Annotated in this window: 43 protein-coding genes and 1 riboswitch (1 of these 44 running past the window's edge); of the genes, 35 read left to right on the top strand and 8 right to left on the bottom strand. The window is 64.8% G+C overall.

The window, feature by feature from the left end:
* The first annotated feature begins 501 nt into the window (after positions 1–501).
* The 4 genes from pepT to ABCN07_RS04560 all read left to right on the top strand — a co-directional run bounded on the left by pepT (position 502) and on the right by ABCN07_RS04560 (position 6684).
* Positions 502–1764 (top strand): peptidase T, encoded by a 1263-nt coding sequence (pepT, locus tag ABCN07_RS04575; RefSeq protein WP_343005579.1) that lies wholly within the window; start codon positions 502–504, stop codon positions 1762–1764.
* A 164-nt stretch (positions 1765–1928) separates the two neighbouring features.
* Complete coding sequence (locus ABCN07_RS04570; protein WP_343005577.1) at positions 1929–2735, top strand: HAD family hydrolase; 807 nt, start codon at positions 1929–1931, stop codon at positions 2733–2735.
* Between the two features lie 26 nt (positions 2736–2761).
* Positions 2762–3286, top strand: a complete 525-nt coding sequence (locus ABCN07_RS04565; protein WP_343005576.1) for an aminoacyl-tRNA hydrolase — start codon at positions 2762–2764, stop codon at positions 3284–3286.
* A gap of 152 nt (positions 3287–3438) precedes the next feature.
* Positions 3439–6684 carry an ABC transporter ATP-binding protein/permease gene (locus ABCN07_RS04560; protein WP_343005575.1) on the top strand — a complete coding sequence of 1082 codons (3246 nt, stop codon included), beginning with the start codon at positions 3439–3441 and terminating at the stop codon, positions 6682–6684.
* Positions 6685–6821: 137 nt separating this feature from the next.
* Here ABCN07_RS04560 and ABCN07_RS04555 read toward each other — a convergent pair whose 3' ends face one another.
* A complete protein-coding gene (locus ABCN07_RS04555; protein ID WP_343005573.1) occupies positions 6822–7847 on the bottom strand; it encodes an endonuclease/exonuclease/phosphatase family protein in 1026 nt (341 codons plus the stop codon).
* Between the two features lie 150 nt (positions 7848–7997).
* Between ABCN07_RS04555 and ABCN07_RS04550 the strand changes: the two genes are divergently transcribed.
* Complete coding sequence (locus tag ABCN07_RS04550; RefSeq protein WP_343005572.1) at positions 7998–8417, top strand: hypothetical protein; 420 nt, start codon at positions 7998–8000, stop codon at positions 8415–8417.
* A gap of 42 nt (positions 8418–8459) precedes the next feature.
* Positions 8460–9302: a YdcF family protein gene (locus ABCN07_RS04545; protein ID WP_343005583.1), complete on the top strand. Its 843-nt coding sequence runs from the start codon at positions 8460–8462 to the stop codon at positions 9300–9302.
* Between the two features lie 20 nt (positions 9303–9322).
* Here the strand turns inward: ABCN07_RS04545 and ABCN07_RS04540 are convergent, their stop codons facing one another.
* Together ABCN07_RS04540 and ABCN07_RS04535 are read right to left on the bottom strand one after the other, a co-directional pair.
* Complete coding sequence (locus ABCN07_RS04540; RefSeq protein ID WP_343005571.1) at positions 9323–9826, bottom strand: N-acetyltransferase; 504 nt, start codon at positions 9824–9826, stop codon at positions 9323–9325.
* A 135-nt stretch (positions 9827–9961) separates the two neighbouring features.
* Positions 9962–10918 carry a zinc dependent phospholipase C family protein gene (locus ABCN07_RS04535; RefSeq protein ID WP_343005570.1) on the bottom strand — a complete coding sequence of 319 codons (957 nt, stop codon included), beginning with the start codon at positions 10916–10918 and terminating at the stop codon, positions 9962–9964.
* 272 nt (positions 10919–11190) lie between these two features.
* Here ABCN07_RS04535 and ABCN07_RS04530 point away from each other — a divergent pair, with 272 nt between their 5' ends.
* The 3 genes from ABCN07_RS04530 to ABCN07_RS04520 all read left to right on the top strand — a co-directional run bounded on the left by ABCN07_RS04530 (position 11191) and on the right by ABCN07_RS04520 (position 14022).
* The gene (locus tag ABCN07_RS04530; protein ID WP_343005569.1) at positions 11191–12453 is read left to right on the top strand and encodes an MFS transporter; all 1263 of its coding nucleotides are present in this window, start codon (positions 11191–11193) and stop codon (positions 12451–12453) included.
* 198 nt (positions 12454–12651) lie between these two features.
* Positions 12652–13230, top strand: a complete 579-nt coding sequence (locus tag ABCN07_RS04525; protein WP_343005568.1) for a manganese efflux pump MntP family protein — start codon at positions 12652–12654, stop codon at positions 13228–13230.
* A 252-nt stretch (positions 13231–13482) separates the two neighbouring features.
* On the top strand, positions 13483–14022 hold the full coding sequence (locus tag ABCN07_RS04520; RefSeq protein WP_343005567.1) for a DUF308 domain-containing protein: 540 nt from the start codon (positions 13483–13485) through the stop codon (positions 14020–14022).
* A gap of 143 nt (positions 14023–14165) precedes the next feature.
* On the opposite strand, the gene serB is transcribed toward ABCN07_RS04520, so the two are convergent.
* On the bottom strand, positions 14166–14837 hold the full coding sequence (gene serB / locus ABCN07_RS04515) for a phosphoserine phosphatase SerB (RefSeq protein WP_343005566.1): 672 nt from the start codon (positions 14835–14837) through the stop codon (positions 14166–14168).
* A 551-nt stretch (positions 14838–15388) separates the two neighbouring features.
* Between serB and ABCN07_RS04510 the strand changes: the two genes are divergently transcribed.
* From ABCN07_RS04510 to ABCN07_RS04480, 7 genes are all read left to right on the top strand, one after another.
* A complete protein-coding gene (locus ABCN07_RS04510) occupies positions 15389–17476 on the top strand; it encodes a glutamine synthetase III (RefSeq protein ID WP_343005565.1) in 2088 nt (695 codons plus the stop codon).
* Between the two features lie 173 nt (positions 17477–17649).
* On the top strand, positions 17650–19281 hold the full coding sequence (locus tag ABCN07_RS04505; RefSeq protein WP_343005564.1) for a polysaccharide deacetylase family protein: 1632 nt from the start codon (positions 17650–17652) through the stop codon (positions 19279–19281).
* Between the two features lie 66 nt (positions 19282–19347).
* Complete coding sequence (gene nth / locus ABCN07_RS04500) at positions 19348–20010, top strand: endonuclease III (protein WP_343005563.1); 663 nt, start codon at positions 19348–19350, stop codon at positions 20008–20010.
* A gap of 159 nt (positions 20011–20169) precedes the next feature.
* Entirely contained in the window at positions 20170–22950 is a 2781-nt protein-coding gene (gene polA, locus ABCN07_RS04495; protein ID WP_343005562.1) for a DNA polymerase I, read from the top strand.
* A gap of 130 nt (positions 22951–23080) precedes the next feature.
* The gene (gene rnhA, locus ABCN07_RS04490; RefSeq protein WP_293836298.1) at positions 23081–23563 is read left to right on the top strand and encodes a ribonuclease HI; all 483 of its coding nucleotides are present in this window, start codon (positions 23081–23083) and stop codon (positions 23561–23563) included.
* 187 nt (positions 23564–23750) lie between these two features.
* Positions 23751–24761, top strand: a complete 1011-nt coding sequence (locus ABCN07_RS04485) for a nucleoid-associated protein (protein WP_293836301.1) — start codon at positions 23751–23753, stop codon at positions 24759–24761.
* Between the two features lie 150 nt (positions 24762–24911).
* Complete coding sequence (locus ABCN07_RS04480) at positions 24912–25469, top strand: hypothetical protein (RefSeq protein ID WP_343005560.1); 558 nt, start codon at positions 24912–24914, stop codon at positions 25467–25469.
* Between the two features lie 110 nt (positions 25470–25579).
* Here ABCN07_RS04480 and ABCN07_RS04475 read toward each other — a convergent pair whose 3' ends face one another.
* The gene (locus tag ABCN07_RS04475; protein WP_343005559.1) at positions 25580–27376 is read right to left on the bottom strand and encodes a 1-deoxy-D-xylulose-5-phosphate synthase; all 1797 of its coding nucleotides are present in this window, start codon (positions 27374–27376) and stop codon (positions 25580–25582) included.
* A 161-nt stretch (positions 27377–27537) separates the two neighbouring features.
* Here ABCN07_RS04475 and ABCN07_RS04470 point away from each other — a divergent pair, with 161 nt between their 5' ends.
* Together ABCN07_RS04470 and ABCN07_RS04465 are read left to right on the top strand one after the other, a co-directional pair.
* Positions 27538–28095 carry an HD domain-containing protein gene (locus ABCN07_RS04470; RefSeq protein WP_343005558.1) on the top strand — a complete coding sequence of 186 codons (558 nt, stop codon included), beginning with the start codon at positions 27538–27540 and terminating at the stop codon, positions 28093–28095.
* Entirely contained in the window at positions 28092–29129 is a 1038-nt protein-coding gene (locus ABCN07_RS04465; RefSeq protein ID WP_343005557.1) for a putative ABC transporter permease, read from the top strand. Before ABCN07_RS04470 ends, ABCN07_RS04465 begins: the two co-directional genes overlap by 4 nt.
* A 50-nt stretch (positions 29130–29179) precedes the next feature.
* Here ABCN07_RS04465 and ABCN07_RS04460 read toward each other — a convergent pair whose 3' ends face one another.
* Entirely contained in the window at positions 29180–30148 is a 969-nt protein-coding gene (locus ABCN07_RS04460; protein WP_343005556.1) for a D-2-hydroxyacid dehydrogenase, read from the bottom strand.
* A 290-nt stretch (positions 30149–30438) separates the two neighbouring features.
* Here ABCN07_RS04460 and ABCN07_RS04455 point away from each other — a divergent pair, with 290 nt between their 5' ends.
* The 11 genes from ABCN07_RS04455 (at position 30439) to ABCN07_RS04405 (ending at position 41150) form a co-directional block, all read left to right on the top strand.
* A complete protein-coding gene (locus tag ABCN07_RS04455; protein WP_343005555.1) occupies positions 30439–31404 on the top strand; it encodes a beta-ketoacyl-ACP synthase III in 966 nt (321 codons plus the stop codon).
* Positions 31405–31471: 67 nt separating this feature from the next.
* The gene (locus ABCN07_RS04450; RefSeq protein ID WP_293814687.1) at positions 31472–31708 is read left to right on the top strand and encodes a phosphopantetheine-binding protein; all 237 of its coding nucleotides are present in this window, start codon (positions 31472–31474) and stop codon (positions 31706–31708) included.
* Between the two features lie 2 nt (positions 31709–31710).
* Positions 31711–32655: an enoyl-[acyl-carrier-protein] reductase FabK gene (gene fabK / locus ABCN07_RS04445; RefSeq protein WP_343005554.1), complete on the top strand. Its 945-nt coding sequence runs from the start codon at positions 31711–31713 to the stop codon at positions 32653–32655.
* Entirely contained in the window at positions 32643–33608 is a 966-nt protein-coding gene (locus ABCN07_RS04440; protein WP_343005553.1) for an ACP S-malonyltransferase, read from the top strand. The genes fabK and ABCN07_RS04440 overlap by 13 nt, the downstream gene beginning before the upstream one ends.
* Positions 33595–34368, top strand: a complete 774-nt coding sequence (fabG, locus tag ABCN07_RS04435; RefSeq protein WP_343005552.1) for a 3-oxoacyl-[acyl-carrier-protein] reductase — start codon at positions 33595–33597, stop codon at positions 34366–34368. Before ABCN07_RS04440 ends, fabG begins: the two co-directional genes overlap by 14 nt.
* Positions 34369–34407: 39 nt before the next feature.
* Entirely contained in the window at positions 34408–35655 is a 1248-nt protein-coding gene (gene fabF / locus ABCN07_RS04430) for a beta-ketoacyl-ACP synthase II (RefSeq protein WP_343005551.1), read from the top strand.
* 2 nt (positions 35656–35657) lie between these two features.
* Entirely contained in the window at positions 35658–36152 is a 495-nt protein-coding gene (accB, locus tag ABCN07_RS04425) for an acetyl-CoA carboxylase biotin carboxyl carrier protein (RefSeq protein WP_343005550.1), read from the top strand.
* A gap of 9 nt (positions 36153–36161) precedes the next feature.
* Positions 36162–36584 carry a 3-hydroxyacyl-ACP dehydratase FabZ gene (gene fabZ, locus ABCN07_RS04420; protein ID WP_343005549.1) on the top strand — a complete coding sequence of 141 codons (423 nt, stop codon included), beginning with the start codon at positions 36162–36164 and terminating at the stop codon, positions 36582–36584.
* Between the two features lie 11 nt (positions 36585–36595).
* Positions 36596–37939, top strand: coding sequence for an acetyl-CoA carboxylase biotin carboxylase subunit (locus ABCN07_RS04415; protein WP_343005548.1), 1344 nt, complete (start codon positions 36596–36598; stop codon positions 37937–37939).
* On the top strand, positions 37926–39653 hold the full coding sequence (gene accD, locus ABCN07_RS04410) for an acetyl-CoA carboxylase, carboxyltransferase subunit beta (RefSeq protein ID WP_343005547.1): 1728 nt from the start codon (positions 37926–37928) through the stop codon (positions 39651–39653). The genes ABCN07_RS04415 and accD overlap by 14 nt, the downstream gene beginning before the upstream one ends.
* 141 nt (positions 39654–39794) lie before the next feature.
* Complete coding sequence (locus ABCN07_RS04405; RefSeq protein ID WP_343005546.1) at positions 39795–41150, top strand: M18 family aminopeptidase; 1356 nt, start codon at positions 39795–39797, stop codon at positions 41148–41150.
* A 182-nt stretch (positions 41151–41332) separates the two neighbouring features.
* On the opposite strand, the gene ABCN07_RS04400 is transcribed toward ABCN07_RS04405, so the two are convergent.
* Positions 41333–42412, bottom strand: coding sequence for an ATP-dependent 6-phosphofructokinase (locus tag ABCN07_RS04400; protein ID WP_343005545.1), 1080 nt, complete (start codon positions 42410–42412; stop codon positions 41333–41335).
* Positions 42413–42721: 309 nt separating this feature from the next.
* Positions 42722–42818, top strand: a riboswitch (TPP riboswitch).
* A gap of 181 nt (positions 42819–42999) precedes the next feature.
* Here ABCN07_RS04400 and ABCN07_RS04395 point away from each other — a divergent pair.
* From ABCN07_RS04395 to uvrA, 6 genes are all read left to right on the top strand, one after another.
* The gene (locus ABCN07_RS04395) at positions 43000–43638 is read left to right on the top strand and encodes a YkoF family thiamine/hydroxymethylpyrimidine-binding protein (protein WP_293814676.1); all 639 of its coding nucleotides are present in this window, start codon (positions 43000–43002) and stop codon (positions 43636–43638) included.
* 133 nt (positions 43639–43771) lie between these two features.
* Entirely contained in the window at positions 43772–44374 is a 603-nt protein-coding gene (locus ABCN07_RS04390; protein ID WP_293814675.1) for an ECF transporter S component, read from the top strand.
* Positions 44367–45977, top strand: coding sequence for an ATP-binding cassette domain-containing protein (locus ABCN07_RS04385; RefSeq protein ID WP_343005543.1), 1611 nt, complete (start codon positions 44367–44369; stop codon positions 45975–45977). Before ABCN07_RS04390 ends, ABCN07_RS04385 begins: the two co-directional genes overlap by 8 nt.
* Complete coding sequence (locus ABCN07_RS04380; RefSeq protein ID WP_330029376.1) at positions 45974–46696, top strand: energy-coupling factor transporter transmembrane component T; 723 nt, start codon at positions 45974–45976, stop codon at positions 46694–46696. The genes ABCN07_RS04385 and ABCN07_RS04380 overlap by 4 nt, the downstream gene beginning before the upstream one ends.
* A gap of 117 nt (positions 46697–46813) precedes the next feature.
* Positions 46814–48595 carry a radical SAM protein gene (locus tag ABCN07_RS04375; protein WP_343005542.1) on the top strand — a complete coding sequence of 594 codons (1782 nt, stop codon included), beginning with the start codon at positions 46814–46816 and terminating at the stop codon, positions 48593–48595.
* A gap of 131 nt (positions 48596–48726) precedes the next feature.
* Positions 48727–51663, top strand: coding sequence for an excinuclease ABC subunit UvrA (gene uvrA / locus ABCN07_RS04370; protein WP_343005541.1), 2937 nt, complete (start codon positions 48727–48729; stop codon positions 51661–51663).
* A 172-nt stretch (positions 51664–51835) separates the two neighbouring features.
* On the opposite strand, the gene ABCN07_RS04365 is transcribed toward uvrA, so the two are convergent.
* Positions 51836–51837, bottom strand: partial view of an amino acid racemase gene (locus ABCN07_RS04365; protein ID WP_343005540.1) — a 2-nt sliver only. Its footprint extends 694 nt past the window's final position; a 2-nt sliver of its 696-nt coding sequence is all that appears in the window; its start codon lies off the right edge, out of view; the stop codon is cut by the window's right edge — 2 of its three bases fall inside, at positions 51836–51837.

Here is a 51837-nt window from a genome sequence, read left to right as displayed (position 1 = left end):
CCGTCCGCACAGCGCGTGCGGGGGCCTGCCTCCGATGTCACGCATACTCGGTGTAAACAACGTCATGGCACATAACAGCTAGCGAAGAAATAACCCTGGTATTCAACTCACTCGAGAAGTATGGACATAGATCGAATCGCCTCGAGTAGTCTCCTAATAAGTGGTAAATCTACCTGCAGGTTTGGTGGCTAAACAACTGCCTCTACTCCGACGAACGTGATTCATGTCCATACTTCTCGGTCGAGTGGGCGTCTGCGATCTCGGGGGAGGCTAACTGCGCGTGAAACGGGCGGGTCTGGGCGTGCGCCATGGGATTGGCGGCCGGCTGAGCACGGCAAACATCTGCGTATTGGCAACCTCCTGCATGCCGGAGGCCACCGACGCGCTAGCGACTCCATGCCTCATGACAAACCCCTTTCGATGCGCACGTCACCTGGGGAGTAAACTCATTACGGACATTCATTCATCCCGCCCAACGCGGGATTTCCCTGAGGAGGGCCCATGGATAGCTACACGCCGAAGCCAAGCGACGTCCTTGAACGATTCATGCGTTACGTGCAGATTGACTCGCAGTCTGATCCGCACAACGAGGAGGAGACCCCGTCGACCGCCTGCCAGCACGACATGGCCCGCCAGCTTGCCGCCGAGCTCGCCGAGCTGGGCTGCGTCGAGGTCGAGGCCACGAGCAACGCCTACGTGACGGCGACGCTGCCCGCCTCGGCCGGGGCGGAGGATCTCCCGGCCCTCGGCCTCATTGCCCACATCGACACCGCACCCGACGCGCCTGCCGCCGGTGTCAAGCCGCGCGTCGTCCGCTATGAAGGCGGCCCGCTCGTCGCCGGCGAGCGCGACGGCCACGTAATCGAGACCACGCCCGAGCAGCTCCCCGCGCTCGAGCGATTCGTCGGCCAGGACATCGTCGTCACGGACGGCACTACGCTTCTTGGCGCGGACGACAAGGCGGGCGTTGCGGAGATCGTCGCCCTCGCTGCGCGTCTCGCCGCTCATTCCGAGCTTCCGCACCCCACGCTCAAGATTGCCTTCGTGCCGGACGAGGAGATTGGCCATGGCGCGTCCCTGCTCGACCTCGAGAAGTTCGGCGCGACCTGGGCCTACACCGTCGATGGCGAGGAGCTCGGCGACTTCAACTGGGAGTGCTTCTCCGCGAGCCAAGCCAAGGTCACGGCCCATGGTGTCGAGGTGCACCCCGGTAGTGCCAAGAACGTCATGGTCAACGCCATCACCGTGCTCGGCGAATTTGATGCCCTGCTTCCCGCGGCAGAGCGCCCGGAGTACACGGAGGGTTACGAGGGCTTCTTCCACCCGATCGAGGTCTCGGGTTCTTCGGGCGAGGCAAGTCTGACCTACATCGTGCGCGACTTCGACGCGGACCACTTCGCCGCCCGCGAGCAGCAGCTTCGTGATGCCGCGGAGTTCCTCAACAGGCGCTATGGCACCGGCACGGTCGAGGTCGAGATTCGCGAGCAGTATCGCAACATGGCCGAGCACCTGCGTGGTATGGACTTCCTGCGCGATAACGCCTTCGCCGCGATGGCGGCGTGTGGCATGGAACCGCGCGTCGTGCCCGTCCGTGGCGGCACCGACGGCGCCCAGCTGACCTTCCGCGGCCTGCCGTGCCCCAACTTGCCCACTGGCGGCTACAACTTCCATGGCGTTCGCGAGTTCATTCCCGTGCGCAGCATGGAGCTCATGGTCGACGCGCTCGAGCAGCTCGTGGCCCGCTTCGCGGCTCCGCAGGAGTAATCGCGCGCGGCGAAGGGCGCCTGGCGATTCGTCGCGCCCTTTTCGTCGCGCCCTTTGCCGCTTAACTCGGGTGCCTGCCGCCTTGTGTTGGCAGGCGTCCAAGCCAAGCGGCTTGCTGTCACGACAACCGACCACATCGCCACAATCCAGAGAACGGAGACATCGTGATTAAGCTCATCGCATCGGATATGGACGGCACGCTGCTCGACGAGCACTCCGAGGTGCCGGCGGAGACCTTCGGCATCATTCGCGAGCTTCGCGAGGCGGGCGTTCACTTCGCGGCGAGCTCCGGCCGCAGGCTCGACACGCTCCATGAGTTCTTCGCTCCCGTTGTGGACCAGATGGACTTCGTGGCATCGAACGGCGCCCAGGTCGTGGTGTCGGGAGAGCTCATCGACCGCGAGGTCTTCTCGCACATCGGGCTCAGGCGTCTGAAGGAGACGGTCGACAACTTCGATTGCCTCCACATCGCCCTTTTCGACCGCACCCAGAGCTTCCTGCTTGATGACGAGGATCGCTTCGAGCGTGAGATCGACAAGGATCTGCTCGCCGCTGTCCGCGTTTATGACGTGCCCGCACCCGAGGTGAACATCCTCAAGACCTCGATCTTCTGCGACACGCCCGAATACACGATGGACATGGCCTACGTCCTCCAGCGCGAGCTGGGCGATCGCTTTGTTTTCGCGCCCTCGGGCTCGAGGTGGATTGACGTCATGCAGGTGGGCGTTTCGAAGGCAACGGGCATTCGCCAGATTATGGAGTACCTGGGCATCGAGGCGGACGAGGTCATGGCTTTCGGTGATGCCATGAACGACTACGAGATCCTGCGCATGGTGGGTCATCCCGTGGCGATGGGCAATGGCCGCTACGCCGTCAAACAGATTGCCGAGCGCGTGATTGGGAAGAATACCGAGCAGGCCGTTCAGGCCGAGATGCGTCGCGTTCTCGAGGAGGCGCGCGCTCGGGCGTAATCGATACGAGGGGTTTGAGGTACGCAATGTCAGCAACGATGATGGGCACGGCGACGTCGGCGCGCGAGGAGACGGAGCCCGAGGCTGAACCCACGGGCCCGGATATCCGGCAGTATGTCGTGGTCGATCGCTCTCTGGGCATGAGCGCGGGCAAGGTCGCCGCGCAGGTGGCACATGCGAGCGTGGCGGCGCTGCTCGCTGGCACCCAACGCTACGTCGAGGGCGACCCTACGTGTGGCCCCATCGGGCTCGAGTGGGGCGGTAGCCTTGCGCGCACATCCGTTGACGCGGGTGTGCTGACGGAGTGGGTTCGCCAGGGTGAGCCCAAGATCGTGCTCGCAGTCGATGGCGAACGCGCACTTGCCGCGCTCGTGAGTCGTGCGGAGAGCCGCGGCTTCATGGAGGGCATGGACTTCTTCTGCATCCGCGACGCGTGCCGCACCGAGCTCACGCCGGATGCCTCCGGTAGCCGTTGGACCTGCGTCGGGTTCGCGCCCATGGACGTGAGCGCGATCTCGCCCGTGACGGGCCAGCTGCCGCTGTATAGGTAGCCGGCGCGGCACCGTTCCGCGCGCCTGTTGCCACGGCGCGTCTGTTTTGCACTCTGCCGCGTCGCGCGTCCGACGCCCGCCCGCGCGCCCCGCCGTTGCGTGCCCGACGCCCGCCCGCGCTCCGCCCCAAAGAACACCGCGATGGGAACCACATGATCGAGATCCAGGGTATTACCAAGTCCTACAAGACCGGAGACTTCGTCCAGCGTGCCCTTGATGGCGTGTCCATCACCTTCCGTGAAAGCGAGTTCGTGGCGGTGCTGGGCCCCTCGGGCTCCGGCAAGACGACCTTCCTCAATATCCTCGGCGGCTTTGATCATGCTGATTCCGGCGACATCATCGTGAACGGCGTCTCGACCAAAGACTACTCAGACGCCGACTGGGACACCTATCGCAACCATCGCATCGGCTTCGTGTTCCAGAGCTACAACCTTATCCCGCACCAGACGATTCTCCAGAATGTCGAGCTCGCGCTCACGTTGGCGGGCGTTGGCCGCGAGGAGCGTCGCGAGCGTGCCCGTGCCGCGCTCGAGCGCGTAGGCCTGGGCGACCACGTCAACAAGCGCCCGGCGCAGCTCTCCGGCGGCCAGATGCAGCGCGTCGCCATCGCCCGCGCCCTCGTGAACGACCCTGAGATTGTGCTCGCGGACGAGCCCACCGGCGCCCTCGACACGGAGACCGGCATCCAGGTCATGAACATCCTCGCCGAGGTGGCGCAGGATCGCCTCGTTATCATGGTCACCCACAACCCACAGCTCGCGGAGGACTACGCCACGCGCATCGTCCGCATCAAGGACGGCCGCATTGTGGATGACTCGCGTCCCATCGCCGACGCCGAGCTCGCGGAGCGCCGCGCCGCCGAGAAGGGCGCGGGGCAGCCAAAGCACCGCTCCTCGATGAGCTTCCTGACGGCGCTCGCGCTCTCCGCCAACAACCTCATGACGAAGAAGGGCCGCACGGCCATGACGGCCTTTGCCGGCTCGATTGGCATCATCGGCATCGCTGCGATCCTGGCGCTTTCCAACGGCGTGAACGAGTACATCGCCCGTGTCGAGCAAGACACGCTCTCCAGCTATCCGCTCTCCATCTCTCGCCAGGACTACGACCTCACGGGCATGATGGACGAGGCCGGCACGGCGAGTGACGATACGGCCCAGAGTGAGGCGCCGGAGAACCCGAGCGGCTCCGACAAGATTCCCGTGGTCACGGCGCTCAAGGAGATGTTCGCGAGTGTCAAGTCGAACGACCTCGCTTCCTTCAAGCAGTGGCTCGATGCTGGCGGCGACGGCATCGCGGACGACGTTAACGCCATCCAGTATGACTACGGCAGCACACCCATCATCTACCGCGAACAGGACGGGGCCGACCCGGTGAAGCTCGTGCCCAACAACATGACCGTCGCAGCGAGCGGAGGCGCCTCGAACGCCGCGACGGCGGGCATGTCGTCGATGAACGGCTCGAGCGTCTTCAACGAGATGATCGACGACCAGGAGCTCCTCGACTCGCAGTACGACGTCGTCGCCGGCCGCTGGGCGAGCGCACCCGACGAGGCGGTGCTTGTGCTGTCGAGCCGTGGGACCGTGGGCGACTACACGCTCTACAGCATCGGTAAGCTCGACATAGACGAGCTCAACCGCCTGGTCTCGAGCGCCATGTCAGCGGATGGCAACATCACCACGCCCGACACGGACGTGGAGTTCACCTATGACGAGGCGCTCCAGACCAAGTTCAAGGTGCTTTCGCCTTCAGACGCCTATCGCAGGAACGACGAAACCGGCGGCTGGACCGACATGAGCAACGACGCCGCCTTCATGGCGGACAAGGTCGCCAGCGGCCTCGACCTCAAGATCGTTGGCGTGGTGAGGCCCAATGGCAGCTCGAGCTCGAGGGCGCTTTCCCCGGGCGTCGCCTACACGCATGGTCTCACGGAGGAGCTCATGGCCCGCGCCGCGAACTCCGACATCGTGAAGCAGCAGCTCGCGAGCCCCGAGGTCGACGTCTTCACGGGCAAGACCTTCGACACCCTCCAGGAGGAGAGCAAGCGCGGCTTCGACCTCTCCAGCATGTTCTCCGTCGACGAGGCGGAGCTCAAACGCGCGTTCTCCATCGATGAGAGTGCGCTCAACCTGCAGGGATTTGACTTCTCCGGCATGGATTTGGGGAACGTGAAGCTCGACCTGTCCGATATCGACTTCGACATCGATATGAACAAGATCATGGCCGGAGCGCCCGTGCCTGATTTCTCTGGCGTTTTCCAGGACCCGCTTACGCCGGAGCAGATTAAGCAGCTCGGTGACCTTGCGAACCAGCTCCTTGCGAACTTCCTGACGTCTGACCAGTTCCGTGACCTCGGAACCGACGTGAACGATCCGTCGAAGGTGGTCGCGGCGTTCCAGAAGTATCTGGCGGAGGATACGGGCGCCCAGGAGACGCTCGCCCAGATCAAGGCGATCGCGGGGGAGGGCGTTGCCGGGAGGCTGCAGAAAGCGCTCACCGACTATATGCAGAACAGCTTCGTGCCGTACCTGAAGCAGGCGATGCAGCAGGTCATGGATCAGATGAGCCAGCAGATTGGCAACGCGATCGCCTCGCAGCTCCAAAGCTCGCTCGCGGGGGTCATGGGCCAGGCTGCGCAGAGCATGGGCTCGCAACTCGCGAGCGGCATGCAGAGCGCCTTCCACGTGGATGCGAGTGCCTTCGCCAATGCCATCCACTTCAACATGACGGCGGACGACCTCACCTCGCTCATGACGAGCTATGCAAATGCCGGACGCCTTACGTATGACAACAACCTCTCCGCGCTTGGCTATGCTGACGAGAGCAACCCGCAGATGGTGAAGATCTATCCCGTTGATTTCGAGGCCAAGAGCCGCGTGGTCGCGAGCATTGATGCATACAACGAAACCGCCAAGGCGGCCGGCGATGAGGACCGCGTGATCTCCTACACGGACTACATGGGCGTCATCATGGGCAGCGTCACGGACATCGTGAACATGATCAGCCTCGTGCTCATCGCGTTCGTGAGCATTTCACTGGTGGTGAGTTCGATCATGATCGGCATCATCACCTACATCAGCGTGCTCGAACGCAAGAAGGAGATAGGCATCCTGCGCGCGATGGGCGCTTCCAAGGGCAATGTCGCGAACGTCTTCAACGCGGAGACCTTCATCGAGGGCCTCATCGCGGGCGTGTTTGCGATTGCGGTGGTGCTTATCGTGTCGGTTCCGGTGAACGCCTGGGTGCTGCGCGAGCACAATGTCGCGAACATCATGAGCCTGCCCGCGGGTGCTGCCGTTGCGCTGATTTGCATATCGGTGCTGCTCACGGTGGTCGCCGGACTCATTCCGTCCTTCTCAGCCGCGAAGCGTGATCCGGTCGAGGCCCTGCGCAGCGAGTAGATGGCAGGCCCGCGCGCGGCGGCGTGGCTCGAGCATGGCCTCCGGCCGGGGCGGCGGCGCGGCGAGCGGGCATGCCCCGAGTGCGGTGGGCAGGGTGGTGCGTGGTTCGCGCATGACGGAGCGAACCGCCTTTGCGCCTACAGCTCGAGCGTGGCGATGAGGGCAAGGTGGTCCGAGCCCGGCACCTCTGCCGTGGAGATCTCCGTGGCGATCACCCGATCGCTCGTGACGACGTGGTCGATGCTACAGAATGCGGGGATCTCCAGGTTAGCGGGCCAGGTGCTCGTGATGCCGGCTCCGCACTCGCGAGCGGCGTCGTGGAGCCTGGGCGAATCAGCCGCCGTGCCCTCACCAAGCATCTCGCGGAAGGGTGCGTGGTCATATGTGGCGTTGAAATCGCCAAGAAGGACGTAATCAAGGCTATCGTCCTCCGCTAGGCGCTCGCGCGTCACGCCAATCTCGGTAATGCTTTTCTCCCACAGGGCCCAGTAGCCCAGGGCGGGCGAACACGTGTGGACGGAGACGAGGCGCAGGCGGGCGGTCGTGCCGTCTGGGCGCGTGACCTCGATGGTGCCCGCGGGCATGGCGGATGCGGACGAGCCGATGTCGTCGCTCGCGGCGTCCGAGAGGGGAAGCGCGCTCCACACGCCGTTGCCGTAGACGCCGTCCGAGCTCGAGCGCTCGGAATAGGGGAGGAGCTCGTCGATTCCCGCCGCCTTAAGCTCGTTCACGAAGTCGACCGTGGTCTCCTGCAGAGCGAGGACCTGGATGTTGTTTTCGCGCACCAGCTCGACGATGCGCTCGGCGCTGGCGTTTCCCTTGTAGACGTTGCAGGTCATGACGCGGAGGGTCGTTGTCTGGCTATCCTCCGCGGCGAGCGCCGAGGTGACACGCTGGCTGGGAATGAAGAAGGGCGCCTGCCAGGCAACCTCGAGGGCGATCGCGCATGCGGCTATGATGCGCACGAAGAGCCGTGCCTCATGATGGTGACGCCATGCTGGGACGAAGGAGAATGCGAGCGCGACGGCGGCTGATCCCGCGAACCATGGCGTGAGCGAGACGACATTCGCGACGAAGGGGAGCGCCGCGAGTGAGTCGGGTAGCATGCGACATGCGATGCCGCCAAGCGTTACGAGTGCCAGTAGCAGGGTGATTGCTCGCATGTCTCTCCTCTCGTGAACAAATGCGGGTGCGGTGGATTGCGCGCTTCGACGTCGCGCGAACTCCTGGGGCCGTAAGGGTCGCGTCGTCTTTTGACGGCCTTGAATGGTAGGCTATTCGCAAATCGCTGGCATCTAGCGTGTGGAGGTCCGATGACGAAGGACAGGGCTACGGAGATTCGAGAGGCGATTGCCGCCGCGGATGCCGCGCTCAAGCATCTTGGAAATGCCGCAGATATGCTCGATGACGCTGGACGCTGGGGCATCGTGGATATGCTTGGCGGAGGGCTCATCACAACCCTACTCAAGCATCGCAAGATCTCTGATGCTCAAGACGAGATTGATGAGGCAAAGCGCGCGCTTCGCATCTTCGTGAAGGAGCTTGACGATGTGGATGAGGCCACTGGGCTCAATGTCGAGCTAGGTAGCGGCCTTCAGTTCGCGGATATCTTCTTCGACGGCGTGCTTGCTGACTGGATCGCACAGAACAAGATTGACCGCGCGAAGCAGCAGGTTGCGGATGCGATGCGTCAGGTTTATGCCGTTCGCTCTCAACTCGAGCGCATGCACTAGGGCGCGGGGCTTGCGATGGGCAAGGAAGGGCGATTGGAACACGTGTGCCCGGGCACGGCGCGCGAAGAAGAGGCTCGTGGCGAGTGCGCGGCCTCACTCTCGTTGCGTCAGGAGGCTCGCGACCTCAATGTGCTCGCGAGATTTCTCGGGCAACGAGACCTTCCGCTGCTGAGCCGGGACGGCGTCGCCGCGGCGAGTACCCAGGTTGACGTGGCGGTCCTCTTTGGGGGATCGATCCTAGCGGGTGGCGAGGTTCTTGCTGATGTCATGAAAGCGGGCATCGCCCGTACCTACGTCATCGTTGGCGGCGTGGGCCACACGACGGAGACGCTACGCGAACGGGCGCGGGCGGTATGGCCACGCATCGATGTCGCTTCCGGCGCCGCGGAGGCGGAGATTTTCGACGCCTATCTCCGCGAATATCACGGTATGTCCGCCGACCTTCTTGAGACGCGGTCGACTAACTCCGGAAATAACATCACGTATCTCCTCGAGCTGCTCGAGTCGAAGGGCATTACCGCGGAGAGCTTCCTTCTCATGCAGGACGCGACGATGATGAGGCGCATGGTTGCGGGCCTGCGCTTCCATAGGCCTGACGCTGCTGTTTTGGCATACGCGACCTATGCGGCGAGAGTCGTTGCTGATTCAGGCAGCCTCTCTTACGAGGATGAGCCGCTGGGTATGTGGGGCATAGAGCGATATCGAACGCTGCTTATGGGAGAGGTGCCACGTCTGCGAGACGATGCCTCGGGTTATGGACCCAAAGGGGCTGGTTGGATCGCGCACGTTGATATTCCGCGCGACGTGGAGGATGCGTTTGCGCGTCTTAGGGCTGCGCATCCGGAGGCAGTGCGCGTGGCCAATTCGGCGTACGCCTCTCGCTGAGATGTGATTTGCTGGCGTGCCTACAACACCAGCTGGTAGGCCAGGCGCGGGTCGCCATCCTCGAGGTGGATGATGCCGCAGTACGAGAATCCCGCCTTGGCGACGATGTGCTGCATGGTCAGGTTGTCATTGTGCGTGTCGATACGCAGGTTGCGGATGCCCAGCTTGCTAGCCTCGTCCTTTGCGCGAGCCAAGACGGAGGAGAACACGCCTCTCATGGTGCCGTCACTCGCGACGCGATGGATGGTCACGTAGGGCTCGTCGTTGAGCCAGGCGCCATCATAGATCTGCTGGTAGGTTGGGTCTTCCTCGCTATAGATGGTAAACGAGAAATGCGCGCGGTCATCCTCGTCGACGCCAACGCGGCATGCGCCTTCCTCGACGCTGCTCGCAATTTCCTCGGGAGAGGGGCGGCCATCGCCCCACTGATGGGGATTGCCGTGTTCTGCCATGTAGCGACGAGCGGCGGCGTAGATGCGAACGAGGTCGTCAAGATCCTCGCTGGTAGCGATGCGAATCTGCATGTGAAGTCCTGTCTTATGCTGAAGGCGGGCGTGCTGGCGTTGGCCGCGCCCGCGCCGCCGGGCTCTTGGCTCCGCGGACTGCGCTGACGTTTGCCGCGATTTTGCTGGCGAGGTATGGGCTCGGGCGTGTTGGTGCTAGCCGCGCTGGTCTTCCGGGCACTCCTCGGCGGTACCGAGGGGGCGACCCGAGTAGTTGAGCCCGTTGATTGCGCGGCGAAGCTCCTCTCCGCCATGCGTGAAGGCCTGGGCGAGGGCCGGCCATCCGTCGAGGGCGGCGTCGAACCTCGTCTGGAAGGAATCCTGTGAGGTGCCGCCTGCGAAGGGGTTCTCCCAAGGCAGGTGAGAGAGATTCGCCACCCAACAGTCGTCGCTCGTGGTGACGCGGTGCGAGAGCGAGGTGAGCTGCGAGTGCGGACGCGCGATGCGCTCGAGGGTACCGAGCGCGCGACTCTTCAGCGAGCCGCTGGGCTCGATAGCTCGATAGCACAGCTCCATGTCATCGGCAGCGGCAGCGTACTCAGTCGCGGAGAGGTCGATGCCGAAGGCGGCCCAGGCAACCTGGCTCGTGAGCGCGCCGGCGACGCGGCAGATGCGATCCGTGCGCGCGAGCTCACCGGCGGGTGGGCAATCGTGAACCGTGGCGCGGCGGCGCGTCCAGAGCATCCAAGAGTCGAGGTCTGCCTCGATGACGGCATGAACCTCGCTGGCGGCATCATCTAGCTCGGGATTCGCGGCGATGATGGCGTACTGCTGCGCGTAGATGAAGGGGTGTGCAGAACGATCGAGCGCGTAGTGGGAGAGCATGCCGAGGGCGAAGGCGCGGCCGATGCCGGCGTCATGGACGGGAAGGTGGCTCACTCCGTCGCGAAGCGCCGTGAACGCTGCCGTCATGTGCTCGTCATGCATGCGATGGGCGAGCTGGTGAGAGGCGCTGGTCGCTGAGGGCGCGCCGAGCACGTGGAAGAAGAAGGGGTCCGGGCCTTGGTTGCCGAGCAGGAACGCGAGAAGTTCCTCCTCGCCGGTAATGACGTTTTCCGGGAGGAGCGCGGCTGAGCTCTCGCCGAACAGATGATGAGTGATGAGAGCAGGCATGAGAGTCCTTCCTCGGTCGATTTGCTGCGTCCATTATGCCCCTGCCGGGGGAGTGCTATCCATGGGGCGGCGGGTATCCGTCATATTCGTGTTTGGCTATCCGTCTATTGGATTTTGACATGCATTGCGGACACTTATGGCATCGCCGCTCCTATAAAGGGGCCGCTTACCGTTGCATTACATAAGGCGTCGCCAAGTCCGGGTATCATGCATGGGACGCACATGGCGCGCGCCCGAGCCCGCGCCTCGATGATGCAGACAGGAGAGCCTAAATGGCCAAGACGAAGTTCACGAAGCTCGAGCGCAATTGGGTCATGTATGACGTTGGAAACTCGGCGCTCGTACTGCTCAACACCTCTATCGTGCCGATCTACTTCAACGCCATCAACACGGGCGCCTCTTCGGCAGAGCTCGTGACCGCATGGGCTAATGCCCAAACGATCGCCTCCCTCGTGGTGGCGCTGCTCATGCCCATTCTGGGTTCGCTCGCGGATTATGCGGGCAACAAGATTAAGTTCTTCCTTGGGTTCTTCCTCACGGGTCTCGTCCTGTGCTTCGCCCAGGCTATTCCGATGGCCGCCCTGCCGTTCCTCGTGCTCTACGTGCTCTGCACGGTGGGCCTTAACTCGTCGATGACCTTCTATGACGCCATGCTCACCGACGTCACGACGGACGAGCGCATGGACACGGTCTCGAGTGCGGGCTATGCCTGGGGCTATGTTGGCTCGACCATCCCCTTCATCATCTGCCTCGCCCTGATCTTCGGTGGCCCGGCGTTGGGCCTCGAGATGATGCTCTGCACGCGCCTCTCCTTCGTGATTACGGGTATTTGGTGGCTCGCGTTCACGCTGCCGCTCATCCGCACTTACAAGCAGAAGTACGGCAAGGAGCGCGGTGAGGGAGACACCCTTGGCAAGATCGTCGCCTCCACGTTCTCTGGCCTGGCCGACACCATGGGTCGCATCGCCAAGGACCGCGTGCTCTTGATCTACATGATTGCCTTCTTCTTCTATATCGATGGCGTCCACACGGTTATCTCGATGGCGACGAGTTATGGCTCCGCCCTTGGCATTGATTCGACGCAGCTCGTGCTCGCGTTGCTCGTGACACAGTTCGTAGCGTTCCCCTCTGCCATCATTTATGGCAAGCTTGCTGGCAAGTTCGGCACGCTCCGCATGATCATCGTGGCCGTGCTCGCATACTGCGGCATCGTCCTGTTCGCGGCGTTCCTGCTGAAGACGGCGATCGAGTTCTGGATCCTCGCCATCCTCGTGGGCCTCTTCCAGGGTGGCATTCAGGCGCTTTCCCGCAGCTACTTTGGCAGGCTCGTTCCCAAGGAGCGCGCCAACGAGTACTACGGCTTTTTCGACATCTTCGGTCGCTACGCGAGTGTCATGGGCACCTTCCTCGTGAGCGTTATCACCGCTGCGACCGGCAATGCCAGCCTGGGCGTGCTTTCCATTGGCGTGCTGCTCGTAGTGGGCCTCGTCATGCTGTTCACCCTGCCGGATGCCCGTGGCGAGAGGGCTGCATAAGGGCAACTCGCCCACGGCATTTCGCGGAGGTTTGCCTTGGTTCGCCGGGGCGCGCGATGTCATTCGTGATGCGCGTCGGTGCTGGCTCTTCGTCATTGGCGTTTGGCCCTATCATTCATAGCGCTCGAGAGTTGGCCGGTCTGTGGGTGACCGGCCAACCTTTTTGTCTCATGCCACCTCGGGGAGGGTGCGGGTTTCTTGGGTATCGTTGAGATTCTGGTGCTGGGCGTGGCACTATCCGCCGACGCCTTTGCTGTGACCATTTCGAATACGTTTGTCTACCCTGGCGAGGCGAAGGCCCGCCTAGCACTCATGCCGGTACTCTTTGGCCTGTTCCAGGGGCTCATGCCGTTGCTGGGCTACTTTGTGGGAGGCCTTGCGGCTGAGGTCATCGAGGAGTATTCCGGGATTATCACGCTGATTATCCTTGGCTTCATCGGGGGCAATATGGTTCGCGAGGGCGTGTGCGCCTTGCTGGGCCTTGGCGGTGATGCGGACGTGCCTGGCAATGGCCCCGCGGTAAAGCGGCTCACCGTCGCGACTCTGCTGGTTCAGGCGATCGCGACCGCTATCGATGCGTTTGCCGTTGGCGTGAGTCTCCGTGCCCAGGCGGTTGCCATTGTGCCTGCGGCGACAATCATCGCGCTGACCACGGCTGCCTGCTGCGTGATTGCGCTTTTCATTGGTCGTAAGCTTGGTGAGGTCTTGGGCGATCGCGCCGAGGTCGCCGGTGGCATCGTGCTGATCATCATTGGCCTTAAGGCATTCTTTGCATAATTTCTTTCGGGGATACTGCCGCGCGGCGTGCGTGGCTTTCGCGCCAGAGATGCCCGCGGCGCGCGTGGCTTCCGCGCCAGAGGTGCCCCGTGGAGCGCGCGCATAACTCCCGCGAGCCTGGGTATGTCTAGTGCGTGAGCTTATCCGTTGGATACACAGCTTCGCGTTTCGTTTCGCGGAGCGACGATGACACGTCGTTCCTCTTGATATGACGGGGTGCACTCATATCCAGCGTTGTCTTGGGAGGCAAACATGAACGCGTTCGAGAAACTCTTCAAGCGCACGAAGGCGACGGTCATCCTTATGGGGATCGCCTTGCTGGTGCTCGGCATCGCGATGTTCGTGAGCCCGATTGGGGCAACGCTTTTGATCGTGCAGGTCGCCGGGTGGACGCTTGCCTTGGTGGGCGTCGTGACGCTGCTTGGCTGCTGGGCGCGCCGCGCGTTGTTCCTGAGCCAGGCTGACTTGGCGATCGGTCTCGTGGAGACCGTTCTCGGCATGTGCCTCATCCTCTGGCCGGATGCCTTCGTTGCCGGAATCTACGTGATCATCGGCGTGATCATCCTTATTACGGGCGTGAATGACATCATCGAGGCAAATGTTGTGTTCAGGCTTGGGCTTCCGGGTCGTGGCTGGCGCTATGTGGTGGGTCTTCTCACGCTTGCGGCCGGCGTCCTTGTTGTGACTTCGCCCTTCACGATGGCGGAGTTCGTGATGCTCATCGCGGGCGTTGCGCTTATCTTCGATGGCGTTACGGAAATCGCTGCCGGCGTCACGATGAAGGCCGAGTAGACCGCTTGCGGATGCGCGGCCGCGGTTCTAGCAGTCATCTCGGGTAAGGCTGCTTGCGAGTAGCACGCCGGCTTTCTGGCGGGGCCGAGAAGGCTGCTTGCGAGTGACGCGCCGCCCTCCCCGACGGGGCCGAGCTGCTTGCCCTACTGCTTGCCGTCGATGATCGGCCAGGCGAGCATGAGGTCTCGCTTGTCGATTGAGTGGGGAGCGGCGGCGCGCGTCTTGGGCTTGGCGCAGAAGGCGATGCCGATGCCAGCCTCGAGAATCATTGGGATGTCATTGGCGCCGTCGCCCATGGCGACGGTCTTTTCACGAGAGAGACCCAGCTCGTCTGCCCACTCGCGCAGCGCCCGGACCTTGCTCTCCTTGGTGACGACCTCAGAGATCACCTTACCGGTGAGACGCCCATCGACGACCTCGAGCTGGTTCGCGAGGCAGTAGTCAATGCCCGCCGCGGCAACGATCTTGTCTGCGACCTGATGGAAACCGCCTGAAACCACGCCGACCTTCCAACCGCGACGGTGGGCCTCCTCGACGAGCTCGAGCGCGCCGGGAGTAAACGTCACGCGAGCGAAGGTGCGGTCGAAGACGCTTTCATCGAGACCCGCCAGGAGCCCGACGCGCTCCGCGAGTGCCTCGCGAAAGTCGAGCTCGCCGCGCATGGCACGCTCGGTGATCTGGGCGACACGGTCGCCGACGCCGGCCTCTTCGCCGAGGAGGTCGATGACCTCCTCGTTGATGAGCGTGGAGTCGATATCCATGACGATGAGGCCACGGGTGGCGGTGTTCGTATCGGGCGTTGCCATCTCTGCCATGGTTTCTCCTCTGTCTACCGCCATGTTGGGACGGTGCTTTTGCGCGTGGTGCTCGTTACTGCTCGCTTTGGCAACTCGCCGCGTTGAGGCTTGCTGCCGAAGTTTGCCGTTAACTGCATTGTCTGCGTATTTCGATGCGTTTTTGACGCCATTCGATTCAATTTACCTTGTGGAAAAGGAAAACAACGGACGCAATTGCTGACCGGGTAAATCCCCGCCGCATCTTGCGGGCCTTCATGCCCCTCTTAAGAAGGGTGAGGACTATATTCAACAGCATGTATAGCGTCCTGGGATGGCTCGTCATGCCGGGCATAGTTTGTCTATACGCTAATTATTTCGCCGTTCCCCGCTTTAACCACGCGAAGTCGCGTTATGCTCACGCGCGCACCACGCATCGCTCACGTGGGTGTCGCGCGTTGCTCATGCTCGCGTCTCGCGCTGCTCACATTTGGGTGACGTGCGGGAAGCAAAAGGTTAATGACAGAGAAACAACGCCCCGTTAGAGTATTACCGCGTCAGGGATCAGTTCTCAGAAGAGAAAGCGAGTCCATATGGCTTCAAAGGTCACAGAGGAGTACGGCTCTCTAGTCTTCAGCGACTCCGTCATGCGTGATCGGCTGCCCAAGCCCACGTACAAGGAGCTCTCGCGCGTTATCAAGGAGGGCAAGGCGCTCAACCTCGACATCGCCAACGAGGTGGCCCACGCTATGAAGGAGTGGGCGCTCGAGAAGGGTGCCACGCATTACACGCACTGGTTCCAGCCTCTCACGGGCATCACGTCCGAGAAGCACGATGCCTTCATGGAGCCCACTGGTGACGGTCGCGCCTTCGAGACCTTCTCTGGCAAGGCACTTATTCAGGGCGAGCCTGACGCTTCGAGCTTCCCCTCCGGCGGCCTTCGCGCCACCTTCGAGGCCCGCGGCTACACCGCCTGGGACCCGACTTCTCCCGCTTTCATCAAGGACGAGGTCCTCTGCATCCCCACCGCGTTCATTTCCTACACCGGCGAGGCGCTCGACAAGAAGACCCCGCTGCTTCGTTCCTGTGTTGCTCTCGACGCCCAGGCCAAGCGCGTCCTGAAGCTCTTTGGCAAGGACGTCAAGTCCGTCTCCACCACCGTTGGCCCGGAGCAGGAGTACTTCCTCATCAAGGAGGAGGACTACGCTGCCCGCCCTGACCTCATCATGTGCGGCCGTACGCTCTTCGGCTGCGAGCCGGTCAAGGGCCAGGAGCTCGAGGAGCACTACTTCGGCGCCATCCGCCCGACGGTCAACGAGTTCATGAAGGAGCTCGATGACGAGCTCTGGAAGCTCGCCGTTCCGGCTAAGACCAAGCACAACGAGGTTGCCCCGTGCCAGCACGAGCTCGCCCCGATCTTCGAGTCCGGCTCCAAGGCGATCGACCACAACCTTCTCACGATGGAGAAGATGAAGATCATCGCTTCCCACCACGGCCTCGTTTGCCTGCAGCACGAGAAGCCGTTCGATTACGTCAACGGCTCTGGCAAGCACAACAACTGGTCGATCTCCGCTGATGGCAAGAACCTGCTCGATCCGTCCGACACCCCTGAGGAGAACCTGCAGTTCCTCGTCTTCCTCAGCAGCGTGATCGCCGCCGTCGATGATCACCAGGACCTCATGCGCGCGAGCGTCGCCTCTGCTGGCAATGATCACCGTCTGGGCGCCAACGAGGCTCCTCCCGCGATCGTCTCCATCTTCCTGGGCGATGACCTTGCTGCCGTCGTGGACGCGCTGATTAACGACAAGCCGTACACGAGCCACCCGCGCGAGAAGATGGACCTCGGCGTCCCGCAGCTCGCTGACCTCACGAAGGACAGTACGGACCGCAACCGCACCTCTCCGTTCGCCTTCACCGGCAACAAGTTCGAGTTCCGTATGTGCGGCTCCCAGCAGAACCTGTCTGATCCGAACATGGTCCTCAACACCGCTGTTGCCGAGAAGCTCGACAAGTTCGCCACCGACATGGCTGACGTCGCCGAGGACGACTTCCTCCCCGAGGCTCTCGCCTGGGTTAAGAAGACCCTGACCGATCACCAGCGCATCATCTTCAACGGCAACGGCTACTCCGATGAGTGGCCCGTCGAGGCCGAGAAGCGTGGCCTGCTCAACATGCGCACCACGCCGGACGCCCTGCCGTGCATCGTTGATGAGAAGAACGTCGAGCTCTTCGAGAAGTACCACGTCGCCAATGCCGACGAGATGAAGGCTCGCTACATCTCCAAGGCCGAGCAGTACGCCAAGCTCCTCAACATCGAGGCCAACACGATGGTGTACATGGTCAAGCACATGTACCTGCCGGCGCTGTACGACTACTCTGGTGACATCGCCTCCACCGTTGCCACCAAGGCCGAGCTGGGCATCGCCGCCATGGCGGAGAAGGCCCTCGTCCAGTCGCTTACCGACAGCATCGATAACATCACTGAGCTCGTTGCTGACCTCGAGAAGAAGAATGCCGAGGCCCAGGCTCTCGAGTGCCCGACCAAGCAGGACGAGGCCATTCGCGACACCGTCATCCCGGCCATGGACGCGCTGCGTGCCGCCGTCGACGCGATGGAGAAGGTCTGCGGTCACGACTACTGGCCCGTCCCGAGCTACAACAGGATTCTGTTCTACGTGTAGTTCCACGGTTGTCTTTAGACGCTGAGCTATTGGCGGCCTCGCTTCTGGCGGGGCCGCTTTTTTATTGCGCGTGGGCCTGGTAGGCTCCGTGTGCGTGAAGTCGATGTCCGGGATAGCTGCTAGGATGGGTTGAGCAAACGTCGCATGATCATGTGCGTTCAAGGAGGAACAACATGCCTCGCTTCAAATATCCCGAGTCGGATGACGGCCAGCGCCATTCCGCTTCGAGTGGTTCGGGCTCGCATTTCAAGAACCAGTCTTCCGCGGAGCGTCAGCCTGCCGTTCGGTCGGATTCCCACGGGGACGCTCCGGCGAACCCCTATGCCGCCGGCCATGCTGCATCGCCCAACGCCACAGGCCGCGCCGTGGCTCCCATTTCCGCTGGCCAGACGCAGCGCGCGCCCCAGGCTGGCGCCTATGTTCCGCCGGCGACCAACCCCTATGCCGCGGGCGACCCGTACGCCTCGCCCTACCAGGCGTCATACGAGGACAATCCCTATGCTTCCGGCCCCTCCACGGGCGCGGTCGAGATGGGCCATGAGCAGGTTGGATCGCGCTCCCGTGACGGACGTCGCCACAAGAACACCGCCGGCCAGGGCGTTCCGGGCGCCCCACGCAAGCGCCGCCGCCGCGTGCCGGCGATCGTCGTCGTTCTCCTCGTCCTTGCCGTTCTTGGTGGAGGCGGGGCCTATCTCTACTTCAACCCGCCCATCTATCGCGTCAACGTCAACGGCACGGATCGCATGGTGCGTGCTGGCTCCACGCTTCAGGATATTGTCGACGAGGGCTTTGCCTCGCCCACGGCCGGTGACCTTATCGCCGTTGATGGCTCCGTCTGCAAGGAGGGTGGCGGTGACCCCTTCGAGGCAACCGTTAATGGCACGGAGACCGCGGATCCCACGACGGTGGTCCCGCGTCATGCCGTCGCCCAGATCAATGACGGCAACGACACCGACGAGGAGTGCACTGAGACCACGGAGACCCTCCCTCATGGCGAGGGCGGCGAGGACATGAGCTCGTTTAACCTGTATTGGGCGGGCTCGATGCATGTGTACTCGAACGGCGAGGACGGCGAGCAGGTAACGAGGACCGGTAACGTCTCCGGTATCTCGGTCACCGAGGTCACGAAGCAACCCGTTGACGCCGGCTACCACGTTTACACGACGAACACCAATGGCGACAAAGTCATCGCGCTGACGTTCGACGATGGTCCCTGGCCCGGTACCACCTCGGAGATCCTCGACATTCTCAAGGAGAATGACGCGCACGCCACGTTCTTCGAGATCGGTAACCAGGTCGCGGAAAACGCGGATGTCGTGAAGCGCATTCATGACGAGGGGAATCAGATCGCCACGCACACGTGGGATCACGCGAGTGGCTCGGGTGGTGGCGTTGACCTTACGAAGATGAGCGCCGACGAGCAGATTCAGGAGGTCGACAAGGGCTTCCAGGCCATCGAAGACGTGCTCGGGACCTCGGTCACGCGTGTCATGCGCGCGCCGGGCGGCAACTATCACGCCACAAGCAGCGGCAACATCATCACTAACCTTGCCGATCACGTTACGGCTGAGATTGGCTGGAATGTCGATACGGAGGACTGGCGTCGTCCGGGAGCTCAGGCCATTGCGGACAGGATCATGTCCGCTCAGCCCGGAGACGTCGTCCTCATGCACGACGGTGGCGGCGATCGCTCTCAGACTGTCGAGGCGCTCAAGATTGCGCTTCCGCAGCTCAAGGCTCAGGGATATCGCTTCGTTACCATTGACGAGCTTATGAGCTCGTATGGCATGCCGAGCAACGACTAACGCTTACGGTTGACCATCGCGGGCCCCAGGCATGGCTTGGGGCCCGTTTTGTCTAAGGGAGGGTTTATGCCACGCGAGACGAACACCGCCAAGCGGGCGCGCGCAATCGAGTTCTGCGATCGCCTGGGGGAGATGTACGGGCCCGTCGAGTGCTTCCTCGACCACGGGAGCCCCTATCGCCTCGTCATATCCGTGCTGCTCTCCGCCCAGACGACGGACGCGCAGGTCAACAAGGTGACGCCGGAGCTGTTCCGTCGCTGGCCTTCGCCCGAGGCCCTTGCTGCCGCCTCGCCGGAGGAGGTCGCCGAGGTCATCCGCAGCCTGGGCTTCTACAAGAGCAAGGCGAGGCACGCTGTCGAGGCCGCGCAGATGATCGTGAGCGACTATGGCGGGGAGGTGCCGCACACGATGGCCGAGCTCACGCGCCTGCCGGGCGTGGGGCGCAAGACCGCCAACATCGTGCTCAACGTGAGCTTCGGCATCGTCGAGGGTATCGCGGTGGACACGCACGTGAACCGCATCGCGCACAGGCTGGCCCTGAGTCCCAAGACGCACGAGAAGGAGCCGCTCAAGACCGAGCAGGACCTGCTCAAGCTGCTGCCGCGCGAGTATTGGCGCGACGTCAACCACCAGTGGATTCGCTTCGGGCGTGAGGTTTGCAGCGCCAAGGCCCCGCGTTGCGCCGAGTGTCCCATGGCGGATATCTGCCCGAGCGTTGGGAAGTGCTAGCCGCCTCGAACGTGTGACGCGCGGATCATGCCGGGCCGTGGGGCGCTAGCAGTTCAGGCTCGGGCACGTCGGGTTGATGTGGCTCGGATGTCGAATCGTCCGCGCGTCAGGGTTCCCACGTACAATGGACGGCGGACAACACGAGCGAGGGAGACGCCGATGACGACTGAGAACATGGCCGAGAAGAACGTGGCAGCTGCATCTGTGCCCGAGGGCACCGAGTTCGCCGTACCCGCGCCTGAATCCGCCGAGGCCGCCTCGCCCGAGCGCCGCGTCATCGCCGTTATCGATGGCAATTCGCTTATGCACCGCGCGTTCCACGCCATCCCGCCTACGATGACCGCGCCGGACGGCCGCCCCACCAACGCCATCTTCGGCTTCGTGTCGATGTTCGTGAAGCTCGTCGAGAGCTTCCGTCCCAACGGCGTGATCTGCGCGTTTGACAAGGGCAAGCCGCGCGTGCGCATGGAGATGCTCCCGCAGTACAAGGCTCAGCGTCCGCCGATGGATCCGGTCCTGCACGAGCAGTTCCCCATGGTCAAGAACCTGCTGCGGTCGATGGACGTTCCCGTGGCGGAGCTCGAGGGCTGGGAGGGCGATGACATCCTCGGCACGCTCGCCCGCCGTGGCGAGGCCGCCGGCTATGACATGTACCTTGTCACGGGCGACCGCGACATGTACCAGCTGGTCACGGAACACGTGAACGTCGTCTCCACGCGCAAGGGCGTCTCAGACGTGAACATCATGACGCCGGAGAGCGTCGATGACCTCTACCATGGCATCACCCCGGAGCTCGTTCCGGATTTCTACGGCCTCAAGGGCGATACCTCGGACAACATTCCCGGCGTGCCGGGCATCGGTCCCAAGAAGGCGAGTGCGCTCATCTGTCAGTACGGTAGCCTGGACGAGGTCATCGCCCATGCGGACGAGGTTAAGGGCAAGATGGGCGAGAACCTCCGCGCCCACATAGACGACGCCCTGCTCAGCCGCAAGGTCGCGACCATTCGCACGGACGCCCCCATCGAGCTCGATCTGTCTACGGCGAAGTTCCCCACGTTTGACGTCGAGACGGCCCGCGCCGCCATGGGCGAGCTGGGCTTTACGGGTATGACAAGCCGCGTCCTCGCCCTCTCAACGGCGGAGGCCGACGCCGCAGCGGCGGCGAAGCCCGCGTTCGAGCTGCCGAAGACCCTCTCGGGCTCCGCTCTTGAGGAGGCGCTTCGCGACGCCGGTGAGGCGGGGGAGTGGGTCGGTCTCGCCCTCGGCGAGGCCCCCGCGCAGACGACGCTGTTTGATCCTACGCCTGAGCTTGTGGTCTGGGCGAGCTGCGAGGCTGGCATGGGCAGGCTCGGGGGCGACGCGGCTTCCGCGCTGCTCGTCCGTGCCCTCGAGGGTTGGCGCGTCGCTTCGGGCGACGTGAAGGCCCTCATGCACGCCGTCTACCCGAGTGATTCCTCGGTCGCGCCGGCGGTGGACGAGGATGGCCGCTCCTTCGATCCCGCCCTTTGCAACCCGGCCAACCTCTTCGACACGGGCGTGGCCGCCTACCTCCTTGATTCCTCCAAGGGTTCGTATCCCGTGGCGGAAGTGGCCGAGCGCTATCTCGAGGGAGAGCTGCCCGAGGCGACCGACGCCGTTCCCACTCCCGCCATCGCGGCTACGGCGAGCCGCGCGCTCGTGCCCGTCCTGCGCGAGGCGCTTGAGCGTGACGGCTCCGCCCAGCTGATGGACCAGATGGAGATGCCGCTCGTGGGTGTACTCGCACGCATGGAGCGCATGGGCCTCGCCGTTGACCCCGAGGTCCTTGCCGCCCAATCGCGCGAGCTGGGAGCGGACATCGAGGAGAGCCGCCAGAAGATCTTTGCCGCCGCCGGTCGCGAGTTCAACGTCGATAGTCCCATGCAGCTCTCCGGTGTGCTTTTTGATGACCTGGGGCTACCCACGGCGGGTCTCAAGAAGACCCAGCGTGGCTACTACTCCACCAACGCCAAGGTGCTCGAGGACCTCGCTCGCACGAACGACGTGGTTGCCGAGGTGCTCGCTTACCGCGAGAAGGCCAAGATCAGGAGCACCTATCTCGACGCCCTGCCCGAGCTCATCGCAGGTGATGGCCGCATCCACACCAGCCTCAACCAGACGGTTACGGCGACGGGTCGCCTTTCGAGCTCAAACCCCAACCTGCAGAACATCCCGACTCGCTCCGAGCTGGGGCATCGCGTGCGCACGGCCTTCAAGGTGGCTCCGGGCAGCGTGTTCCTCGCGTGCGATTACTCGCAGATCGAGCTGCGCCTGCTCGCGCACCTCTCTGGCGATGAACATCTTATCGCGGCCTTCTGCGAGGGCGAGGACTTCCATGCCGAGACGGCCGCCCGTGTCTTTGGCGTGCCCGTGTCCGAGGTCACGCCCGTGATGCGCAGTCGCGCTAAGGCGGTGAACTTCGGTATCGTCTACGGACAACAGGCCTACGGCCTCTCTACGTCGCTTGGCATCTCGCGCGCGGAGGCGCAGGAGATGATCGACCGCTACTTCGCGGCTTATCCCGGCGTGCGCCGCTACCTTGACGAGACCGTCGCACTTGCCAAGCGCAATGTCTGGGCGTCCACGATGTACGGTCGTAAGCGCCACGTTCCGGACATCTTGGCGCGCAACGCCAACCTGCGCAACTTTGGCGAGCGTACGGCGATGAACCACCCCATGCAGGGCACCGCGGCAGACATTATCAAGCTCGCGATGGTCGCGGTCGACGCGCGCATGCGTGAGGAGGGGATGACGAGCAAGCTCGTCCTCCAGATTCACGACGAACTTGACTTCGAGGTGCCGGAGACCGAGCTCGAGGCTATGAGCGCGCTCGTCAAGGAGACCATGGAGGGCGTGGTGGCGCTGAGCGTCCCGCTGGTGGCCGAGGTTTCCTACGGTGAGGATTGGGCGGCCGCGAAGTAGTCGTGGTGCCCGGGCGGCGATAGCCGTTGTCGCCGCAAGGGGCGCGGTTCTCGGGTGGCAACGGACGTTGCTGCCCGAGGCACGCATGGCGCCAGTCGGCGTATTCAGTCAACAAACACGAGGGGAGCGTATGAGGGTCGTTATCTATACGGATGGTTCTAGCAGGGGCAATCCTGGTCCTGGTGGCTATGGGGCGGTGCTGCGCTATACCGATCCGGCGGGCGTCCTTCACGAGCGCGAACTCTCGCAGGGCTATGCGCGCACCACGAACAACCGCATGGAGCTCATGGCTGCCATCGCTGCGCTCGAGGCGCTCAAGCGTCCGTGCGAGGTGGAGGTCCACAGCGACTCGCAATACGTCGTGAACGCGTTCAACCAGCATTGGGTCGATGGCTGGCAACGCCGCGGATGGAAGAACGCCAAGAAAGAGCCGGTGAAGAACCCGGACCTCTGGAAGCGTCTGATCGCGGCTGCCAAGCCCCATGACGTGCGCTGGGTATGGGTCCGCGGGCACGCGGGCGCCGAGCTCAACGAGCGCTGCGACCAGCTTGCCGTTGCCGCCGCAACCGCGCCTGCCGCCCAACTCCTCGAGGACGAGGGCTTCGAGGGGTAGAGCTCTCGGGTTCGCCGTGACGCCGCTCGCCCCGCTGCGCTCGGCGGGACGCCTGCTCGTGCGTTTCGTTCGCCGTGGCCACCCCATGCGCCAACAAGCATCCACATCCGCCACGACACCCCTCGTCATGTCACAGAGGCGGGGTATAGTAGACCCTCGCAATTCGTACCAACCGCTGGAGGCACCCATGATCGTCCGCTTGAACAAGGCCGTCCTGCACGTCCTCGACCTCGACTCTGCCGTGAGCGTCATCTCCAAGGCCGAGCTTGACCTCGAGGAGAAGCCCGTCAAGTCCTACGTGCAGAGCATCTGCCGCAAGTCCCTCGGCTCGACGGACTGCCGCCACGGCAAGTTCGGGCAGGACAACGCCCTCGCGACCCAGGTGAGCCGCTACCTCCATGGCGCGGATGAGTTCGTTCCGCTGACGGCAACCGTGGCGAGCTTCCTGTTCGGTGAGCTCCAGCGTGCGGATGGCGCCCGTAGCACGGACCTTCTCATGACGGATTTCCTCGATGGTGACGATACACGCTACATCGGCCTTTTCCTCCTCGAGGGCAAGAAGGCCTTCGTCCATGAGGTCAGCCAGGCTGGCTCGATGGTGAGCTGCGACATCGTTCGTCGCTATGGCGTGCTGCCCGCCGCCACCCAGAAGCTTGCGAGCTGGGCCCTCGTGCGTGCGGACAACCTCGAGATTGCCTATGTCGACAAGCCGCGTTCCATCGACGGCCAGGACACGCTGCTCATCCCCGAGGGCCTGCTCCAGTGCAGCTCTGAGGCGAGCGCTCGTGAGACCATCGACTGCGTGACCGAGATTGTGGAGCAGGTCGCCGAGGAGCACGGTGCCAATGCCGCCCTGGCTCTCTCCCGCGCCAAGGCCTACGTCGCCGAGCAGGTCGACGAACAGGATTCCTTCTCGCGCGATGGTCTCGCGGAGAAGGTCTTCGAGGACTCCGAGCCCGCGCGCCGCGCGTTCGAGACTGCGGCTGACGTGCGCCACCTGCCGGAGCGCGTTGCCGTCGACCGTCGCGCCGTCGCCCAGAAGCGCGTGCGCTGCCACCGCATCGTGACGGACACTGGCATCGAGGTCTCGTTCCCGGCGGAGTACGGCGATGACCCGGAGTTCATCCAGTTCTCCACCGAGGCCAACGGCCTCATCTCGATCGAGCTCAAGAACATCGGCAGCATCGAGAACAAGTAGGCGCTACGCGCGCCTGGTGCCCGCGACCGCGCTCGCGCGCGACGGGCACGCAGGAGGTGGCCGGAACCACGCGCGCCTGGTGCGCGCCTGGCCACGAAGGCTATCATTACCCTCTACGCATTGATTCCCTTAGCCATCGGAAGGCATACGATGAGTGCATGGACGTCCTACAAGGGTTCTGTCTACCAGCAGCTCTTTGGCAATTTCTTCGAATACTTCCGCAAGTACTGCGGTGACCAGGACTTCTCCCGCTCAGCGTGGCTCGAGCACGAGCTCGGCAGGCATCGCCTGGCGTTCAACTCCTACTATGACGCGCTGGACAACGAGGCGGCGCGGTTCGCGACCGTCCTTACCACCCGCGGGTTCGTCTCCGCGTGCTGCTTGCATGCGACGGGTGCCGTGAGCGGAGGCGACGACGGGACGTGGCGAATCGAGCGAGACGGCGAAAGTCAGGCCTTCCCGTCCCCTCTGACCTACGTTCGTCGCCAGAAGAAGTTCCTCGGCGGATTCATCGAGAGGGACGTGACGTACGTGATCGTGTTCGATGACGGGACGGACCTTGCGGGCGTCCGTTGCGCCTGTCCCGTCATGCATATGAGTGAGCTCGTGGGCTTCCTCAAGGGCCTCGACGGCGTTGCCTCAGAGGCTGAGATAAAGGGCGCCTTCGATGCGTTTAGGCTCGCTGTCGCGAACGGCGGCACGCGATAGCCCGTCTTCAGGTGGATTGAGGACGACGGTCGCATCCTCTGCCTCGCTGCCTGGCGCGGGCACGCGGCTCGCGGGCGCGCCTGGGCGCGGCCTGTCCGGCGGACGGTGGGCTAGAGCGACTCCTCGAGCAGGTCGATGACCTCGCGGGCGATGTTGTCCTCGGTCAGACCGCAGCATTTGAGGAGGTCTTCCGGCTCGTAACGATCCGGGAAGCCGTGCGGCAGGCCAAAACCGCGCACGCGCGCGTTGGTGGGGCCGAGGATGCGGGCGATGTGGCTGCCAAAGCCGCCGTCGAGCACGCCGTCCTCGAGGGTCACCACGACACGGTTCTCGTCTGTGAGCGAACACACCCAGTCGAAGTCGATGCCGCACGCGTAGCGCGGGTTGACGAGCGTGGCGTCGATGCCCTTCTCCGCGAGGAGGGCCACCACCTTCTCGCCTAGGGGCATGGTGGACCCAAGCGCGAGAATCGCGGCGCCGCTCGTACCCTCGTGGACGATTTCGGGGATGCCGAAGACGTAGCCGCCGTCAGGAATCTCGATGCTCGGGCGGGAGACGACGCCTGCTCCGGGCACGCGAATCGCGTACGGACCGCGGCGGCAGTCGATCGCCCAGTCGAGCATGGCGAGGTACTCCTCGCGGCACGTGGGCGCGAGGTAGGTGAGGCCTGGCATGTCACTGAGCATTGCGATGTCATAAAAGCCCAGGTGAGTGGCATCGGTCGTGCCAAAGGCGCTCGAGCCGAACACAAGGAACGTGATCGGTGCGGCGTTGAGGCAGACGTCGTGCCAGAGCTGGTCATACGTGCGCTGGAGAAAAGTGCCGTAGACGCCGTAGACGGGCTTGGCACCACCAACTGCGAGGCCGGCGCACAGCGTGACGGCGTGCTCCTCCGCGATGCCAACGTCGACGAACTGCTTGCCTGCTGCGGCGCGACGATCGGGCGTGAATCCCATCATGTAGGGCGTGGCGGAGGAGACGGCAACAAGTTGCTGGTCAGAGGCCATGCGCTTGAGTAGATACTCACCCGTGATGTCCGCATAGGTGGCGGGCGGGGTGATTACGATGCCACCGCTCGCGCGCCCGCCGGCGAGCTTCTCGCCAGTCTCCGGATTGAAGGGGCCGACGTGATGCCAGCTCTCCTCGTTTTCCTCCGCCGGGGCGAAGCCGAGGCCCTTGTGGGTGTGGATGTGGAGCACGACGGGGTGGTTGCAGCCGCTGAGACTCGCGAGGGCCTCCTCGCAGGCGGCCTCGTCGTTGCCGTTCTCGAGGTAGCGATAGTCAAGGCCCATCGAACGGAAGTAGTTGTCCTTGGTGTGGCCGCGCGTGGCGCGCAGCTCGGCGAGGTTGGCGTAGATGCCACCGTGGTCCTCGGAGATGGACCACTCGTTGTCATTCACGACGATGATGAGGTTCGTTCCGAGCTCTGCCGCGTTGTCGAGACCTTCGAAGGCGAGGCCGCCGGACAGCGAACCGTCGCCAATGACGGCGACGACGTCATAGGTGTCTCCCGCGAGGTCGCGTGCCTTCGCGAGGCCAAGCGCGAGGCCCACCGAGGTCGAAGTGTGACCCATGGAGAAGTGGTCGTGCTTGCTCTCAACGGGGCTGGCAAATCCTGAGACTGCACCCATGAGCTCTGGTTTTATGAATGCCTCGGCACGGCCGGTGAGCATCTTGTGCGCATAGGTCTGATGGGAGACGTCGAATACGATCTTGTCTCGAGGGGAGTCAAAGACGCGGTGGAGCGCCACCGTAAGCTCGACGATACCAAGGTTGGGGCCCACGTGACCGCCCACCTTGGCGCAGGTCGCAATGATGGCGGACCTGATTTCCTCGCAGAGGGGACGCATCGCTTGGGCGGGGAGAGCGCGAACGTCTGCCGGTGTGGCAATGCCCTCGAGATACATGTGCCCTCCCATCATCTGACCTGCGGTTTCTTGAATCGTGCTAAAAATGCGCCTATTTAGGGCGTAAACATATAGATTGGCACATTTGGGGGAAGAAAGTGTGGTGGGGATGTGCCAGCGGCAGAATAGTGTCGATTGGCGAGGTTATTTTAGGGGGGGCGATGGCGTTGACGGGTGGTCTGATGCATGAAGTCGCGAGCCACGTGGGCACCAAAGCCGCGACGGCGACTGCCCCCGAAGTTGCCGCCGAGGCGACTCGCCTCGAGCGAGAGGGTCGTCTCGGCCTTTGCCGCGAGTTCGTCCAGCATGGAGATGTGTCCGTGTACGAGCATGTGGTGGCGGTCGCGGTTGAGAGCTGCCGCATGGCGGACGCTCTCGCGCGTTATGGCATCACGGTCGACCGGCCCTCGCTCGTGCGCGGGGCGCTTCTCCATGATTACTTCCTCTATGACTGGCACGATCCGGATCCGAGCCATCGGCTCCATGGGTTTCGCCACCCGTTCTTCGCGCTGCGCAACGCGGAGGATGATTTCACCTTGGGCGAGCGCGAGCGCAACATTATCGCGAGGCACATGTTTCCGCTGGTGCCGGTGCCACCCACGTGCCGGGAGGCATGGATCGTATGTGGCGCTGACAAGCTGGTTGCTCTGCGCGAGACGCTCGACTCGCGCGTGCCGAAGCGTTTGCTTCCCCGCTGGCTCAAGGAGGCCGGTCGATGAGTCCTGAAACCGCCGCGATGATCCCACTTCTGGCGGCATCCGTGCCCGCCGCCCCGCTTTCGGGACTCTTCATCTCGTTTCTCGTCTATAGCTTTGCCGGGTGGCTCTGGGAGTCCACTGCCTGCGCGATGATGAATCAGAGACGCTTCGCCAACAGCGGCTTCCTGCTTGGGCCCATCTGCCCGATCTACGGCGTGGGCGCTCTCGCGTGCTGGCTCTTCCTCCGCGAGATTCCGGATGTCGTGTCGCAGTTCCTCGTGTCGGGCTTGCTGTGCTGCACGCTCGAATACGCGGTGAGCGTCATGCTCGAAGCGACGACGGGCGCGCGCTTTTGGGATTACGAGGACAAGCCGGCCAACATCAACGGACGGGTTTGCCTCTACGGCTTCCTGATGTTTGGCGCCGGCGCGGTCTTGATCTGCCGCGTGTTCGAGCCCGCGCTTCTCGAAGTACTTGTGAATGTGCCGGTTGTCGCGCTCGAGGTGGTGGCGGTGGTGTGTGCGATAGCCCTCGTCGTTGATTTGGTGTTTGCCATGGCGAGCTGGCGTCGCCTGTCCACCCAGCTCGAGTCGTTGCGCACGCAGATTCAGGTCAGGATTGACGAATCGATGGGCGAGGCCTCCGAGCGCATGCTCGAAGCGCTGCCGGAACCCGTGGTAGAGGGTGCCGCCGAGGTCTATGAACGCACGCGCGACGTTGCCGAGGACCTTGTCTCGAAGCTTGATCCGCGCGTCGTCGCGGCTGGTGTTGGCCAGGCTACGCAGATGCTGCGTGATGGCATCGCGGAGCACGGCGGCGAGGGCCGCCTGGCCGAGCTCCGCGCCGCCGGCGAGGGCGCGCGTCTGAGGCGTGTGGCCTCGAATGCCCAGGCGACGGAGTGGCTCAACTCCGCCGCCGAGTCGCTCGTGTCGCGTCTTGGCAGGCGAGACCTGCGATTCTTCAATGCGTTCCCGCGCATGCGCATGAAGCGCTATGAGAGCGTCATCAATCGTGCCGGCATCCGCGAGCGCGTGAGGGAGCTGTTCGAGCGCTAGGTGGTGCGGCGAGGCCGCGATTGCCGGCGGCGCCGCCACGGCTGCGGTTGCTAGTGCCGCACGAGGTTGCGCAGGGGCTCCCCGGCTTCGAGGTGGGCGATGTTCTCCGCGGCGATGTCCGCGATGTTGTCGAGGACCGTGAAGAGGTGGAACCCACCGGAGACATGCGGCGTGATCAGGAGGTTGGGTGCATCCCAAAGCGGGCTGTCCTCCGGAAGTGGCTCCGGCGAGGTGACGTCGAGTGCGGCGCCTGCGAGGTGCCCGTTCACGAGCGCCGCGACCAGGTCGTCCGCGACGACGAGGTCTCCGCGGCCGCCGTTGGCGAAGAAGGCGCCCGGGCGCATCGCCGAGAAGAACGCGGCGTCCACAAGGCCTTGCGTTGCCGGTGAGCTCGGCAGGAACGATGCGACGACGTCCGCCTCGCCAAGAATCTGCGGCAGCTCGTCAATAGGGTGGACTGTCTCGAAGCCGGCAGGCGCCTCGCCGCCGTGACGGTTCGCGCCGGTGACGCGTGCCCCCATCGCCTGGCAGAGCTGGGCGAAGTGTCTACCGATGTCACCCGTGCCCAGAACGAGGACTCGTGCACCGGCGAGGGTGGTGACCGGGCCGAGGTCGCCCCAGTCATGGGCGTGCTGCAAATCGTGGTAGCCCGGGAGGCGCTTCATGAGGGCGAGCGTCATCGCGAAGAGATGCTCGGAGACCGCCTGGCCGTAGGCGCCGACGGCGCAGCACAGCGCGAGGTCTGCCGGAAGGGTGCCCGCGGCAAGGTAATTGTCATAGCCGGCCGAGTTGAGTTGCAGCAGCTTGAGCGAGGTTGCCTCGGGGAGACGCTCGGGCGAGAGGTTGCCCACGATGACGTTCGCCTCGGCGACCTGGTCGCTGGTGGGGTTTCCGAGCATGGCGCCCGGCATGGGCGCCACATACGTGAAGCGCGCGTGCGGGGCAGATGCCTCGAGTCGAGTGCACTGCTGCTCATTGAACGGCGGAAGGACAAGGACGTTAAGGGTACTGCCGGCCATGGGTTTTCCTCTCGTGGCGCTATTCTCGGCCGTATTCTACGCGTGCCACGGATAGGCCCGTGCGTCGGCACGTATCGCTTAACGGCCTTGCAAGGTTCTCTCGAGTCATATGCGGGGGACGGACTCGAACCATTTGTGAGGGATGGATTCTCGTACCCGTAGCTTTCCGTATGAAGCACTTGTGAGGAACGGCATCTTAGATGTTGACGAGTCAACAACAGACCGGTAGGCTCTTCTGCCTATAAGATGTTAACACGTCAACAAGCGTCACGCGAAAGGGGTGCCAAGCCTTGTCCTTCCGGATTCTCGGTACGGGATCTGCCCTTCCAGAGCGCGTCGTCACCAACGACGACCTGTCGGATTTCCTCGACACCTCCGACGAGTGGATCTTCACTCGCACGGGTATCAAGGAGCGCCGTATCTGCACGGAGGAAACCCTCGACGACCTTGCGATGGAGGCGAGTCGTCGAGCCCTCGACATGGCGGGCGTCGCCGCCGGTGACCTCGACCTCATCGTCTGCTCGACCACCACGGGCGACCATCTCGTTCCCGCTGAGGCGTGCGCCATCGCCGAGGGCTTGGGTGCCAACTGCGCGGCGTTCGACGTCTCGGGAGCCTGCGCGGGCTTCGTCCTCGCCCTCGACGTCGCCGATGGCTTCATGGCCCGCGGCCGCGCCTCGCACGTTCTCGTGGTCGCCGCGGAGCAGATGAGCCGCGTCCTCGACTGGGAAGACCGCGCGACGTGCGTTCTGTTTGGCGACGGTGCCGGTGCGGCTGTCATCTCGGTCGACGAGGGTCAGAACCCCCTCGCGATGAGCTTTTTGACGACGCCCGACGTTGCCTCCCTGAACGTTCCGGGCATCTCCGGAACCTGTCCGTTCAGGCCGGCGGACCATGTCGCGAGCACCCTTTCCATGGATGGCCGTCGCGTGTTCCGTTTTGGCGTCGGCGCCATCTGCGACGCCGTCAAATCCCTGGCGGGCGAGGCCGGCGTCGCGGTCTCTGACATCGACCACTTCGTATTTCACCAGGCGAACGAGAGGATCCTCTCCGCCGCCGTCAAGCTCCTGGGCGTGGACGACGCGCGCGTGGTCCGCACCCTCAGGAGCACGGGGAACATCTCGAGCGCCTGCATCCCGCTCGCGCTCGACAACCTCGTCCGCTCAGGCGAGCTCAAGCGCGGAGAGCTCGTTGCGCTGGTCGGCTTTGGGGCTGGCCTTGACACGGGGGCCTGTCTGCTTCGCTGGGAGCAGTGACTCGCATAACAAGAACCAATCGGCAAGACAAACGCGAACGCCCAAAGGGCAAGCAAAGGAGAAGAACATGGCTACTGACAACACCTTCGAGCGCGTCTGTGACATCATCCGCGACAACGCCGGCGACGACACCGTCGAGCTGACTCGCGACACCACCATGGCCGAGCTCGGTCTCGACAGCCTCGCCACCGTCGAGGTCGTCGTCGCCATCGAGGGCGAGTTCGACATCGAGCTTGACCAGTCCGTCAACCCGGAGACCGTCGGCGAGTTCGTCGACCTGGTCGAGGCCCAGCTGGAGAAGTAACGATGCTGAAGACTCCTCTCTGCGACGTCCTGGGTATCGAGAAGCCCGTCTTCCAGGGCGGCATGGCCTGGATTGCCGACGCGTCCCTCGCTGCAGCCGTCTCCGAGGCGGGCGGCCTTGGCATCATCGCTGCCATGAACGCGGACGCCGAGTGGCTCCGCGAACAGATTCATGAGCTGCGCCGCCTCACGGATAGACCGTTTGGCGTGAACGTCATGCTCATGAGCCCCTTTGCGGACGAGGTCGCTCAGGTCGTCATCGACGAGAAGGTCCCGGTGGTCGTCACCGGTGCCGGCGATCCGCGCAAGTTCATGAAGGGCTGGCTCGCTGCCGGCATCAAGGTCATTCCGGTCGTCGCCTCGGTGGCGCTCGCCAAGCTCGTCGCCCGTGCCGGCGCGACCGCCGTCGTGGCGGAGGGCACGGAGTCCGGCGGCCACATTGGCGAACTCACCACGATGGTCCTCGTTCCGCAGGTCGTCGATGCCGTTGACGTTCCCGTCGTCGCGGCGGGCGGCATCGCCGATGGCCGCGGCGTCGCGGCCGCCCTCATGCTGGGCGCCCAGGGCGTCCAGGTTGGCACGCGCTTCCTCGTGGCGGACGAATGCACCGTCTCCGAGGAGTACAAGGAACTCGTGCTCAAGGCGAAGGACATCTCCACCCGTGCCACGGGCCGCACGACGGGCCATCCGGTTCGCGCGCTCAAGACGCAGTTCAGCACCGCGTATGCGAGGCTCGAGGCGGAGGGCGCGAGCCCGGAGAAGCTGGCGGAGTTCGGTACGGGCGCGCTCCGTCGTGCCGCCAAGGATGGCGACGTCAAGAACGGCTCGTTCCTCTGCGGCCAGATCGCGGGCATGGTGCGCGAGCGCCAGAGCGCCCGAGAGATTGTCGATGACCTGGTCGAGGGCGCACAGGAGGTTCTCTCGGGGGCGGGCCGATGGGTAAGGTAGCCTTCCTCTTCGCGGGTCAGGGCTCCCAGCGCCCGGGTATGGGCGCGGGCATTGCCAGCGTCTCTCCCGCGGCGCGAGCCGTGTTCGAGGCCGCGGACGCCGTGCGTCCCGGGACTTCCGGTCAGTGCTTCGAGGGCACGGCGGAGGAGCTGTCGAAGACCGCGAACACGCAGCCCTGCGTCTTCTCCGTGGACCTCGCCTGCGCCCGCGCCCTTCTCGAGCGCGGCGTTCGCCCTGATGTCGTGGCGGGATTCTCCCTCGGCGAGGTGGCGGCGCTGACCTTTGCCGGCGCGTTTGACGACGAGGAGGGCTTTGCCCTCGTGTGCCGCCGTGCCGAGCTCATGGCAGAGGCAGCCGCGGCCCATCCCGGTGCCATGCGCGCCGTGCTCAAGCTCGACGCTGCCACGGTGGAGGAACTCGCCTTCCGGGCCGGGGCGGACACGAACGGCGCCTGCTGGCCCGTGAACTACAACAGCCCGCTTCAAACCGCGGTCGCGGGCTCGCCCGCTGCCTGCGAGAGGCTCGACGAGCTCGTGCGCGAGGCTGGCGGCCGTGCGGTGAGGGTGGCCGTCTCGGGTGCCTTCCACAGCCCGTATATGGCCGAGGCGGCCGAGGGCTTGGCTGCGTATCTCGAGACGCACGAGCCGGCGGCGACGCAGGTGCCCGTTGTGGCCAACCGCTCCGCTCGCCCGTATCCCTTTGGCGCGAGCGAGGCCGCGGCGCTTCTGTCCGAGCAGGTGAAGAGCCCGGTGCGTTGGGTTGAGACTCTGCGCTGGATGGCGGACGCCGGCGTGGACGCCTTCGTGGAGGTTGGTCCCGGGAAGACCCTCCAGGGGCTCGTCAAGCGGACGCTCGAAGGTGTCTCGGTCTTTGGCGTCGAGACGCCCGAGCAGCTCGAGGCGGTTGCCGCCGCGCTTCGCGGAGGAAAGGACTCAAACGATGGACAACGGTAGGGAAGGGGCGCTCGTGCGCGAGGGGTCGAGGCGCGTCGCCCTCGTGACGGGTGCGTCGCGCGGCATCGGTCGCGCCATTGCCTGCGGGCTTGCCTCCGATGGCTTTGACGTCGCGCTCGTCTATGCGGGAAACGCCGAAGCCGCGGCGGAGGCCGTCGCCGAGTGCGAGGCGGCGGGTGCCACGGCGCGCGCCTATCGCTGCGACGTGGCCAACGCCGACGAGGTCAAGGCGACGGTCGACGCGGTCCTTGCGGACTTCGGGTCCGTCTGGGCGCTCGTCAACAACGCGGGCATCACGCGCGACACGCTACTCGCGCGCATGAAGGACGAGGACTTCGCGAGCGTGATCGGCGTGAACCTCACCGGCGCCTTCAACATGACGCGTGCCCTCACGCGTGCTTTCATGCGCCAGCGCGGTGGTCGCATCGTGAACATGTCGTCGGTCGTGGGCCTTATGGGAAACGCGGGACAGGCGAACTATGCCGCGTCGAAGGCGGGTCTCATCGGCCTTACGAAGTCCGTGGCGCGAGAGCTCGCCGGTCGAGGCGTGACCGTCAACGCGGTGGCGCCCGGATTCGTGCGCACGGACATGACCGCGGCGTTGCCCGAGCAGGTCGTCGAGCGATATGAGGGCCAGATTCCCCTGGGCAGACTGGCAGATCCGGACGAGGTCGCGGGCGTGGTCCGTTTCCTGGTCAGTGACGCCGCGGCGTACGTGACGGGCGAGGTCATTCGCGTAGACGGCGGAATGGCGATGTAGAGAGGGGCCGAGGTGCCTCGGTTTGGTTTGGAGAAGACGATGGAACATAGGGTGGCGATCACCGGCATTGGCGCGGTCACGCCTCTGGGCAACACGACCCCCGAGACCTGGGAGGCCATGTGCGCGGGGCGTTGCGGCATCGGCCCCATAACCCGCATCGACACGGAGGGCCTCTCGGTGGGCGTTGCGGCGGAGGTCAAGGGTTTTGACGGCGAGGCGTACTTTGGACGTCGCGAGGCGAAGCACCTCGACCGTTGCGTGCAGTTCGCGATGGCGGCCGCCGACGAGGCGATGGCGGACGCCGGACTCGATGCCGAGGGAGCCGTCGACCATGAGCGCCTGGGCGTCTACATCGGTTCGGGCATCGGCGGCGTGGAGACCTACACCGAGCAGGTGCACCTCATGGGGGAGAAGGGCCCGCGCCGTGCCTCCCCCTACCTGGTTGCGATGATGATCCCGAACATGGCCGCGGGCAACGTCGCTATCCGCCACAACGCCCAGGGGCCGACCCTGCCTGTGGTGACCGCGTGCGCCACCTCGGCCCATGCGGTGGGCGAGGCGTTCCGCGCGATCAAGCACGGTTATGCGGACGCCATCCTCGCGGGTGGCGCAGAGGCACCCATTATCCGCGAGGTAGTCGCGGGGTTTACTGCGTGCCGTGCGCTCAGCACCAACCCGGATCCCGCGACGGCATGCCGCCCCTTCGATGCCGAGCGCGATGGCTTCGTCATGGGCGAGGGCGGGTGCGTGCTTGCCCTCGAGCAGTGGGAGCACGCCGTCGCTCGCGGGGCGCGCATATATGCCGAGGTCGTTGGCTACGGCAACACCGATGACGCCCACCACATCACGAGTCCGGACCCTGAGGCCGCGGGTATCGCTCGCGCCATTAGCCAGGCTATGACGGAGGGCGGCGTGAACCCCGGGGAGGGGCTCTACATCAACGCCCACGGCACCTCGACGAAGCTCAACGACGCGTCTGAGACGCTCGGCTTCAAGCGCGCGCTGGGCGAGGATGCCGCCCGTGCCGCTCACGTGAGCTCCACCAAGTCGATGACCGGCCACATGCTCGGCGCGACTGGCGCCGTCGAGATCATGGCATGCGCCCTCGCCCTGCGCGACGGCATCGTGCCGCCCACCATCAACTACATGACGCCTGACCCCGCCTGCGACCTGGATTACACGCCCAACGAGGCTCGCGCCTGCGAGCTCGAGTGGGCGCTTTCGACGAACCTCGGCTTTGGCGGTCACAACGCGTGCGTCGCCCTGCGAGCCGTCAAGGAGGCATAGGCATGGATTCCAACAAGATTGCCGAGATAGCGGACGTGATGGAGGGCCGCGGCCTCACCCGCGTGCGCGTCGAGGAGCCAGACGGCTCCGCCTTCGAGCTCGAGCGCGCCGTCCGCGAGCCGGCTCCCGCGGTCGTGATGCCGCAGGTCGTCGCCGGTACGGCCGTCGCCGCGCCGCTGGCCGTGCAGGCCGCGGGGGCTGCCACGGTCGAGGCCGATGTCGCGGCGTCGGCGGCGCCCGAGCCTGCGGAGGCGGAGCCCGCAGGCGTGGAGGTCACGTCTCCGATGGTGGGTGTCTACTACGCTTCCCCGGCGCCGGATGCCGAGCCCTTCGTGCGCGTGGGCTCGAAGGTCCGCAAGGGCGAGACGCTCTGCATCATCGAGGCGATGAAGGTCATGAACGAGGTTGCCGCCACGGCGGACGGCGAGATCCTCTCCATCGAGGCCGCCGACGGCGATTTGGTCGAGTACGGCAGTTGCCTCATGAGGATCGGTTAGGGGTCAGACATGAACAGGGAAGAGATCGAGCGCGTCCTGCCGCATCGCGAACCGATGCTCTTGCTCGACGAGGCCGAGCTCGTGGGTGACGAGGCCCGTGGGCGCATCACCATCACCGGCGAGGAGTTCTTCCTCCAGGGGCACTTTCCCGGCAACCCCGTGGTGCCGGGCGTGATCCAGTGCGAGATGCTCGCCCAGAACTGCTGCGTGCTCTTCTCCGAGGAGCTCGCCCAGGGTGGCACGCCGCTCTACACGAGCCTCGACAAGGTGCGCTTCAAGCGTCCGGTCCGCCCGGGTGACACCATCGAGCTCAGCTGCAGGCTCACCCGCGCGCGCGGCCCCTTCCGCTTCTGCGAGGGGATCGCGACCGTGGATGGCGAGGTCTGCTGCAAGGCATCCATGTCGTTTGCGCTCGTGGACGAAGTCCGGTAGGGGATGGATCGATGTTCGACAAGATTCTGGTCGCGAACAGGGGCGAGATCGCCGTTCGCGTGATTCGCGCCTGCCGCGACATGGGCGTGCGGACCGTCGCCGTCTACTCGCCCGCGGACGCCGAGGCCCTGCACGTGCGCCTCGCTGATGAGGCCTACTGCATCGGCGGCTCGCGTCTTGCGGAGAGCTACCTCAACGAGGATGCGGTCCTGACCACCGCCGTGAAGTCTGGCGCCAAGGCGATCCATCCCGGCTACGGGTTCTTCTCGGAGAACGCGGGCTTCGTGCGCGAGTGCGAGAAGTGCGGCCTTGCGTTCGTGGGCCCTTCCGCTGAGGTCATCGACCGCATGGGCGACAAGGACGCCGCCCGCCGCACCGCGAAGGCCGCGGGCGTTCCCGTGGTCCCCGGCTGCGACCTGCTGAAGTCTCCCGAGGAGGCGGAGCGCGAGGCGCGCCGCATCGGGTGCCCCGTGCTCATCAAGGCCCGCTCGGGCGGCGGCGGACGTGGTATCCGCAAGGTCGAGCGTGCCGAGGACGCCGGGCGAGCCTTCAGCGAGGCCCGCGCAGAGGCCGAGGCCGCCTTCGGTGACGGCGAGTGCTACATGGAGAAGTTCGTCTCGCCCGCGCACCACGTTGAGGTCCAGATCATGGCCGACAAGTTTGGCAACGTCTTCTCCCTCGGCGAGCGCGAGTGCTCCGTGCAGCGCCGCAACCAGAAGCTCGTCGAGGAGAGCCCGGCGCCCTGCCTCGAGGGCCGCCCTAACGTACGCGAGCGCATGCATCGCGCCGCGCGTGACCTCGCGCGTGCCGTGGCTTACGAGGGGGCTGGTACCGTCGAGTTCCTCTACTCGGACGATGGCAGCTTCTACTTCATGGAGATGAATACGCGCCTGCAGGTCGAGCACCCCGTTACCGAGTTCGTCACTGACGTTGACCTCGTCAAATGGCAGCTGCGCGTGGCAGCGGGCCAGGCCCTGCCCTTCGAGCGCGAGGACCTTCCGGTGGCCGGCCATGCCATGGAGTGCCGTATCAACGCCGAGACGCCCGATTACCTGCCCTCGTGCGGCACCGTCACGATGCTGCACGTTCCTGGCGGGCCGAAGGTGCGCTTCGACTCGGCGCTCTTCCCCGGCGCCGTCGTGCCGCCCTACTACGATTCGATGCTCGCGAAGGTCATCGTCTGCGCGTCTACGCGCGACGGTGCCATTCGCAAGATGCGCTCTGCCCTGGGCGAGCTCGTGATCGAGGGCGTCGATGAGAATAGCGAGCTCCAGCTGCGGATTCTCGCCAATGAGGAGTTCCTCTCCGGCAACTACCACACGAACCTGATGGAGGGCATCAATGCTGCGCAATAGGATCGGCCATGCCCTGAACGCGCTCGAGGGGCCCATGACCGAGGTCTGTGCTGAGTTCCCCGCGCGCCACGTGCTTGTCAAGTGCCCTGGTTGCCGCCGCGCCATTGACGAGGGGACGCTCCGCGAGAACCTCGAGGTGTGCCCGCGTTGCGGCAAGCACCTGCGCCTGTCTGGCCGGGCTCGCATGCGCGCGACCGTCGACGCCGGGAGCTTCGAGGAGTGGGACGCCGGCCTTCGCGCGACGGACTTCCTGGAGTTTCCGGGATATGCCGAGAAGCTCGAGGCGGCGCGCGCGTCGTCTCACGAGAACGATGCTGTCATCTGCGGGCGTGGCACCATAAGCGGGCATGCCTGCGCGCTGTTCTTCATGAACGCCGACTTCATGATGGGCTCGATGGGGTCGGTCGTTGGCGAGAAGATCTGCCGTGTGTTCGAGAAGGCCTGCGAGCTGCGACTTCCCGTCGTGGGCTTCACCGTTTCCGGTGGGGCTCGTATGCAGGAGGGCGTTACGTCGCTCATGCAGATGGCGAAGGTGTCGGCCGCCGTGCGTCGTCACTCCGCGGCGGGGCTTCTCTACGTGTGCGTTCTGACGGACCCCACGACGGGTGGCGTCACGGCGAGCTTCGCCATGGAGGGCGACGTCACGCTCGCCGAGCCGGGCGCGCTCGCGGCTTTCGCTGGCCCGCGCGTGATCGAGCAGACCGCCAGGAAGAAGCTCCCCGCTGGTTTCCAACGGTCTGAGTTCCTCCTCGAGCACGGCTTTTGCGATGCCATCGTTGAGCGCGGGAACATGGTCGCCACCCTCGCGAAGCTGCTGGCCCTTCATGAGGGGGAGGTTCCCGCGGGGGATTCGCCCCACTCGCACACTGGTGGCGTGCCAAGCCGCCTGGCCAAGCGCGTGGGCAAGGCGAAGAGGGGAGTGGTGTCGAGGAGTGCGTATGACGTCGTCAAGCTCACTCGCTCGGCGGACCGGGTGACCGCCACGGAAATCATCGAGTCTGGCCTCGACGGGTTTGTCGAGCTCCATGGAGACCGCCTCTTTGGCGATGACGCCGCGGTGGTCGCGGGCATTGGCTGGAAGGATGGCCGTGCGATTACCGTCATTGCCATCGAACGAGGCACGACGACCAAGGAGCGCGTGCGCCGCAATTTTGGCATGCCTCATCCGGAGGGGTATCGAAAGGCGCTTCGCCTCATGCGGCAGGCCCAGAAGTTTGGCCGTCCGGTGCTGTGCCTCGTCGATACCTCGGGCGCCTACTGTGGCATTGGCGCCGAGGAGCGTGGCCAGGGCGAGGCCATCGCTCGGAACCTCGTTGAGATGAGCGGGCTTAAGGTGCCCGTCGTGAGCGTGATCACGGGCGAGGGCGGTAGCGGTGGAGCGCTCGCGCTGGGCGTTGCCGACAGGTTGCTTATGCTCGAGAGCTCGGCTTTCTCGGTTGTGAGTCCCGAGGCCTGCGCCTCCATCCTCTGGAAGGACCCGAAGCGTGCCGAGGACGCGGCCGCGGCGCTTTGCCTCACGGCGCCAGAGCTGCGGGAGCTTGGGCTTGTCGATGGCGTCATCGCCGATGCCGGTCTTACCAAGGCCGAGCTCGCCCGTGACATCGTGCGCGAGGCGCAGGCGACGTTCGACGAGCTTGCGGTCCTGGATGCCGAGGAGCTCGTTGAGAGGCGCTATGCCAAGTACCGCGCGATTGGCGCGAATCGCCTGGATTAGGACGGTGGAGAATGGCGCGGGGGTGCTGTGTCTTTCGTTTGCGCGCGGTGACGGCATCCCCGCATGCGCAGGCGGGCTGCATCCCCTGTTCGCATGCGGGTGATAGACTGAACGGGCAACCAAACGTCAGAAGGGAATCGCATGGGCGTCACCACTAAGACTTCCGAGGCGGAAATCGCCGCTGCTGAGGAGCTCGTCAGCTTCATTCAGAAGAGCCCGAGCATGTTCCACTCCGTTAAGACCATCCGCTCCTACCTTGACGAGGCCGGCTTCACGTACCTCCCCGAGGCTGGCGCGTGGGATGTCCGCGCGGGCGGCAGCTACTACACGTGCCGCAACAACTCGACCGTCATCGCCTGGAAGGTAGGCGAGCGCGTTGCCGAGGAGGGCTCGAACTATCACTTCCAGCTCGCGGCGTCTCACGCGGATTCGCCGGCGTTCAAGCTCAAGAACGTTGCCGAGATGGAAGGCCCCGAGGCCTACCTGCGTCTCGACACCGAGGCTTACGGCGGCATGATCGACTACACCTGGTTCGACAAGCCTCTGTCGCTTGCTGGTCGCGTGCTTGTGCGCGAGGGTTCTCGCATCGAGAGCCGTCTCGTGTCGCTCGACCGTGACGTCGCGATTATCCCGAGCCTTGCCATTCATTTTGATCGTGCCGTGAACGACAAGTTCTCGCCCAACCGCGCGGCCGACCTGTGCCCGATCATGTCCGCAGGTGACTGCACCGTGGGCACCGTCGACGCGCTCGTGGCAGAGCACCTTGGGATCGAGCCCGAGAACATCGTCGCGCGCGACCTGTTCCTCGTGAACCGTCAGCGTGGCTGCGTATGGGGCGCCGCCAGCGAGTTCGTGTCCTCGCCCAAGCTTGATGACCTTGCTTGCGCGTTCACGTCGCTCAAGGCGTTCCTTGCGAGCGACAACCAGCGCGATGTGAGCGTCTACTGCTGCTTCGACAACGAGGAGGTTGGCTCGAACACGAAGCAGGGCGCCATGTCCACCGTGCTCGCCGATACCCTCGCGCGTGTGAACGCGGCGCTTGGGCACACGAGCGACGAGCTGTGCCAGGCGGTTGCCAAGTCCATGCTCGTGAGCTGCGATAACGCGCATGCCGTTCACCCGAACCAGGCGGGTAAGTGCGACGCCGTCAACCGCTGCCGCCTCAACGGCGGCCTCGTGGTGAAGGAAGCGGCGAACCAGAAGTACTGCACCGACGCCTTCAGCCGCGCCGTGCTCCAGGCGGTTTGTGCCGATGCGGGCGTGCCGCTTCAGACGTTTGCCAACCGCAGCGACATGGCGGGCGGCTCTACGCTTGGAAATCTTTCGAACACGCAGGTCAGCGTGCATGCCGTTGATGTGGGCCTGCCGCAGCTGGCCATGCACTCGAGCTACGAGACGGGCGGAGCGCGCGATGTGACCCTCGCTATCGAGGCTCTCACGGCTTTCTATAACGCTGACCTTCTCATTGATGGCGCCGATGCCGTGACGCTGGGGTAACGCCCGGCCATCGCCAGGAAGCCGAAACATCGGGCGGGTGGCGCAGGGAAATCCAACGTTTGGGGGGTGTGGCTACGGCCGCACCCCCTAACAGAAAAGGCGTCGCCCGGCCGAAGAAGCTGGGCGGCGCCTGATTGGTCTAGCTGAGCCTATTGGCGGGCGATGGATAAACCGTTCGTGTCCTACTCGTCACCGAAGGAGATGCCAAGCATCTTGGCCTCGCGGACGAGCTCGCTGTTGGGGTCGACGTACTTGAGCTTGCCGGCGACCTCCTTGAGCGGGACGCGCGTCATGCGGCCATCGCGCAGGGCAATCATGCAGCCGTACTCGCCGGCGAGGCAGCTCTTTGCGGCTTCGACACCACACTGGGTCGCGAAGATGCGGTCCTGCGCGCTGGGCTCGCCGCCGCGCTGCGTGTGGCCAGGTACCGCGACGCGAACCTCGCGATCGGTACGAGCGGCGATTTCCTCGGCGATGTCGTAGGCGACGCTGGGCTTCACGCGCTGGGCGACCAGGCGCTTGTAGTCCTTCTTCTTCATTGCCGCCTCTTCCTTGGTGATGGCGCCCTCGGCCACGACGACGATTGAGAATCGCCCGCCATCGCGTTCGCGCTGCTCAATGGCATCAATCACGTTGTCCATCTCGTACGGAATCTCGGGAATGAGGATGACGTCGGCACCGCCGGCAATGCCCGCGTAGAGCGGAATCCAGCCAACCTTGTGGCCCATGATTTCGATCACGAAGACGCGACGGTGGCTCTCCGCCGTGGTGTGGATATCGTCGATGCACTTCGTCGCGATGTCGATGGCGCTGGGGAAGCCGAAGGTCATGTCGGTGCCATAGGTGTCGTTGTCGATGGTCTTCGGCAGGGCAATCACGTTGAGGCCCTCTTCGCGAAGGCGGTTGGCAGTCTTCGTGGAGCCGTTGCCGCCCAGCACGAACAGGCAGTCGAGATCGAGCTTGCGATAGTTCTTGACCATCGCGGGGACCTTCTCGACACCGTCCGCCTCGGGCGTGTCGAGGAGCTTGAAGGGCGTGCGGCTGGTGCCCAGGATCGTGCCGCCCTTGATGAGGATGCCAGAGAAATCAGCCCAGCTCATCTTGCGATAGCGACCGTAGATGAGGCCCTGGTAGCCGTCTTCGAAGCCGTAGATCTCGACCTTTTCCTTCGAGTTCCTGAGCACGGTCTTCACGATGCCACGCATGGTGGCGTTGAGCGCCTGGCAGTCGCCGCCGCTGGTAAGAAGGCCAATCCTGAGCATGGGAGCTCCCTTCTGATCCGCCACGGCGGGGTGCGTCGCGATCCCTGCAGGGCGTGTTTTTGGTTCACCCGCACAGTCTTACATAAGTATTCCCCGCCGAACGCGTTCCGGACGCAGACGTAACAGTTTCATGACAGAGCGTGAAAGGGCGCAAAGGCCCGTCAAGCGCTGTCGCGACGAGTGACAGAGCCTCTGAGCAGCTAAGACGTTGGCTACGTAGGGTTATTGGCGCGCTAGCGTGCAATTGCAACGCCTCTTGACAGCGTCATCGGGGTTAGTACAATGCCAAACCGTTGCCGCCACGCGCGGCACACGTGCTGGGGGTGCTCGCAAGAGCTGAGAGGATTTCCAACCCCTTGAACCTGACCTGGTTAGGACCAGCGTAGGGAAGCTACCCGTCTCGCGTTCGAGGCGTCGTTCTTCTGGCGCGCGGCTTTGCCGCACCCGCCGTCTCGTGCGGCGACGTTGTCTTGCCGGCTCGTTCAAGCCTCTCGTTCCTGCTTGCATCCAGATGCGGTCCCTACGGCCGCGGATGTGGCCCGTGCGGCCACGACGCAGCCCGCCTGCGTCACGAACGAGAGGAAGACATGTCTGAAAACTGCTGCGAGGGCTGCAACCGCCCCGATCTGCCTTGGGCTGGCAGGGGCACTGACCTGCCGATTTCCGGCTGCCGATTCACGCTCTACCCCATGTGCGACAACTTCATCGACATCATTCTCGGCGCCCTCGGGCGTGTCGACACCTCCTGCGTCTGGAGCGAGACCGACGCCCTTTCGACGGTCTACCGCGGCAAGCTTCCCTATGTGATGGACGCGGTCTCCGCGCTGTTCGCCAGCTCCTGGACCGAGGGCGTCCACATGGCCATCGAGGGCCAGGTCTCCAAGGGCTGCCCGGGCGACGTCTCCGGCGACTCGGTGCTCGAGGCTACGGGCGAGGCCCCCAACCACGCCATCGTCGAGGCTGCCACGCAGCCGTGCCTGTGCAAGCTCGCCCTCTATCCCATGGGCGTGGGCGACTACATCGACGACATCGCCGAGGTCTGGCGCCTCGCCGAGAAGCGTGGCCTCAACCCCACCACGATTCACTACGCCACGCGCATCGAGGGCAGCATCAAGGACGTCTTCGCCTACCTGCAGGAGGTCTGCGAGCTCATGGAAGCGAGCGAGAACGTCCACCATTACGTGCTGCACTTCACGATTAACGTCAACAGCCCCACGGTCGAGTAGGACCACGAGGGCTTGGCCAGCGCGCTAGCTGTCGCGCTGAATGACGCGACGGGCGACCCGCGCCCGCGCACTAACCGTAAGAACCTGCAAAAGGGACTGTCCCTTTTTCAGGTGACGAGAGGAGAAACAAGGAATGGCTAACGAGAACGGTGCCGCCAAGGGCGGCTGGAAGCTCCAGGAGATCATCTTCGTGGCGATGCTCTGCGTCGTTTTCGGCGTCGTCTACCTCGTGGCGGTCTACGCTGCCGCGGCAATGGTCGCCGCCTTCACCCCGATGGGCATCGGCCCCATGGGCAACGAGATTGTGTTCGGCATCTGGTTCATGGTGTCCACGCTCGCAGCCTACATCATCCAGCGTCCGGGCGTCGCCCTCGTCTCTGAGGTCGTTGCCGCCCTCATCGAGGTCCTTCTCGGCAACATGTATGGCCCGATGGTCATCGTGACCGGCCTCGTCCAGGGTGCCGGCGCCGAGCTCGCTTTCGCCCTCGGCCACTACAAGAGCTTCGAGACCAAGGACATGCTGCTCGCGAGCGCCTTCTGCACCGTCATCAGCTTCGTCTGGAGCTTCATCCGCTCTGGCTACGGCCTCATCGCCGTCCCGGTGCTCGTGCTGTTCTTCGTCGTGAGGCTCGTGAGCTCCATGCTCTTCGCCGGCCTGCTCTCCAAGGCCATCGGCGACGGCCTCGCCAAGACCGGCCTGCTTAAGGGCTACGCCCTGGGTCGCTCGCGTGCCTAGCGCCGAGACGGACATCGCGCTCGAGGCTCGTGGCCTGGGCTTTCGCTACGGCGAGGGCTCGGGCCCGGTCTTCTCCGACCTCTCCCTGACCGTGCGTCGGGGGGAGGTCGTCCTCGTGATGGGGGCCTCCGGGTCGGGCAAGTCGACGCTCGCCTTCTGCCTCGCCGGGCTTTACCCGGCCTACGCAGGCGAGCTCGAGGGCGAGGTCCTTGCGGCTGGTCGTCCGGTGAGGAAGATGGGTCCGCGCGAGCGAAGCCGCGAAGTCTCGATACTGTTCCAGAATCCTGACAATCAGTTCTGCATGGATACGGTCGAGCGCGAGGTGCTCTTTGCGCTCGAAAACGTCGCCTGGCCTGGCGACGCGCGCGAGCGCTGTCGCGAGCTCCTCGCGCTCGTGGGCCTCGAGGGACGCGAGAAGGACCGCATCGGCCAGCTCTCCGGCGGCACCAAGCAGAAGCTCGCGCTGTGCACCGCGCTCGCGTGCGGCGCCCGTACACTCGTGCTCGACGAGCCGTTTGCCAATCTCGATCCGTCGTCGTGCGCCTCGGTCGCCGTCGAGCTTCGCCGTCTCAACGAGCAAGAGGGCGTGACACTCGTGGTGGTCGACCATCGTGCCGGCTGGTGGCTACCCTTCGCGGACCGTGTCGTGCTCATGCGCGAGCATGGCAGCCTTGACGAGGCGAGCTTCCCGGTCGCGGAGTTTGCCACACACGAGGCGGAAATGCGCGCCGACGGCCTGTTCGTGGATGATGAGTGGGCGAGGGGCCTGCGCCCCGCGCTCGTTTCCGAGGATGCCAAGAAGGTCGTCCGCGTTCGCGACCTGTCCGTCGGCTATGGACGAGGCCGGTCGGCGTCCACCGTGCTCTCGGGCGTTTCGTTCGAGGTGGCTCACGGTAGCGTGACTGCCCTCGTGGGCGAGTGCGGCAGCGGCAAGTCCACGCTGCTCCATGCCATCGCGGGCGCGTGTCGCACGTCCGGCGAGCTCGCGGTCGAGGGCTCCGTTGGTCTGGTCTTCCAGAACCCGCGTCTGCAGTTCCTCGCACTCACTGTTGCCGAGGAAGTCATGGTGACGCTGCGTGCCGCCAATCCAGATGTGGCGGAGGAGGAGCTTGCGGCACGCGTGCCCGACCTTCTCGCCGAGTTTGGCCTGAAGGGCCTGGGGGAGCGCTCGCCGTATGAGATTAGCCAGGGTCAGCAGCGCCGTCTCGCCATGCTCGCGATGCTAGCGGGACGTGCCGACGTCCTTCTGCTCGACGAGCCCACGTATGCGCAGGACGAGCGCTCGACGCGCAAGATGCTCGACGTGCTCGAGCAGCGCGTTGCCGATGGCCTCACCGTCGTCGTGGCGACGCACGACCTCGTGCTCGCTCGCGCCATCGCCAACCAGGTGCTGCTCGTAGGTGACGGGCGCGTGCGTCCGCTCGAGGGCGAGGAGCTTGACGCCTACGTCGAGGCTCGCCGTGAGCCCGCGACGACTGCCGCACCTTCCGATGCCGCCGCGATTGCCGCGCCCGCGACGACCGCCGCGCTCGCCGACGCCGCCGCGATTGCCGCGCCCGCGACGACCGCCGCGTCCGCCGTTCGAGAGGGGAGCGCCTCATGAGGAGCCTGAATCCCGGGATCAAGCTTGCCGCGCTCACCGTGGCGTCGCTCATCCTCTCCGTTACGTTTAACACGCGCGTCAATCTCGCGGTTTGCGCCATCGCCCTTGTGGCGACGCTCGCGAGCCCTGGCACGAACCGTCGCGGCGTCGCGGCGGCGCTCGTGCCCTTCGCCCTGACCTCGGCGGCGCTCTTCGTGACCGGTCTCATGTATGGTTCGGGCGGAAACGCCTCCGCGGCCATCGAGGCGGACGTGTTTGGCCAGCGAACGCTGTTCGCCAGCGACTGGACCACCGCCGCGCAGCTCGCGAGCCGCGTCATGGCCTACGGTGGCCTGGGCTTGTCGTTCGCCTTCACGAGCGATGCCTTCGAGCTGGTCATGAGCCTCATGCAGCAGTTCCGCCTGCCGCCGAAGTTCGCCTATGGCGTACTGGCCGCCTATCACTTCTTTCCCGTGGTCAAGGACGAGTACGCCGAGGTCGGCCTAGCGCTCAAGGCTCGCGGCGTTCACGTGAACCCGCTGTCTCCCAGGCGCGTCGTGCCGATGCTGGCGCATGCCCTTGAGCGCTCGGAGAGCCTTGCCATGGCGATGGAGTCTCGCGGGTTCGAGGACTCCGGCGAGCGACGCTGCGCGTTCGAGGTGCCGCTCCGCGCTCGTGATGTCGCCTTCGCCGTGGGGCTGAACGCGGCGATCGTCGCCGCGCTCGTTCTGGTGCCGTAGGTGGGGCGGGCGTCTGGGTCGCGCGAGCTCCCCCACGCCCGTCCGCGCTACGCGCGTCCGCAGAGTTGACAAAGGGACAGTCCCTTTGTCAACTTTGCGATTCGAAGGGAGCTTTCCATGCGAGAGACCAAGGCCGAGCAGTGGCGCAGGCTCTGCTCGGAGAACCCGGGCATGAGCCCGTTTGTGCTGCTCAAGATCTCGATGGTTTGGCATGGCGCCCGCCTTTCCGCGGCGGCGCTCGCCCGCCTGCAGGAGGGCGACTACCGCTTCGCCTCTGCCGAGCCCTTTGACATCGCGTTTGGCGGGAGGCCCGCGCGCCTGGTCATGCCCGGTGGCGTGCTCCTCCGCGACGCCACCTACGTCTATATAAACTGGGGCGAGACGTACGATGACCCCTACGTCATCGACTTTGACGAGCGCACGGGCGAGTTCGTGCTTCGCGAGCCGGCTGCCGGCCCGATCGCTGCGGACGGCGACCCTGCGGGAGACGCCCGCGAGGGCATCCTGGATGTCGTGGATTTCGTGCCGCGGCCCGAGCTCTTCGACCACGAGGCGGCGGGCGGCGTTCCCATGGACGAGCTCGCTGACGTTCGCGCCCAGAAGCTGATCCTCACGTCCTATCGCCGCTGCGAGTTCTGGGGTCGTGGCGAACAATGCCGCTTCTGCGCGCTGTTCACGCGCCACGGCATCGAGCCCGAGGTCCCTTGCGCCCAGCTTGGCGAGACCGTGCGCGCGGCTCTTGCCGAGCCCGGCCGCTACTCCGAGCTCTACATCTCCGGAGGAACGGACTACGCGGGCGAACCGCCGTTCGGGCGCGAGCTCGAGCGCTATCTGCGCTGCGTTCGTGCCATGGGGAAAGCGTTCTCCGGGCGCTTCTCGTGCCAGGTCATGGCTCCCGCCTGGCCTCGCGAGCTCGTCAAGCGCCTGCATGATGAGTCGGGTGTCACCTCGTATAGCCCAAACCTTGAGGTCTGGGGTGCGGAGCAGTTCGCGCGCCTGTGCCCTGGCAAGAACGCTCACGTGGGGTATGACGAGTGGCTTCGTCGCACGGTCGACGCGGTTGATGTCTTCGGCGCGGGCAACGTTTACACGCAGGTGGTTGGCGGGGCCGAGCTCGCCGGCGACGGCGCGGTGCCCACGCCCGAGGAAGCGATCGAGCGTAACCTCGAGGCGTGCGAATGGTTCGCTGAGCGCGGTGTGACCTGCCTGTCCGTCATCTGGCGCCCGCATCGCCGTAGCGTGTTGGGCTGGCGCCCGATGCCTCCTATCGAGTATTACGTGGAGCTCGCGAAGGGCTTTCATGACGTGCGCGCGAGCCATGGGCTGGTCGCGTTCGAGGACGACTGCAAGATGTGCGGCAATCACCCAGACGCGGATCTCGAGCGATCCGACGTCTCCGTCTGGAAGGGCCTGAACCGCGAGGAGACTTCTCCCGAGGTCGCCGCCGCGGGCGAGACGCCCTCGGGCGAGGGCGCGCCGCGCGTGAGCGTTCCCGGCGAGGAGGGGGCTCTGTTCTGCGAGGCGTTCTCCGCCTCCGAGCTGGGTGTTGCCAAGCTTGCGGGCGAACGCGGCGTTGTCGTGGCGCTTCGCGAGGACCGCAGCGACCTGGGTGCGGGGCTTGCCCGGGCGCTCTGGTTCGATGAGCCGGTCGAGCTGTGGCTTCGCGAGGGCATCGCCTGGCGCCATGTGCGAGCTCGCGTCTGGCGCTGTGACGTCGTGGGCCCGGTCTTCTCCGCCGCTCTGGCTCGCGTGCGTGAGGGTTCACCATCCGCCGAGGTGGCGAGTGCGTGGGAGCTCCGCGTCGTTGAGGAGGCCCCCGTGGCCTCGGCGCCTGCCGCGCGTGTGCCTTCGCGTGCCCCGAGGCCGGAGCTTCACCTCGATAACCCGTTGTTGCACTAGCGGCCGCGGGGCGCCGGCCCGAAGCGAACAACGAACGGATGTTCTATGGAGCCGCGATGGCGTTTGGCGCCTCGCGGCTCGTCTCGTTACACTGAGGAGCTATGAGAAACGACACAACGGGGGAGTGGTCCATGGCTTCCGATTCCATCGTTATCAGGGGCGCGCGCGAGCATAACCTGCGCGATATCAACGTATCGATTCCGCGCGACAAACTCGTCGTCATCACGGGCCTCTCGGGCTCCGGCAAGTCGAGCCTCGCCTTCGACACCATCTATGCCGAGGGTCAGCGTCGCTATGTGGAGAGCCTCTCCAGCTATGCGCGTCAGTTCCTCGGCCAGATGGACAAGCCGGACCTCGACTCGATCGACGGCCTCTCCCCGGCGGTCTCCATCGACCAGAAGACCACGTCGAAGAACCCGCGCTCGACCGTGGGTACCGTGACGGAGATCTATGACTACCTCCGTCTGCTCTTCGCGCGCGTGGGCACGCCCCACTGCCCGGAGTGTGGCCGCGTGATCGAGCGCCAGACGACGGACCAGGTGGCGGATAAGATCCTCGCCGCGGGTCAGGGCCGTCGTGCGCTGGTGCTTGCCCCTGTGGTTCTTGGCCGTAAGGGCGAGTACACGAAGCTTCTCGATGACTTGCGCGCGGAGGGCTTCTCGCGTGTTCGCATCGATGGCGAGGTCCGCGAGCTTGACGAGGAGATCAAGCTCGACAAGAAGCTCAAGCACGACATCGAGGTCGTGGTGGACCGCATCGTCATTCGCGAGACGAGCCTGGGCCGCATCGCGGAGGCAGTGGAGACGGCGACGCGCCTTGCCGCCGGCAAGGTGGGCGTCTACATGCTGCCTGACCGCGATGACCCCGAGGGCATTCCCGGCGAGCTGCTCCAGTACTCGCTCGCGCTCGCGTGCCCCATCCACGGCCACTCGATGGATGACCCACAGCCGCGCGATTTCTCCTTCAACGCCCCCTATGGCGCCTGCCCGGACTGCGACGGCCTCGGCTTCAGGCGCGTGGTGGACGCGGAGTCGCTCATCGAGGACCCCAACCTCTCCGTTTCCGAGGGAGTGTTCGGCAGCTTCTTCGGCAGGTCGAACTACTACCCGCAGGTGCTCGCCGCGGTGTGCCGTCACTTCAAGGCGAGTCCTGACACCCCGTTCAACAAGCTGCCCAAGAAGGTGCGCGACGCCCTTCTCGACGGTCTCGGCTCCACGAAGGTCCGCGTCGACTACCACACGCTCGACGGTCGAGATACCAACTGGTCGACTACCTTCTCGGGCGTGCGCTCCGTCCTGTTCGAGAAGTACACGGAGACAACCAACGAGAAGATGCGCGCACGCCTGGAGAAGTACATCCATGAGGTACCCTGCCCGACGTGCCACGGTGCGCGCCTCAAGCCGGAGATTCTCGCCGTCACGGTGGGCGGCAAGTCAATCTACGACGTCTGCTGCATGAGTTGCCGCGAGTCGCTCGAGTTCTTCCGTGACCTCAAGCTCACGGAACGTCAGGAGTTCATCGGCGGGCGTATCGTGAAGGAGATCGTCGAGCGCCTGCGCTTCCTGGTGGACGTTGGCCTGGATTACCTCACCCTCTCCCGCGCCTCGGCGACGCTCTCCGGCGGCGAGGCGCAGCGCATCCGCCTGGCCACGCAGATCGGCGCGGGCCTCATGGGCGTGCTCTATATCCTCGACGAGCCCTCCATCGGCCTGCACCAGCGCGACAACGACCGCCTGATCAAGACGCTCGAGCGCCTCCGCGACCAGGGCAACACCGTGATCGTGGTCGAGCATGACGAAGACACGATCCGCGCGGCGGACTACGTGATCGACATGGGCCCCGGCGCGGGCGAGCTGGGTGGTGAGGTGGTCGCCGCGGGCACGCCCGGACAGATTTGCGAGTGCGCGGACTCGATCACGGGTGCCTACCTCACGGGCAGGAGACTCATCCGCTTGCCGGAGGAGCGTCGCCGTCCCGGTCGCGGCGAGCTCAAGATCGTCGGTGCGAGCCACAACAACCTCAAGAACGTGACCGTGAGCATTGAGTTTGGCACGCTCACGGTGGTCACGGGAGTCTCAGGCTCGGGCAAGAGCTCGCTCGTGACGGACACTCTCGCCCCCGCGCTCACCAACGCCATCCAGAACTCGCTGCGTCCGGTGGGCGAGTACAAGAAGCTCACGGGTGTCGACCAAATCGACAAGGTCATCGACGTGGATCAGAGCCCGATCGGCCGCACTCCGCGCTCCAACCCGGCCACGTACATCGGCTTGTGGGATGATCTCCGGGCGCTCTTCTCGTCCACGCCGGAGAGCCGCGCCCGCGGCTATAGCCCCGGTCGCTTCTCGTTCAACGTGCCGGGCGGCCGTTGCGAGGCCTGCAAGGGCGATGGCCAGATCAAGATCGAGATGAACTTCCTGCCAGACGTCTACGTTCCGTGCGAGGTCTGCCACGGTGCTCGCTATAACCGCGAGACGCTCGAGGTGAAGTACCACGGCAAGAGCATCTCGGACGTGCTCGACATGAGCGTGACCGAGGCTCTGGCGTTCTTTGGGAACATCCCGCGCATCAAGAAGAAGCTCCAGACGCTCTATGACGTGGGCCTGGGCTACATCCGCCTGGGCCAGCCGGCAACGACGCTCTCCGGCGGCGAGGCGCAGCGCGTGAAGCTCGCCAAGGAGCTCCACCGCCAGCAGACGGGCAAGACCTTCTACATTCTCGACGAGCCCACGACGGGCCTGCACTTCGAGGACGTGCGCCAGCTGCTCGACGTCCTCCAGCGCCTGGTCGACGCGGGCAACACGGTGCTGGTCATCGAGCATAACCTCGACGTCATCAAGGTGGCCGATCGCCTCATCGACATGGGCCCCGAGGGCGGTGAAGGCGGCGGCACCGTGGTGTGCACCGGCACACCCGAGGAGGTTGCCGCCTGTCCGGAGAGCTATACCGGCAAGTTCCTCGCGCCGGTGCTCGAGCGCACACGCGAGCTGCAGGATGCCCTCGACGCCTCGGGAGAGGGCGAGTGGGTTCCGCGCGTGAGCGCGTTCGGCGCCGCCCCGGCGGAGGAGTAGGCCCGCGGGTGCTGCCGGCTGGCACGCGACTGGCGGCACGCGTCCGGCCTGCGAAGGCCAACGCGCCCGGCGCGCGGGCGCGCATGCGTACGCAAAGGCGGTGCGGCATCACGAATGGTGCCGCACCGCCTGTCGTTTGCGGGGATATCGTGCGTCGGGCGTCGCGCGGGTTCT

Source organism: Collinsella sp. 1033st1_E11_1033SCRN_220408 (assembly GCF_039062465.1).
GTDB lineage: Bacteria > Actinomycetota > Coriobacteriia > Coriobacteriales > Atopobiaceae > Parolsenella.
This window is presented reverse-complemented; position numbering and strand designations above follow the sequence as displayed.

Coding starts and splice junctions, on each gene's coding strand:
- ABCN07_RS04405 (WP_343005546.1), top strand. CDS start 39,795: ATGGGCGTCACCACTAAGACTTCCGAGGCGGAAATCGCCGCTGCTGAG.
- ABCN07_RS04395 (WP_293814676.1), top strand. CDS start 43,000: ATGTCTGAAAACTGCTGCGAGGGCTGCAACCGCCCCGATCTGCCTTGG.
- fabF (WP_343005551.1), top strand. CDS start 34,408: ATGGAACATAGGGTGGCGATCACCGGCATTGGCGCGGTCACGCCTCTG.
- ABCN07_RS04470 (WP_343005558.1), top strand. CDS start 27,538: ATGGCGTTGACGGGTGGTCTGATGCATGAAGTCGCGAGCCACGTGGGC.
- ABCN07_RS04510 (WP_343005565.1), top strand. CDS start 15,389: ATGGCTTCAAAGGTCACAGAGGAGTACGGCTCTCTAGTCTTCAGCGAC.
- ABCN07_RS04540 (WP_343005571.1), bottom strand. CDS start 9,826: ATGCAGATTCGCATCGCTACCAGCGAGGATCTTGACGACCTCGTTCGC.
- ABCN07_RS04520 (WP_343005567.1), top strand. CDS start 13,483: ATGAACGCGTTCGAGAAACTCTTCAAGCGCACGAAGGCGACGGTCATC.
- ABCN07_RS04485 (WP_293836301.1), top strand. CDS start 23,751: ATGATCGTCCGCTTGAACAAGGCCGTCCTGCACGTCCTCGACCTCGAC.
- ABCN07_RS04375 (WP_343005542.1), top strand. CDS start 46,814: ATGCGAGAGACCAAGGCCGAGCAGTGGCGCAGGCTCTGCTCGGAGAAC.
- ABCN07_RS04460 (WP_343005556.1), bottom strand. CDS start 30,148: ATGGCCGGCAGTACCCTTAACGTCCTTGTCCTTCCGCCGTTCAATGAG.
- ABCN07_RS04555 (WP_343005573.1), bottom strand. CDS start 7,847: ATGCGAGCAATCACCCTGCTACTGGCACTCGTAACGCTTGGCGGCATC.
- nth (WP_343005563.1), top strand. CDS start 19,348: ATGCCACGCGAGACGAACACCGCCAAGCGGGCGCGCGCAATCGAGTTC.
- ABCN07_RS04475 (WP_343005559.1), bottom strand. CDS start 27,376: ATGTATCTCGAGGGCATTGCCACACCGGCAGACGTTCGCGCTCTCCCC.
- ABCN07_RS04530 (WP_343005569.1), top strand. CDS start 11,191: ATGGCCAAGACGAAGTTCACGAAGCTCGAGCGCAATTGGGTCATGTAT.
- rnhA (WP_293836298.1), top strand. CDS start 23,081: ATGAGGGTCGTTATCTATACGGATGGTTCTAGCAGGGGCAATCCTGGT.
- ABCN07_RS04480 (WP_343005560.1), top strand. CDS start 24,912: ATGAGTGCATGGACGTCCTACAAGGGTTCTGTCTACCAGCAGCTCTTT.
- fabZ (WP_343005549.1), top strand. CDS start 36,162: ATGAACAGGGAAGAGATCGAGCGCGTCCTGCCGCATCGCGAACCGATG.
- ABCN07_RS04565 (WP_343005576.1), top strand. CDS start 2,762: ATGTCAGCAACGATGATGGGCACGGCGACGTCGGCGCGCGAGGAGACG.
- pepT (WP_343005579.1), top strand. CDS start 502: ATGGATAGCTACACGCCGAAGCCAAGCGACGTCCTTGAACGATTCATG.
- fabG (WP_343005552.1), top strand. CDS start 33,595: ATGGACAACGGTAGGGAAGGGGCGCTCGTGCGCGAGGGGTCGAGGCGC.
- polA (WP_343005562.1), top strand. CDS start 20,170: ATGACGACTGAGAACATGGCCGAGAAGAACGTGGCAGCTGCATCTGTG.
- ABCN07_RS04550 (WP_343005572.1), top strand. CDS start 7,998: ATGACGAAGGACAGGGCTACGGAGATTCGAGAGGCGATTGCCGCCGCG.
- ABCN07_RS04415 (WP_343005548.1), top strand. CDS start 36,596: ATGTTCGACAAGATTCTGGTCGCGAACAGGGGCGAGATCGCCGTTCGC.
- ABCN07_RS04505 (WP_343005564.1), top strand. CDS start 17,650: ATGCCTCGCTTCAAATATCCCGAGTCGGATGACGGCCAGCGCCATTCC.
- serB (WP_343005566.1), bottom strand. CDS start 14,837: ATGGCAGAGATGGCAACGCCCGATACGAACACCGCCACCCGTGGCCTC.
- ABCN07_RS04380 (WP_330029376.1), top strand. CDS start 45,974: ATGAGGAGCCTGAATCCCGGGATCAAGCTTGCCGCGCTCACCGTGGCG.
- fabK (WP_343005554.1), top strand. CDS start 31,711: ATGCTGAAGACTCCTCTCTGCGACGTCCTGGGTATCGAGAAGCCCGTC.
- ABCN07_RS04440 (WP_343005553.1), top strand. CDS start 32,643: ATGGGTAAGGTAGCCTTCCTCTTCGCGGGTCAGGGCTCCCAGCGCCCG.
- ABCN07_RS04400 (WP_343005545.1), bottom strand. CDS start 42,412: ATGCTCAGGATTGGCCTTCTTACCAGCGGCGGCGACTGCCAGGCGCTC.
- uvrA (WP_343005541.1), top strand. CDS start 48,727: ATGGCTTCCGATTCCATCGTTATCAGGGGCGCGCGCGAGCATAACCTG.
- accD (WP_343005547.1), top strand. CDS start 37,926: ATGCTGCGCAATAGGATCGGCCATGCCCTGAACGCGCTCGAGGGGCCC.
- ABCN07_RS04390 (WP_293814675.1), top strand. CDS start 43,772: ATGGCTAACGAGAACGGTGCCGCCAAGGGCGGCTGGAAGCTCCAGGAG.
- ABCN07_RS04560 (WP_343005575.1), top strand. CDS start 3,439: ATGATCGAGATCCAGGGTATTACCAAGTCCTACAAGACCGGAGACTTC.
- ABCN07_RS04535 (WP_343005570.1), bottom strand. CDS start 10,918: ATGCCTGCTCTCATCACTCATCATCTGTTCGGCGAGAGCTCAGCCGCG.
- ABCN07_RS04450 (WP_293814687.1), top strand. CDS start 31,472: ATGGCTACTGACAACACCTTCGAGCGCGTCTGTGACATCATCCGCGAC.
- ABCN07_RS04465 (WP_343005557.1), top strand. CDS start 28,092: ATGAGTCCTGAAACCGCCGCGATGATCCCACTTCTGGCGGCATCCGTG.
- accB (WP_343005550.1), top strand. CDS start 35,658: ATGGATTCCAACAAGATTGCCGAGATAGCGGACGTGATGGAGGGCCGC.